Source organism: Acerihabitans sp. TG2 (assembly GCF_035013185.1).
In the GTDB taxonomy this organism is placed as follows: Bacteria; Pseudomonadota; Gammaproteobacteria; order Enterobacterales; family Enterobacteriaceae; genus Acerihabitans.
This window is the reverse complement of the sequence record NZ_JAYGJO010000001.1, coordinates 288,357-346,027: the sequence shown is the minus strand read 5'-3', so window position 1 is coordinate 346,027 and position 57,671 is coordinate 288,357. Positions and strand designations below refer to the sequence as shown.

Below are 57,671 nucleotides of genomic sequence, written 5' to 3'. Positions count from 1 at the left end.
CGAAGCGCCAGCCGGATAAACCCTGGATTTGGTGGTCGAGCGTGATCGCCGCCGGGCCGGGCTGGATTCTAATGGGCGGATTAAAAATCATGCTAGGTTCGTTTCTGGCAGTGTTGGCTTTTCGTTATGGCCTCGGTGTGGACTTGGCCAGTGAACCGACCCATATGTATCTGGTGGCTTTCAGTTATGTCACCCATTCCTCTACCTGGCTGTTCGCCCTAACCGGTATTTTTGTGGTGATGTCGCAGTTGAAAATCAATGTGGCTAACGCTTATGCCGGCTCCATTGCCTGGTCAAACTTCTTTTTGCGCCTGACCCACCGCCATCCAGGCCGGGTGGTATGGTTGTTTTTCAACGTTGGCATTGCGTTATTGCTGATGGAGTTAGGGGTTTATCATGTATTTGAAGATATCCTCGGTATTTATGCGGTGGCGGCGACCGCCTGGATCGGCACCGTGGTCGCCGATCTGGTAGTAAACAAACGCCTCGGTTTTAGCCCACCGGGTATCGAATTTCGTCGGGCCTACCTGTATGACATCAATCCAGTCGGTATGGGTTCGATGTTATTGTCAATGGCGTTAGGTCTGGCCGCCTATTTTGGCTGGTTTGGCTTGACTGTGCAGGAATTCGCCTCGCTGTTCTCTTTGGCACTGACGTTTGTTTTTTCCCCCTTGATAGCCTGGTACACCGGGGGAAAATACTATCTTGCCCGCCAGGAGACCCAGCAGGTGGCCAGCGAATGTTGCGTCTGCGGCCATCATTTTGAACCACCCGAGATGAGTTATTGCCCGCTCTACCAAGGCGCTATCTGTTCGTTATGTTGCTCACTGGACGTGCGTTGCAATGACGCCTGCAAACCATCGGCCCATTATTCGCAGCAGATCCAGTATCTGTTTTTTGGCTGGCTATCATTGGGTTACCTGAAAAAATTCGATCCTAAAATTTGGAGTTTTATCAGCATACTGTCGTTATTTAGCAGCATTATCGGCATTCTGCTGATGCTGGTGTATGTACAGATGCGTAACACCTTTGGTGCCGACTATCCCCTGCTGGCGGCTGCTCTATGGAAAGTATTTTTTATTTTGTTGATTGTTACCGGCATCACCACCTGGCTGTTTATTCTGACCAATAAGAGCCGCCAGGTCGCTCAGGATGAACTGCGTTTGCAAAGCGAACGTCTGGTAGAAGAAATCATCGCCCACGAAGCCACCGACCAACAGTTACAAAAAGCCAAGGAGATCGCCGATGAGGCGAACCAGGCTAAAAGCCGCTATTTGACCGGCATTACCCATGAGCTGCGCACGCCACTCAATGCCATGCTCGGTTACGCCCAACTGCTCGAACAGGCACAGGATATTCCCGAGCCACGTCGGCGAGGACTGAGCGTTATCCGGCGCAGTGGCGAACACTTGGCCAATCTTATCGAAGGGCTGCTGGATATTTCCAAGATTGAAGCCGGCAAAATGGAGATTCACCGTGATGAAGTCAGGATTGGTGAATTAATGCAGCAATTGGTGGAAATGTTTCATCATCAAGCCTTGGATAAGGGCCTGAAGTTTATCTACAATCCACCGCCGCTATTACCCGAGGTGGTTCTCACCGATGAAAACCGGTTACGGCAAATCCTGATCAATTTGCTGTCCAATGCCATCAAATTTACCGATCATGGCACCGTGACACTCGATTTTAGTTATCGTAGCGAAGTCGCCTTTTTTGCCATTCATGATACCGGCGTTGGCATTGAAACCGACCATTTGGAAAGTATTTTTCGACCGTTTGAACGTGTGCGGCACAGTGGCACGCACAGCGGCACCGGCCTGGGTCTGACCATTACACGTTTGCTCACCTATGTTATGGGGGGTGATCTGCAGGTCGAGAGCATCCCAGGGGCCGGCAGCACATTTAGCTTACGTCTGATGCTATCAAGCCAGAATAACAGCGGTTACCAACCGGTGGTGCCCTGGAAGATCGTCAGCTACCGTGGCCCGGGCAAGCGATTGATGGTGGTAGACGACGATGATGTCCATCGTCAACTCATGAGCGATATGCTAACGCCACTGGGTTTCGAGGTGATAAGCGCCAACAGCGCCGCGCAATGCCTACAACTGAACCGGTGGTGTGCGGCGGATTTGTTTTTGCTGGACGTGGCAATGCCGGAGATGAACGGCTGGGAACTGCTTAATAGCCTACGAGCACAAGGCTGGCATCAGCCAGTACTGATGATTTCAGCGGAAGCGGATGCCGGTAAATGGCGGCAAGTTAAACAACGTGGGGAGATTCGCTTTCAAACCAAACCCATCCGTATGGCCGTGCTGTTGGATAATATCGGCAGCCTGCTACAACTGGAGTGGCAGCGAGAAAAAGAGGCGGTGGCCAGCCTACCCGTCGCGGCCGATTGCCGCGTACTCGGCCAGGATGAGTACCAACAGTTGATGGGTCTGGCCCGCTTAGGTTATGCCAAAGGGTTTCGCGAGCGGTTGCAACAGTTGCTTGAGCAACGGAAAGTGGACCCGCGCACGGCGGAAAGTCTGGATTTATTGGCCAGCCGTTTTCGTTTTGAGTCAGTAATAACGGAACTCGCTACTGTGGAGAAAGACCATGTCATGCGCTGAAAAACCGACGGTGCTGATTGTTGACGATGATATCAATACCATCAGTATGCTCAATGATACCCTGGATAGCGCCGGGTTTACCGTGTTGGTGGCGCTTGAGGGCGCCCAGGCACTGGCCATCACTCAGCAAATCGTGCCAAACATCATTTTGATGGATGCCATGATGCCCCGCCTTGATGGCTTTGAAACCAGTAAACGGCTGCGGCAAAATCCAACACTGCGCCATACGCCGATTATTTTTATGACTGGGCTGAGCGAAACCCGCGATGTGGTCAACGCCTTTGATATTGGCGTAGTGGATTATGTGATCAAGCCTATCCGCCTGGAGGAGTTGCTGGCGCGTATGCGCACCCATTTGCATAATTCCCAGTTAACCTCGAGTGCTTATAACGCACTGGACTGCGTAGGACAATTGACCTTTGCGTTGAGCGTTCAGGGTAAATTACTCTGGGCAACGCCCCAGTGTTACCAACTGCTTAAGCACTGTTGCGATGAGGAGTTCGCCCTGAGCCGGCCACTGGTGAATCGTTTGCTGGCCTGGCTACGCGGCCACCCAAACGGCACCCAGGCGTTGGACTTGTCTACGCTTGCGTTCCCCTTACGGATCTTGTTGATGAGAACCACGGATAAAGGAGAATTTCTGCTGCGCCTCGAGGAGATTGATAAAAAGCACGACGATTGCGCCCTGCTGCGGCAAAACTTCCCGCTGACCCAACGCGAATCGGAAGTCATATCCTGGATAGCCAAGGGTAAAACCAATCGGGAAATCGGTCAGATTTTGTCGTTAAGCCCGCGTACGGTGAATAAGCATTTGGAGCAGATATTTCGCAAACTTGCGGTGGATAACCGAACCTCAGCCGCCGCGCTGACGTTAAAAATCCTTGAGCAATCGCCATCCCATTCATAATGTTGCGGCCCGCCGCGCAGTTTGTCTCAGCGCCATGACTGCTTTTATTAATTACAAAAATAACAAGTTACTAATGAAATCATGCATCCTGCGTCGCAATATTTTATCATTTAGGCAACTAATAATTATGTAGTTTGGTGAAATACATGGAATTGGAATACGAATACAAACGTCCACTTTACATTCCCCACGCGGGTCCGGTGCTATTGGAATTTCCGCTGTTGAACAAAGGCAGCGCCTTTACCCAGGAAGAACGCGACAATTTTAATTTGCACGGCTTATTGCCTGAAGCGATTGAAACTATTGAAGAACAGACCGAGCGTGCGTGGCGACAGTACCAGGATTTTAGCAATGATATCGACAAGCATATTTACCTGCGTAATATCCAAGATACCAATGAAACCCTGTTCTACTGCCTGCTTGACGGCCATCTGAGCGAGATGCTGCCGATTATTTATACGCCGACAGTAGGAGAGGCCTGCGAACACTTTTCCGATATTTATCGTCGTGCTCGCGGCCTGTTTATCTCCTATGGCAACCGGGATAAAATTGACGACATGCTGCAAAATGCCACCAAGCAAAACGTCAAGGTGATCGTGGTTACCGACGGCGAGCGGATTTTGGGGCTTGGCGATCAGGGCATTGGTGGCATGGGCATTCCCATCGGTAAGCTGTCGCTGTATACCGCCTGCGGCGGTATTAGCCCCGCCTACACGCTGCCGGTAGTGCTGGATGTCGGCACCAATAACCCTCAGCGCCTTAAAGACCCGCTGTATATGGGGTGGCGGCATCCACGGATCACCGACGGAGAATATACGGAATTTGTGGATAGCTTCATCCAGGCGGTAAAACGTCGCTGGCCAGATGTGCTGCTGCAATTTGAAGATTTTGCCCAAAAAAACGCCACGCCATTGCTTAATCGTTATCGCGATGAACTGTGCTGTTTCAATGACGATATCCAGGGGACCGCCGCCGTTACGCTCGGTTGCCTGCTGGCCGCCAGCCATGCCGCCGGTCGTCGTCTGCGCGATCAAACCGTGGTTTTTCTTGGCGCCGGCTCCGCCGGTTGTGGGATTGCCGAACAAATTGTGGCCGAGATGCGCACGGAAGGATTGAGCGAAGATGAAGCCCGATCTCACGTGTTGATGGTGGATCGCTTCGGACTACTGACCGATAAACTGGCTAACCTGTTGGATTTTCAGCTTCCGCTGGTGCAACACAGCGACGAGATAGCACATTGGCATCTGTCGAGCGATACCATTTCATTGCTGGACGTGGTACGCAATGCCAAACCCACGGTGCTGATCGGCGTGTCTGGCCAGCCGGGTCTGTTTACGCAACAAATCATCCGCGAAATGCATAGCCACTGTCCGCGCCCTATCGTGATGCCTTTGTCCAACCCGACATCTCGGGTAGAAGCCACGCCAGAGGATATTATCACCTGGACCGACGGCGCGGCACTGGTGGCTACCGGTAGCCCGTTCGCTCCGGTAAAACTTAAGCATAAAGTCTACCCTATAGCTCAATGCAATAACGCCTATATCTTTCCGGGCATTGGCCTGGGGGTGCTGGCCAGCGGCGCTAAACGGGTTACCGAAAGCATGTTGATTGCCGCCAGCCGTACGCTGGCGGACTGCTCGCCGCTAGTGAACAGTGCCGAAGGCGGGCTGTTGCCGGATATCAATGATATCCAGGGGGTGTCAAAGGTGATTGCTATGGCCGTGGGTAAAGCGGCGCAGATCGCCGGTGTGGCCATGGTGACGCCGGAGCAGGTGTTGTCCATTGCCATCGAGCATAATTTCTGGCATCCCGGTTACCGTAGCTATCGCCGCACGCCGTTTTAAGCTGCTTGCACCATGGCGCATCCCTGCCATTACCTGAGGTTTAGCCGGCATGGCTTGGGTTGCCGGCTTGCAGCGACCTGAATTATTTGGGATATAGTCATGATTCGTTGAGCTCGCGCCTTGCTTGTGCCCGATAGGTAAAGTAGCCTTGGGCGTATGAGATTGCGGCAAGACAGGGTAAGGCAGACGGCATGTGGAAGCGCCTGATATATTGTCTGATCATTATCGCGGGCGTTTTGTTTTTTTCAGCGATCGGCCTTGACCGATGGATCAGTTGGAAAACCGCTCCGTACATTTATGAGGATATACAGCAACTGCCCCATCGACAGGTGGGCGTGGTGCTGGGTACCGCCAAATATTACCGTACCGGGGTCATAAACGAATATTACCTCTACCGGATCCAGGGCGCACTGAACGTCTATAACAGCGGCAAGGCCTCCTATTTGCTGTTAAGCGGCGACAATGCGCTGCAAAGTTATAATGAACCGGTTACCATGCGGCGCGATCTGATTGCCCATGGCATGCCCGCCGGCGACATCGTGCTCGATTACGCCGGGTTTCGTACTCTGGATTCCATCATCCGCACCCGCAAAGTCTTCGATACCAACGACTTTACGATTATCACCCAGCGTTTTCACTGTGAACGGGCACTTTTTATCGCCATGCATATGGGCATTCAGGCACAGTGCTATGCGGTACCCTCTCCGAAAAATATGTTTACGGTACGGTTGCGGGAAGTTGCCGCACGACTTGCCATGCTGTCTGACCTCTACATCATGAAACGCGAACCGCGCTTTTTAGGACCACAGGTTTCTATTCCCATTCGTTACGAAGTACCGCAAGGTACCCAGGGGTATCCTGCCGTATCGCCAGATCAACTATTGGAAATCCAGCCAAAAATCGACACTGACCAGCAGGATCTGTTGCAGGATATGCGCTAATGCGAAAGGGATAGCCCCTAGCCACACACGAAATTTCCCTTATTTTTTCTTGGCGTATTTTAAAGAGTCCAGCGCCACCGCAAAGATAATAATTGAACCCTTGATAATATACTGCCAGTAAGGATTGACGCCGATGTAGGTCAGGCCGTAGTTGATCACGGTAAAGATAATGACCCCGGTGACCACCCCGGCCACGGTGCCAACGCCACCGGCGAAAGAGACACCCCCCACCACGCAGGCCGCGATGGCGTCCAGTTCATACATAAAACCCAGGTTATTGGTGGCGCTACCGATTCGCCCGGCTTCCAGTAAACCGCCAAAGGCGTAGAAAACCCCGGACAAGGCATAAATCATAATCAGGTTTAATGGCACATTAACCCCAGAGACTTTAGCGGCTTCCGGGTTGCCACCGATGGCAAAAATGTTTTTGCCAAAACGGGTCTTGGTCCAAATGACCCAAACAAGTAGAATGGCAAATATCGCGTAAAAGGTGATATAGGAAAGTTTAAAATCACCAAAACGCAAAAATCCCTGAGTAAACGTCGAGAAATGCGCATCAAAACCGGCCACCGGCGACGAGCCAACCATATCGTAATACAAAGAGTTAACACCATAGACAATAATCATCGTGCCCAGGGTGGTAATAAACGGGGTCACATTCAGATAAGCAATCACCACGCCGTTAATTAAACCGATAAAGGCACCGATGACACACACTATCAGGATGACTACCGGGATCGGCAACGTTTGCATATCAGGAAAAACTTTATTAACGTTATCCATAGACTGCAACAGGGTCGCCGAGACCACGGCGGCCAACCCAACCTGGCGTCCTGCCGACAGGTCGGTACCCTGGGTAACAATCAACCCGGCCACACCCAGCGCGATGATAATACGCACCGAGGATTGAGTCAGGATGTTACTTAAATTTATCAAACTTAAAAAAGTCGTATCTTGAAAAATAATAATCGCCAACAAGACAAAAAGCACCACATAAATGCCGCCCTCTTTTAAATAAGTGAGCAGGCTTTTCTTATTTAATGCATTCATAATAAGAACCCTTAAAAATTAAAGATGCACGGAAGAAAGACGTAAAATTTCGTTTTGCGATGTCTGTTTGGTTTCGACAATTCCCGCCATCAGACCATTACTCATGACCAATATCCGGTCGGTTATTCCCAGTAACTCCGGCATCTCGGACGAAATAATAATTATGCCCTTACCGCGTTTAGCCAGTTCGGTAATTAATTGGTAAATTTCAAACTTAGCACCAACATCTATTCCGCGCGTGGGTTCATCCAGCAGCAATATTTCTGGTTGGGTTAACAACCAACGCCCGATAATGACTTTTTGCTGATTACCACCGGATAACGAACCAATATTGGTTTGATGCCCAGGCGTTTTTACCCGCATGGAATCGATGACCCATTGTATATCGCTCTTCATACGTGAATTATCCAGCAATCCTATTTTATTTTTATAGTTGCGGATATTGGCGATCAGTGAGTTAAATCCCACATCCAGATAAGCATAAATGCCAGTGGTGCGGCGCTCCTCGGTAACCAGGGCAAAACCGTTATTGATCGCTTCGTTAGCGCTATTGTTCTTGATAAGTTTACCGTGCAGCATGATAGTACCGGTGACCTTTTCCCGAATACCAAACAGGGTTTCGACAATATCGGTACGCCTGGCGCCCACCAGTCCAGCAATACCCAGGATTTCTCCTTTGCGTAAATCAAAAGAAATATTACGGATCGACGGCTGGCGCAGTGAAGTCAAATTTTTGACTTCCAGGATCACCTCACCAGGTTCACCTTGGCGATCAGGGAATCGCTGGCTTAAGGAACGCCCCACCATCATGGAGATAATCTGATCCATGGTCAGACCCTCCACCTGTTGGGTGGCAATCCATTGACCGTCACGCAGGATAGTAATTTCATCGCACAGCTGGAAGATTTCTTCCAACTTATGAGAAATGTAGACAATGCCACAGCCGCGCGCTTTCAGCTTGCGGATGATACTGAACAGATGGTTAACTTCCCGTTCGGTTAAAGACGATGTGGGTTCGTCCATAATCACGATCTTGGCGTTATACGAGAATGCCTTGGCAATTTCGACCATTTGCATTTGCGAAACAGAAAGCGTAGAGACTTTGTCGTAAGGATCAATGTTAATATCCAGTTCGTCAAATATCGCTTTGGTATCGGTATACATTTTTTTATGATCGACAAAAAAACCTTTTAAAGGATAACGGCCCAGCCACATGTTATCCATTACCGTACGCTGCAACACCAGATTCAGTTCCTGGTGCACCATGGATACACCATGTTCCAGCGCTTCCTTGGAGTTTTTAAAATTAACTTCTTGTCCCTGAAAAATAATACTACCGGAATCTTTATTATAGATACCAAACAAGCATTTTAATAATGTGGATTTTCCCGCACCGTTTTCCCCCATTAACGCATGGACGGAATGGGCGTGAACTTTTAAGTTCACATTATCCAATGCTTTGACACCAGGAAATGATTTACTGATATTGTTCATTTCCAGTAACCACTCGCGCGGTTGTTCGGTCGTAATGTCGGCCATAGTTATACCCGGCTAGGATAAGGCAGATAAAATCCCCCTAAGGGATGAGACCCGTAGGGGGAGTAAGAATTATTTCTTGGTAAACTGCGACAAATTATCTTTATCGACGCCAACATAAGGTATGCGCACCACTTTATTCACCAGTTTCCACTTGGTACCCTCTGCCGCGGGTTTGCCCGCAGCCAGGTTTTTCGCCAAATCAAAGGTGGCCTTAGCCTGGTTGTCGGCATCGTTTAACACCGTGCCGGCCATGGCGCCGGATTTAATCATTGCCAGGGCTTCAGGCAAGGCATCAACACCAAACACCGGGATCGCCGTTTTATTATGGGCTTTTAATGCTTCCACCGCGCCCATGGCCATAGCGTCATTATTGGCGATCACTACTTCAATTTTATTGGCATTGGGGCCTGAGAACCATGCATCGGTTTTATCCTTGGCTTGGGCGGTATCCCACATGGCGGTATCCATCTGCAGTTGCTCAACCTTAATATTTTCTTTGCCTTCCAAGGTTTTTATCACGTAGGTGGTCCGGGCCTCGGCATCGGGATGCCCCGGTTCGCCTTTCAGTAACACATACTGGATCACACCGTCTTTATTCAGGTCCCATTCAGGATGGGCTCGCCAATGTTTGGCGATCAGCTCGCCCTGGATAATACCGGACTCTTTGGAGTCGGTACCGACATAATAGGCTTTGTCATAGCTGTCTAAGTCTTTAGTGCTGGGTTCTTTATTGAAAAAGACCACCGGAATATTGTTGCTACGGGCTTTTTCGATTATCGTCGGCGCGGATGCGGGGTCGACCAGGTTAATCGCTAGGGCTTTTACCCCTTTTGCAATCAACACGTCAACTTGATCATTCTGGGTGGACTGGCTATTTTGTGAATCATTCATCAACAATTTGACGCCTTTGCTTTCCTTGGCATCTCTTTCAATCGATTTACGTAGCATCGACATAAAGTTATCGTCGTATTTATAAATGGTTACCCCGATGCGTGTATCGGCAGCATGGGCGGCAATGGAAAATAGAAAGCCGGCGGCCAGAGCAGTTAGGGTAAATGATTTCTTATTCATTTGTTTCTCCGGAATTTATGTAGGATTACTCTAAGGCAAACAAATCCCTTCCCTGGCGGAATACTATTCCCTTTACAAAGGTCACCGGCAAAGCCGACTTACAAAAAAACAATGCCAGGAATTAATAATTTTTAACCCGAGCCGAATACAATAATGTACCGGAGGGAAAACAACGTTAGCATAAAGGTATCATTGTTAATAATCTGTGAATATTCTCACACTTTGAAAACGGTTACATCTGATCGGTGAATGGCAAAGAGACCCCGCCCACAGTTTTCCAGGCCGCCACCGAATGGCGACGCACCAGCGTTGGCATAAATACGTGGGTTTGCCGTTGATCAAGCGGACCCGCGCTCCCCAGTAGCGCCAATTCGGTCGCAGCGACGGCCATAACAAAAATAGGATAGCGCACCGTTGTAAGACTCGGGCTGGTGTAACGGGAGATGGGCAGGTCGTCAAAACCCACAACGGAAAATTCCCTCGGTACCGATATACCGTTTTCCTTGAGGGTGGCCAGCGCCCCCACCGCCATGCCGTCATTATAAATAAACAGTGCCGACAGGTGCTGATTACGCCCCAAGAGTTCCACCATTGCCTCTTCACCGCCACGTAAATCAGGCGAATTAAACGCCTGCCAGTTTTGCGGCGGCACGATGCCAATTTCTGCCATAGCCTGCAAATATCCTTGGCGCCGCTGCCGTTCGTCGTCGATCGGATGATTGGAACCGATATAACCTATCTGCCGATGTCCCTGTTTAATCAAGGTTCGGGTGGCCATCAGCGCGCCACTGATATTGTCTAACCCGATGCAGCGGTGCTCGTAACCCGGTAGAATCCGGTTGATCAGTACCATGCCCGGTTCGCGATCCATGAACGGTATCATCTCCTCATCGCAGAGAATTTTCGAATGCACCACCAGCGCGCTACAGCGCTGGCGGATCAATACCTCGATAGCATGGCGCTCCTGGTCGGCCTGATGGTAACTATTGCTGATCAGCACGTTTTTTTTGTGCCGCTGGGCCACCGTGTCTACCGCTTTGACCAGTGCGCCGAAAAAAGGGTCAGAAACATCCATCACCACCACACCGATGGTATCGCTGATCTGGGTGGCTAATGCCTGGGCATTGGCGTTGGGGCGATATCCCAGCGTCTGCACCGCCAGATTGACGCGGTCGCGCGCTTCCTTGCTGGCAATGGCACTGTCATTTAAGACTCGTGATACGGTTGCCACCGACACTCCAGCCAACCGCGCCACATCTCGTATCGTGATCATCTCGTCCCCTGTTCAACGTAATAGCCCCCCAGCGCGGGCCTGACTTGGCCTGCGGGTATCGGACGTATCGCACACTGTTAACACCACTCGTACACACGTAGATCTGCGTTGCCGAGACCATGGACTGGGTGCATAACATATTTGAAACATCTGGTGCTATCCTAACCGGTTTGGCCCCGGTGCGGCGTGAATTAGCTCACAGGACCGGAAGCGGTTACATAGGAAAAGAATTAGGGTGATTGATAAAGAGAACTGTATATTTTCTTAACTCTATAATCATGGGGGTTATGTTTATTATTGCAGTATTAAACACAATATGATTGAGTTAACGCTTACCAAACCGAGCGAAATCGTTAAACTCTGTTGTGACCAGTTAAGGAAAGAGTGTTATGACGGGTATCATTATTTCACGCACCTTATTTCGCGTACCTTATTTCGCGTACCTTACTTCACGCACCTTCGCCCTGCTCGCCATTGCCCAACAGGAGACGAGCAATAGTACCAGAGCGATCTGCACGGTTAACCAACTCAAATTGGCTATTATGCAGTTGTGCAATGCGGGTGACGATACTCAACCCCAGGCCAATACCGTTATAGCGTTGATCCATCCGCACAAATGCCTTGGTTAAGTCAACCGCCTTGTCCGGGGGGATCCCCGGTCCTTCATCAAGCACCTGCAGCAGAATGCCGTGCTCTTCGTCGCGCAGCAGCTGCACATCAATTGCGCTGCCGGCGGGACTATAGCGGTGAGCATTTTCCACCAAATTGCGCAGCAGCAGACGTATCAGCACCGCATTGCCGTGAATCAGGATATCCTCGGTTGGCAGATGCCAGCGTAGCGTTTGTTGGCGTGGAATAACCATTTGCACCAGTTCCTCGCGCAGCGGCAGGATCACGTCCTGGGTCAGCTTCACTTCCTGGTAATGGCCAGAGGAGAAATCATGGCGAATACGCGCCAGCATCAGCAGTTGTTCCACCGTAAATGTCATGTTATCCACGCGCTCGATCAACGGCTGGTTATTGGTACCGTATTGTTTTTCCTGTAGTTCCAGGTGCAGGCGGATGCCCGCCAGTGGGGTACGCAGCTCATGGGCCACGTCGGAGGTAAACTGCCGGTCTTGTTGCAATGTGCTGTTCAGGCGGGTTAATAACTGGTTTAGGCTGCGGGTGACTGCAATAACTTCCTGGATATTACCCAGTTCCGGCAACGGCTCGAAATTTTCGGCACCTCGGGCGCGCAACGCGTTCTGTAAGCGTGATAGCGGCAGGGTGATCCAGTTTACCGCCTGGAAACAGAAAAACAGCGTGACGATAATCATCATCAGTGCCGGCACGCTCAGCGCGGCGATAGCTTCGCTGATCTCCTGGTTGACTTCTTCGTTGCGAACACTTTCCGCCAACGTGCGGTTGACCAGCAGGTCAATTTGCTCCTTGCTCTCATGCCATAGCCAGATCACAGTAATAAACTGGCAGCACAGCAAAATAATGCCCAGCACCACAATAAGGCGCCAGCGAATGCTGATCAAAGGACCGGAAGTCTTGGCTTTCATGGTTACTCGGTTCTTTCTTTGGTGATCAAATACCCAAAACCGCGTAGGGTACGAATGCGATCCTTGCCGATTTTTTGCCGTAGATTGTGCACATGAACCTCCAGCGAATTCGACGAGGGGTCATCTTCCCAGTTATACAGATCCTGATGTAATATTTCACGATGAATACGGTGCCCTGCCCGCAACATCAACCGGGACAGAATCGCGAATTCTTTTGGCGTGAGTTCGATTATCTTGCCATCCACCGTCACTTCATGGCTGTTGAGATCCAGGGAAATATTGTCCGCCCAGATCAAGTTATTACTGGCCCCCTGATGGCGACGAATAATCGCCCGCACCCGAGCCAGTAGTTCGGTCAACGCAAAAGGTTTGGTCAGATAGTCGTCAGCGCCCAGATTGAGGCCGCGTACCCGCTCCGCAATATCGTCGCGGGCGGTAAGGATCAATACCGGAACATCATTGCCGTTTTTACGCCACTTATTGAGCAACGTATTGCCGTCTCCATCCGGCAAACCGAGATCGAGGATCACCAGGCTGTAGTCGGTGCTGTTGATAAAATTGTCCGCCTGATGAAGATTAGCCGCGCAGTCGGCAGCATACCCCTCCTGCGCTAATGCCAGCTGTAAACCCTCCTGAAGTAATTTATCGTCTTCTGTGATGAGTATTTTCATTGCTGCGGATTCCGGCAAGGATGAACAATATCAAGTTCTGGTTGATACAATTTTGTGTCAACATTAAACAGCCCTAACAGGGTTGAGAAGAGATTATCTTGTGAATACGGCAGGCGTCCCGCCCGCGCCTTTATACAATCCTCACTCACGCCATGGGCCTTGATATAGTCCGGCGAAAGCCACATGACCATGGGTATGTGAGTTTGCTGCACCGGCGCAACGGGATAGGGCATGCCGTGCAAATAGAGGCCATTTTCGCCAAGTGATTCACCATGATCGGAAAGATAGACCAGGGCGGTATTAAATTTGTCACTGTGCGCTTGCAGCATCTTAATGGTCTTATCAAGCATATAGTCTATGTAGACAATCGTATTGTCATAGGTGTTCACCAACGACTGATTTGAGCAATTCTGTATTTCGTTACTATCGCAAGTTGGGCTAAAGGTCGCCAAACTTTTAGGGTAACGCTGATAATAGGTTGGACCGTGGCTGCCCATGGTGTGTAACACGATCACCGTATCATGGGTACGCGCATCGATATAACTATCGAGATTTCGCAGCAGCGCCTCATCCAGGCAAACCCCCGATGAGCACAATGCCGGCAAGTGCCACTCGCTGAGTTCCTCGGTGGGCACTCGGCTGCAGACACCTTTACAACCGCCGTCATTTTCCCGCCATAGCACATCAACATTGGCCCGTTGCAACAGATCCAGTACGTTGTCCTCACTGACAGCAATGTCGCCATCATAGTGACTGCGGGGCATATTGGAAAACATACACGGCACCGACACGGCTGTCGCCGTGCCACAGGAGGTGGTTTGCGGGAAGTAAATCACATTATCTGCCGCCAGGCGTGGGGTTGTGGGCTTGTTATAGCCGCCTAGAGCAAAATTCTGCGCCCGGGTGGTTTCCCCAACCACCAGAATAATCAGATTTTTTTTACCGTCATCATGAGCCGACGTGTTTTCATGCGCGTCCAGACCGAGGGGGGTGAACACCCGTTTGGTCTTATAGTTATGTTTATAATAAGAGTAACTGCCGGTAAACATATTGATGGGGACCAGGTTTTTGATCAACTGCTGGTTGTTTCTCATCAACGACGCATAATCTTTGTAAAAGAAGGTGGCTATCAGCACGATCATCAACAGCGACACCAGGATATTGAGCACATGGTAACCGGCATTTTGCCAGGTGAGATTGGCCGGTTTGACTTTGATCCACAGTATCAGCAACGACGGCAGCAGAGCACTGATGATCAGGTACCAGCCCAGTTGTGGTGTGACCAACGCCAGGGTTTCTGCGGTGGTAGTATCCAGGGCGTTTTGGATCATGTCGCGATCGATCAATACCCCGTAAGCCTGCATAAAATATTGCGCAAAGGCATCGATAGTGAACAAAAAAATCACGATGGGTTTGCGAATATAAGGCAGCAATATCAGGCTGAATATCAAATTCAGCCCGACCAAAAGGGTCACCGGCATGCTAGCGACAAACAGCAGGTTATGGCTAGTGGAAACATCCACTAATTGCAAAATTTTGCGGAAATAAACCACGTTCTGAACAACCGTGATCAACAGCGCAACGATGATATTAAACAACCAGGGATTGACCGATGGGCGTGGCAACGTCTTAAAAAATTTAACTGGCATTCGGTATTAACTCATTGGAAAAATCATTTTATTAAACCACGATTTACTTAACCTAACCTTAAGCTTGGTGATACTTAAGTCATTCTTAACTGTGCAACAGAATGCTGCCGTCACGGGGGTGCCGTGCCGAAAACAGTAAACCTGGCATCGTCTGTCACGCCCGCGGTTGACATCAAACCACTCCGGCGGTCATCGCGGTTAAACGACGCCACAACCATTCCATGGGACCCTGGCGAAATCGCCGCAACCAAAGGGAGGAGAACAGAATATTCGCAAGCCAGATTGGCGGGACAAACAACAGTAGCGAGGTACGATCATAGGCCATAAACAGGCCAGACTGATTGAACAACAGGGTACAGATTAAGGTTTGCAGTAGATAGTTGCTCAGTGCCATACGCCCAACGTTACTGATATAACGAGTGATACGCAAGGGTGCCAGCGTCGGCCAGAATCCATAGCAAAGTGCTACATATCCCAGCGCCTGGAAAGGAGCCCCCAATTCACGCGGAATTTGCAAAAGAAAGGCACACCAGTGGTAATTCCAACCAATGAGCCACTGTACCACGACGCTTGGCAGATTCACTATCAGCCCCACGCCAATCAGTATGATGGACATTTTTCGGTAATGGGCCGAAGATCGGGTGCCCGCCAGCCAGCCTGAACGCATCAGCCCGGCACCGATAAGCATCGCGCCGCACAGCAACCAGCCGTACTGCGCCGCTAAAGAGAACAATCCCGACTGCAGTAGATCCACACGCATTCGCCAGGCTTGTGGACCCCCGGTCGTCTGCCAATAGTATTCATAAATACGGTCCGCCAGACTGGGTAACCAATACCGCCCGGGAGTGCCACTCGCCAATAGCCATTGCATCAGCAACAGGATGACCAGCCCAACCACATAGAGCGCGATGCCGGTATGAATCAGGCTACGGGAGTCCTTGGCGTGCAGAATCAGACCAAGACACACCAGGCCCACCAGCCCGTAGTCGAACAGGATATCGCCATCCCAAAAAAATATGCCATGAATCAGACCTATGACCATCAGCCAAAGCAGTCGGGAACGGATCCAAACCCCACCCCGGGGAATGAGCATCTGCAAGCCGGCGCCAAACAGTAACGCAAACAAGGTCAGGAATTTCACTTGTGCCAGCAAGTCCATTAGCGCCCAGGACAAGGCGTCGGCAACGCTAGGCTCGCCCATAAAGGCCGGGTTGAGGTAGGCCGCCTTGGGCAGGCCAAATGCGGTGATATTCATCAGCAGGATGCCGAAAATCGCCATCCCCCGCGCGCAGTCCAACATCACGATGCGCTCGCGCATGCCTGTGCTCCGTCTAACGGCGCCGAGCGCCGGGTATGATGCTGTCGGTTAGCGCCTGTTTAGCCATGGCTATGACGTACAGCACGTAAAAATTCCTGGCGGGTATTTTGACTAGACTTAAACAGCCCTCCCAGCGACGTGGTAGTGGTGGCGCTGGTGGCATCGCGAACGCCGCGGGCCTTAACGCAATAATGCACGGCATCAATACATACCGCCACGTTGACGGTACCCAGCAGGGTTTGCAGCGCGACCAGAATTTGCTGGGTCAAACGCTCCTGAACTTGGGGCCGTTGGGCAAAAAATTGTACGATGCGATTGATTTTTGATAAGCCAATGACCTTCTCTTTGGGGATATAGGCCACGGTGGCTTTGCCGTCGATAATAACGAAATGGTGTTCGCAGGTACTGGTAAGGGTGATCTCACGCACTGTCACCATTTCATCCACCTTCATTTTATTTTGGATAACGGTGATTTTAGGAAAATTATGGTAATCCAGACCAGAAAATATTTCGTCAACGTACATTTTAGCGATGCGATGAGGCGTCTCGGCCAGGCTATCGTCGCTTAAATCGAGGTTGAGCAAGTTCATAATTTCGGTCATATGTTCCGCGATACGGCGCTTACGGGTTTCCCGATCCAGCACCACACCACGCAGCGGCGTTTCAAGGCCACGCGCCACCAGGGCTTCGTGGACCAGTGTGGCTTCTGTACTCAGCGATACCATTTTTTTTCTCCGGCAGGTCGACTCGTTCTTGATCTCATGGCGTCAAGATACGGCTACACTCTAGTGGAGCGCATGGGCATTATCCAGTGATACTATTTCATATTCAATGGAAACCCAACAAGTGACATTCTGCGGGCAGGCGGCAAGCGAAATAATCCCGATGAGCTTACATCAGTAAGTGATTCGGGTGAGCGAGCGCCGCCAACGCACCTGCAATGTGAAAGATGACGGGAGGAGTGTAATGCAGAACAAAGAGCAACTACCCGAATGTATCGACCAACACCGATTATTTGGCGGCCAACAGTTGCGCTATCGCCATCATTCCGCCAGCACCGGCGGGATAATGACCTATAGCCTGTTTTTGCCGGAACCGCTGAGCCATCGCGCGCCACCCCATGTGGTGTACTGGCTCTCTGGTCTGACGTGCAATGACGAGAATTTTACCTTAAAGTCCGGTGCCCAGCGGCTCGCGGCACAGCTCAATCTGATGCTGGTGATGCCTGATACCAGCCCGCGCGGCGCGCAAGTCCCTGATGCTGAGGCCTACGATTTGGGCCAGGGCGCGGGATTTTATGTTAATGCCACCCAATCGCCGTGGTCTGGTAGCTATAATATGTTTGATTATGTTGCCACCGAACTGCCGGCATTGGTGGCGCAGCAACACCCAAACGGCGGTAGACAGGCTATTATGGGCCATTCCATGGGTGGCCATGGCGCGCTGATGCTGGCGCTGCGCCATCCCGGCCGTTTTTGCTCCGCGTCGGCGTTTGCGCCCATCGTCAATCCAAGCCTGGTGCCGTGGGGACGCAAAGCATTCAGCCAGTATCTTGGCGACGACCCACAGGTATGGCAGCGCTATGATACCTGCCATTTATTGGCCAACGAGCAGGCCAAGCCATTGCCGATCCTGATTGATCAAGGTGATGCTGATCCGTTTTTGGGTGAACAGTTGCAGCCGGAAAAACTGGCCGAACTGGCGCTCAGCAAAAACTGGCCTCTGACCTTACGGTGGCAACCCGGTTATGATCATAGTTACTTTTTTATCGCCAGTTTTATCGACGATCATCTGCGCTTTCACGCCAGCTATTTGAACGTTTGACCTTGATTAGCTGCTGGCATGACCTGCTGGCAGCGACGTCGGCGGTATTGAACATGGCCGCAATGTTAACGCGGCTATCAACAGCCAACGCCATGGCGTAGATCATTCACGTGGCAGCATGGCGGTGACGCCGCGACAAATCTGTCTGGGGCAGACTTTTCCTGGCGCACCCCCGTGAGGGATGAGGCCCAAGAAAGGGTCGAGTCTTGCCCGCTCACCAACCACCTGAAATATGACTACTGTACTGACCTATAAATTTATGACATTAATCGCAATGCTTTTATGTAGCTCTTCATTTGCGAATAATTCGTATTTTTCGTGTGATACAGCGAAGGGAATGATTAAGGTAGATGACAGCAACGGTGTACTCCAGTACACCTTAACTAAAGATAACAAAAATGAATTTAACTATAAGTCAAGCGGCAATGACTTCTCAGGGTTTAAATACAATCATTACTCGAGATTCCAAGCTGATTATTTTAATGTGTCGTTCATTAATTCATAATATAGATACACAATATTCAGCAATTACGAAGATGAACATGAAAGTCGAGGTGTCCGCGTTACTAACCTGAAAAGCAAAAAGGAATCCGTTTACGATTGTAAGGTTGTGGACATTGATCGCCTTAGTGATTTGTCGGCAAAGTTGCTGCTCTTCGTCCAGCTCCGGGGAGCATCCATGACGTTTATCTTTGCGCGTATAAACAGATATAATGAGATTAACAACAAGACGGCAAAAACATCGCTATTTTTCACCTTTTTGCTATCATTCTAAACTCATTGGCAATGTAACGCGCTGGCGTAATAGGGAAAAACCAAATCATCCGTTAATTACCGACTGTCGTAATACGATCGTTAAAAATTAAAAAAATATTTTATATCATAAAACAACCCATTGAAAATAAACTGTTTTATATTATTTATTATGACTAACTCCACAATGGTTTAACTCGTGTTTTAATAACGAGGGAAGGAGGCGGATATTATAATGGTGGTGCCAACATAAAAAAGTTTGGTCGGAAAATGGCGATAGGCTTGGGTACTGGTATGGCGTGAAATAAAAAATGACAAACGCAACTCTTAGTCTGCGTATCGTATTTTTCACATTTTTCTGCATGATATTATCAGAAACCCACACCCTAAATAAGTCGAGTTAATGGAGCAGCTTTCATGACCGTTTTTCTTTTGATAGAAGCCAGGGAAATTGAATGCTCGGTGATAGACGACATCCGACATAGAGGCTTATCTCCCATCCTCTTTACCTCCCGCTATCTTGACGAAAGCCATTTTTATCATGGTATCGATATGCAACTGTTCGACGAGGTGTATTGCGTTGATACCTTTGATAGCGTCGCCATGCTCGATTGCATCAAGCACAATGGCATACCGGTCACGGCAGTACTGGGCAGCTATGACGAGGTGATGGTTCCCGCAGTTGACGTGGCGCAGGCTCTGGGGCTGCCCTGCCCTTGCCTTGATGGATTGCGCTGCGCCTTTAATCATGAGCGGGCCCGTACCCCAGACGCCCACCGTGCGTGTATATGCCAGAACGCAGCACACTATCGCCATGCCATAACGGGTATTTGTCAGGGGCAGCGCGCGACGCTTAGCAACGCACATCGGCATGTTATCATGGAGCAATGTACCATGGTTCAATGTATCGAGGGGCCATATTACGGTGCAGAACTGCTGTATCACAACGGGCACTGGCGGGTTATCGCGGTCAACCGGCGGTTTTTGTCCGCAGGTGATCGTGCTTACGTCACCGGTATCTGTCAGCCCTCGGATCTTGATCCGGAGCGCCTGGCCCAGGCCAGTATCCAGGTTCAACGCTGGGTAGAGGCACTCAAACTGCGTGGCGGCGCGCTTAGCGTAACATTTATCTACACCGCAGACGGGCCGGTACTGGTTGATATGACCCTGGGTATTGCCAATGCGCGGGTGAACAAGCAGGTGGAACTGACCACCGGCATCAATATGATGGTGCATGTGGTGGATTTCGTGTGCGGCAAAACGCGTGCGCTGAGCCGATCACTACACCCACGCTACCCTTTTGTCGCCGATGCTTTTATCTTTTGCCCACGCGCCGGTCAACACGATGCATCCCTGATTGATAAAAACCATCGTTATTTTATTGCCAGTTGCCTAAAACCATCGTCGGGGCAGTCGATTCTCGCGCGCCGTGCTGTCGGTAAGGTGATTGTCGGCGATGTTATGGCCTACGGCGAGAGCTGCCAACAAGCCATGGAGCATGCTCAAACCCTGGTACGGCAGGTCGGGGTAAAACCCTGGCCTTGAGGCGCTTAACCCTGTGGCGCGGGTGTCACCAATCCATCAATAAGCACCTGTGGCAATCCCATTGAACAGTGCTCAATACGCCCTTGTACGCCATAGACTCGGGCCAGATTTTCGGTGGTAATCACCTGCTCCGGCGCACCGTCGGCAATCAGCCGGCCATGTTGCAGCATCAGGGCATGTTCGCCATGATGCAGGGCAATATTGATGTCATGCAATACCACCAGCGTAACCATATTTCTGCGCCGGGTTTCCCGGCCAATAATATCCATTACGTGGTATTGAAAATTTAAGTCCAATGCGCTGAGCGGCTCATCGAGCAACAGCAACGATGGACGCCTAATCAGTGATTGTGCCAAGCCAACCAGCTGTTTTTGCCCCCCGGACAGTTCTTCAAGGTCACTGAGCGCCAGATGCGCAATGCCCAACTGTTCCAGTAGCGCCATGACCGCCACTTCGTCGCTTTGATGCGCTGGCCCGCCGCTGGCGCGCTGGGCAACAATAATCGATTCCATTACCTGTAAATGCACGCCTGCGGGCAGGCTTTGTGGCAGATAGACCACCCGATCCGCCCGCTTGGCGAACGGGAGTCGCATCAGATTTTCATCATCCAACCACAGTTCGCCCTTGGCCGGGTTTAACCCGGCCAAGGCGCGCAGCAGGGTGGATTTTCCACAGCCGTTGGGTCCGAGCAATACGGTGATTTTGCCGCGTGGCAACAACGGAATCGACAGATCGTTTATCACTTTACGCCGGGTGTAGCCGGCGGTGAAATGCGCAATACGCAGACCCGACATCATACATTGCTCCGATGACGCAAAATAATACTCAGAAAGAACGGCACACCCACCAGCGACGTGACGATCCCCACCGGGATCATGACGCCGGGCACGATATTTTTCGACACTACCGACGCCATTGACAGCACCAGTGCGCCGGTAAGCGCGCTGGCGGGCAAATAAAACCGGTGATCTTCGCCAAAGATCAGCCTGGCAATATGCGGGGCTACCAGACCGATAAAACCAATCGGACCGACGAAAGCGACCGCCAGGGCAGAGAGAATGCTGATGCGCAGTAGCGTCGCCAGTCGCAGACGACGAATATCAATACCAAATCCCATCGCGCGATCCTCTCCCAGGCGAAGCGCGGTCAGTTTCCAGGCGCTACTTAACGACCACGGCAACATCAAGGCAAACACCAGGGCGATAATGCCAAGCTTAGGCCAGGATGCACGAGACAAACTGCCCATGGTCCAAAAGACCAGTCCTTGCAGCGTATCCTCGGTGGCGATAAATTGCAGCATGGACACCAAGGCGTTAAACGTAAACACCAGTGCAATGCCGAATAACACCACACCTGAGCTGGCCACCCGGGTCCAGCGGGTAATGCCGTCTAGCATCAACGCCGCCAGCAACGCAAAAATAAAGGCGTTAGCCGGGATAACCCATTGCACCGGCACACCGGGCAGTCCGATGTTGAGCACGATAGCCAGGGCGGCGCCGAACGCCGCTGCCGAGGAGACCCCGAGGGTAAATGGGCTGGCCAGCGGATTATTGAGAATGGTCTGCATTTCCGCCCCCGCCAGACCCAGCGACAGCCCCACCACAACGGCCATCAGTGCAAAAGGCAAACGGATGTCCCAGACGATCACCCGGGTGCCACTGTCAGCAGCGGCGGGGTTAAGCAGCGTATCCACCAGCGTACTGATGCCAAGACCGGACGGGCCGAGGGTAAAATCCAGCAGTACACTGCCCGTAATGGCCAGGATCAGAATGCCCATTAGGACTAACCGGTGGCGCTGAATGCGCTGATAACGGCTCAGTGTGCCGTTGCGGCTGTAAGCCGCCAGGGGGTCTAACGTCGCGCTCATTAATATTACCTATTGCCCAATCAACCTATGCCATTCACGGCAACACACGTGCTGCGGCGGCAAGGTAGATCAAGGGGGTCAAAATCTAATTTGGGCAACATAATAAAGCAAATGATAATTCTTATCAATACGATTTGAGGGTTTTAGTTGGGGTTATATAAATATAATAGTATGTTTTAAAACGTATTTATTCGAAGTTTGTGTATAAGGACAGGCTTTATCATCAAGCAGGACACGGCGAACGCCGTGTCCACATCACACACTCAGATCTTATAACAAACGCGGTGCCACTGCCGGACTGTCGACCGATGGGTTATCCAGTGTGGTGTCGGCGGGACGGTCAGGGAAAATCATGTCCTCATAACGTACCAGTTTGCTGCCATGGCTCCATTTATAGCCCAACCAGATCACCAGAAACAGCGGGATACCAATGTAGGTTGCGGTGACGCCATACCAGTCAATGCGATCTTGTAAAAACGCCTGATAATTTTGCCCCAAGGTGATCATCAGACACAGTACAAAGGCAAATACCGGCCCAAGGGGAAAAAATCCGGCTATATAAGGCAAATCCCCCAGTTGGCGCCCTTGAAACTGGTAGCCTCGGCGAAAGCGGTAGTGGCTGATGGCGATACCCAGCCAGGCGATAAAACCAGTCATGCCCGAGGTATTGAGCAGCCAGAGATAAACCGTCTGATTACCGTACATTGAGGTCAAAAAGCACAAGCCCGCCATCACCGTGGTCAGGTACAGCGCGTTGCGCGGTACACCACCTTTGGATAATTTGGCGAAAATCCTGGGCGCTTTGCCCTCACAGGCCAGCATATAGAGCATGCGGGTTGAGGCATACATACCAGAATTGCCCGCTGACAGCACCGCCGTGAGGATCACCGCATTCATCACGGCGGCGGCGGAAAGCAGGCCAGCGTTGCGGAACACCAGGGTAAACGGACTGACGGTAATGTCTTTGACATCATTACGCAGCAGATTAGGGTCGGTATAGGGGATGATTAAACTGATAATCAGAATCGCCAACACGTAAAATAGCAGGATACGCCAAAATACCTGGCGTACTGCGCGCGGGATATTTTTAGCCGGATCGGCGGACTCACCGGCAGCAATGCCAATCAGCTCGGTGCCCTGAAACGAGAAACCGACAATCATGGCAACACCGATCATCGCCGGAAAACCGCCGGCAAAAGGCGCTTCACCCACCTGCCAGTTATGCCAGCCGGCGCTTTCGCCGCCGCGCAGGATGCCGACAATCATCAGTACCCCCACCGCGATAAAGATCACCACCGTCACCACTTTGATCAGCGAAAACCAATATTCCGCTTCACCAAAACCCTTGACCGAAATCGCGTTGAGCAGAAACATGATCGCCAGGAACACCGCGCTCCAGATCCAGCCAGGCACGGTGGGAAACCAGTAGTTCATCACCAGTTGTGAGGCCACCAGATCCACGGCAATGGTTACCGCCCAGTTGTACCAGTAGTTCCACCCCAGCGCGAAACCAAAGCCTTCTTCCACATACTGGGCGCCATAGGTCGAGAATGAGCCAGATACCGGCATATAAGCCGCCAGCTCGCCGAGGCTGGTCATTAAAAAATAGACCATCAGCCCGATAATGATATAGGACAATAGCGCACCGCCTGGCCCCGCCTGGGCAATGGTGGCGCCAGACGCGACAAACAGTCCCGTACCGATAGAACCACCGATGGCGATCATCGTCAGATGCCGCGCTTTAAGTTCACGCCGCAGACCTGGAGTGGGTGAACTGTCGAGAGAATTGTGGAGCATGGTGAGTTAACGTGTCCGTACAAAAATCGAGGCCGAATTGTAACAAATCAGGCTGCCGGTGGTAGTACCGAGGCTCCGTTATAAGATAGCTTCATAATGTCGCGCTGATTATAAGCATAATATCGGCAAATCGCTGGTTTTTAGCACAATCTGACAGATTTAACCGTATGTCCGACAATAGTCCTGAAAACGGGTCAACGCCTGGGAGAGATGTTTTTGCCGGTGACGAACCAGATAAAGCGTGCGCATCAACGGCGGCAGCGGCAGATCCAGCGTGACCAGCGTCCCCAACGTCAACGCTTCGGCCACCACCCGCCGTGACAGGCAACTGATGCCCAGCCCATGGCGTACCGCATGTTTGATCGCCTCGGAGTTGCCCAACTCCATCACCGGCGTAAAGTGTGGCAAACGGGCCAAGAGCAAATAATCAACGATTTCACGGGTGCCCGATCCCTGTTCGCGCAGGATCCAGGGCGCGTCGGCTAAGTGTTCCAGCGCCAGTCGACGACCGGCCAGCGGATTATCCGGCGCAGCGAACACCACCAGCTCATCCTGCAGCCAAGGCTGGGTGATCAGCTCCGGTTGATGGCTCGGGCCTTCAATCAAACCCAAGTCCACGCGAAAATCGATCAACGCATTAACCACATCCAGGCTATTGCCTACCTGAAGCTCCAGCGACGTGTGCGGAAAATCGCGCCGGTAGCCGGCAATCATCTCAGGCAAAATATAATTGCCAATGGTGCTACTGGCAAACAGGCGCAGCGCACCATTGCCGCCGAGAAACAGTTGCTCAATGTCCATAACCTGTTCAAGCAACGCGATCGCTTTCGGATACAACAGGCGTCCATGCTCATTGATGGCCAACCGTTTTCCTACCCGATCAAAAACGTGTAAGGCCAGTTGATTTTCCAATTCGGTCAACGCGGCGCTGACCGCAGATTGTGACAGCGACAGCTTGGCGGACGCGTGTACGGTCGAGCCGCTTTTTACCACTTCGGTAAAAACCTCCAACTGGCGCAAAGTGATATGCATCGACAAGTCCCATTAGGTTAATGTCCGTCATTAACCACTAATAACGATAGGTTATAAACATATAATCAATTTCTCTTTTATGCCAGTCCTATTTAAGCTAGGCGCATCCTGCTACCAACGAGTGGACTTTTCATGTTTTTGCGTTTAACCCTACTGCGGCCACAACCCTTAGGCCGTCTTTTTTTGCATTATTTACCCGGGTTGCTGTTGACCGGCGCCATTAGTCTGTTCGCCGTGCATTTGGGTGCCTGGCCATCAATCAACGGACTTGGCCTTAGCGCCCTGACGCTGGCGATACTCATCGGCATCGTGGTGGGCAATAGCGTTTATAAGCCGGTGCAGCGCCAGTGCCATCTGGGTGTTTTGTTTTCCAAACAACGGCTGTTGCGTCTGGGTATTATCTTCTATGGTTTCCACCTGACCTTTCAACAGATAAGCGACATTGGCACCACCGGTGTGATTATCGATATGCTGACGCTTAGCTCAACCTTTTTATTGGCCTGCTGGCTTGGACGTCGGGTGTTTGGGTTGGACGAGGACACCACTATGCTGATCGGCGCCGGCAGCAGTATCTGCGGTGCCGCGGCGGTGCTGGCGACCGAGCCGGTGCTAAAAGCCAGCGGCGAGAAAGTGGCCGTGGCAGTCGCTACCGTCGTCATTTTTGGTACCGCAGCAATCTTTATTTATCCCGCCCTGTTTCATTTGAATGAACATTTTCACTGGCTGCCGTTTACCCCGCTCACCTTCGGTATTTATACCGGCTCAACCATGCATGAAGTGGCGCAAGTGGTCGCGGCGAGTCATGCCATAAGCCCCGAGGCGGAAAATGCTGCCGTGATAGCCAAAATGATCCGGGTGATGCTGCTGGCACCGTTTTTGCTATTGTTGTCAGCCTGGCTGCGACGCAGCAGGTCGGTAGAGACCGGCTCCAGTGCGGCCATTTCATTCCCATGGTTTGCCGTGTTGTTTATCGGCGTGGCCGGTCTTAACTCTTTCCATCTGTTCACCCCACAGGTGTTGGCGTCTATTAACCTGCTGGACACCTGGTTGCTCACCATGGCCATGGCAGCGCTAGGATTGACCACCCATTTGACTGACCTGCGTCGAGCTGGCGTGCGCCCCCTGCTATTGGCGTTACTGTTGTTTATATGGTTAATCGTCGGCGGCGCCATGATTAACCTGGGTATTCATCGACTGTTTAGCTGAGGATACGGTGGTTGCACAGGGCCCCGGTGCATTTATAAGGGCCAAGCCGCGCCGCGTTCACGGATGGGGCGCGGCTTGGCCCTGGACGGTAATTATTCGCGCTTTTTTTTCCTAAACAGCATACTCTCGGCATTATCATCGGCATTATTATCGGTGCTATTACCAGCACGACCTTCGGTACTGTCGGTGCCAGAATATGATTAAAAAAGGAGAAAACATGAAATTTATCGGTGCCCATGTTAGCGCGGCGGGAGGGGTGGATCAGGCGGTACTGCGTGCTCATGAGTTGGATGCGACCGCTTTTGCCTTGTTTACCAAAAATCAGCGTCAATGGAAAGCGGCCGATCTTAGCGACGAGGATATTGATAAGTTTCGTTCAACCTGCGAGCAGTATCACTTCTCCCCGAACCAAATCCTGCCCCATGATAGCTATTTGATTAACCTTGGCCATCCGGTCGCCGAGGCGCTGGAAAAATCTCGCTTGGCATTTATTGACGAACTGGCACGCTGTCAGCAGCTCGGGCTGACATTGCTGAATTTTCATCCTGGCAGCCATTTAAAACAGATCGATGAAGACCAATGCCTGGCGACCATTGCCGAATCCATTAATATTGCGCTGGAAAAAACCGCCGGGGTAACCGCGGTGATTGAGAATACCGCCGGACAAGGCAGCAATATGGGTTTTCGTTTTGAGCATCTGGCGACGATTATCAACGGTGTGGAAGATAAAACCCGGGTAGGGGTATGCATCGATACCTGCCATGCGTTTGCCGCCGGTTATGATTTACGTACTGAAGAGGCCTGTGAGCATACCTTTACCCAGTTCGATGATATCGTTGGGTTCACTTATTTACGTGGCATGCACCTCAACGATGCCAAAAGCGAATTCAACAGTCGGGTGGACCGTCATCACAGCCTCGGTGAAGGCAATATTGGCCAAACCGCGTTTGCCTGGATCATGGCTGATAAGCGTTTTGATAATATCCCACTGATTCTGGAAACCGTCGAGCCTGAGATCTGGCCGCAGGAAATTGCCTGGCTGAAATCACTGGAAAAAAATTAATCGCCGAAAGTCCGGCCCCCACGATGGGATCCGGCAATAGAGAGAAGAACCCATCACTCGACCCTAAAACAAACCGGAAAGGCAGTTGCCTCTCCGGTTTGTATATGACACGAGGTAGGTGATTAACGTTATGCCATCGCTTTCGCCAATTCAGCGTCTGGACGTTTAAACATCGAGTACGTCACGCCCAGCAACAGAGTCCCTGCAGCAATGGAGATCAGGTATCCCACGACCGGCGTAATAGCGCCTGGGATCAACAGTACAAACACGCCGCCGTGAGGTGCCATCAACTTGGCGCCAAAGAACATCGACAACGCGCCGGTGAGCGCACCGGAAATCATGCTCAGCGGGATAACGCGGAACGGGTCGCGGGCGGCAAACGGGATCGCCCCTTCAGAGATAAAGCACAAACCCAGCACAAATGCGGCTTTGCCAGCCTCACGTTCGGGTTTATCGAACTTATTGCGGCCAATCAGCGTCGCGACGGCAATACCCAGCGGCGGTACCATACCCGCAGCCATAATCGCCGCCATCGGTCCATAGGTCTGGGTACTGAGCAGTGCAACACCAAACGCATAGGCGGCTTTGTTAATCGGCCCACCCATATCGCTGCACATCATCGCACCAAGAATGGCACCCAATACGACAGCGTTCACGGTGCCCATCGACTGCAACCAGTTGGTCATTCCGGTCAGCAACTTCGCCACCGGCGTACCCACCACATAGATCATCACCAAGCCGGTCACCAGACTGGCAATCAGCGGAATGATCAGGATAGGTTTCAGTGCCGCCATGCTTTGTGGCAACGGCAGTTTGGTACTGATAAATTTTGCCACGTAGCCGGCCAGGAAACCGGCGATAATCCCACCAATAAATCCGGCACCGGTACTGACCGCCAGCATACCCCCCACCAGACCAGGGGTCAGGCCAGGACGGTCGGCAATTGAGAAGGCAATGAATCCGGCCAGCACCGGCACCATCAGGGCAAAGGCTGATTTACCACCGATTTGCATCAGCGCCGCGGCCAAGGTGCCCGGCTGTTCGAACGCATGGATGCCAAATACAAACGACAACGCAATACACAACCCCCCCGCCACCACCATTGGCAGCATATAAGACACACCGGTCAATAAGTGACGGTAAGGGCCCTGCGAAGATTTTTTCTCTTCATTGCCACTGGATTCTTTGGAACCTTGATGAGGTTGATATAACTTGGCTTCAACCACGGCTTTATCCAGTTCTTGGGCGGTCTTTTTCAGCGCCAGACCGGTAGAGGTACGATACATCTGCTTGCCGGCAAATTTGCTGAGGTCAACATCAATATCGGCGGCGACGATCACCAAATCGGCCTGCTGAACTTCTTCGGCGGTAATAGCATTACCTGCGCCCACTGACCCGCGGGTTTCTACTTTTACCCACCAACCGCGTTTTTTCGCTTCACCCTCGATAGCTTCAGCCGCCATATAGGTATGGGCCACGCCGGTGGGGCAAGCGGTGATGGCGACAATACGTTTCGGCCCGTTGGGGTTAAGGGTATTCAGGCCAGCTGCCAGGGTAGCGTTAGTCGGTGCTTGATAGATCTCAGCATGGGTTTTAGCCTGCTGCAAAAACGTGTCTGGCTCGCTGGCGGCCAAGGCGGCATCACCATGATAGACACGTTTGCCGTTCAGTGCGGCATCTGCAGCCGAGTGTCCCACCTGGATCACCAGTTCGGCGTCAGCGACGGATTCAACTAAGGTCAAACCCGCTTTCGGCGCAGTCTCGACCAGTATTCTTTTCACCAGGTGGCTACGAGCTTGCCCTAGTGAGCTGTCTATTTGCAGCAGCGTTTTCATTTTGCCTCCAACCGGTCATTAAAAGGTTTTAAATCGACACGGGCCATCATTGCGGCCAGTTGCGGCCGATCGGTGATCCCGACATTGCTCTGACTCACCGCCAATGCCGCCACAGCGGTGGCAAGGCGTAATGTATGTTCACTGGATTCGCGCATCAGCAGACCATAGATCAGTCCACCGACCATGGAGTCACCCGCACCCACGGTGCTGACCACTTCACAGGCCGGTGGTTTGGCCAGCCAGGCACCAGAGGCGTTAACCCACAGCGCGCCTTCCGCGCCCAATGAGATCACCACATGGGCAATGCCTTGCTCGCGCAGCGCATGAGCGGCTTCCACCACATCGGACAGGGCGGGTAATTTGCGTCCGGCCCAGATTTCCAGCTCGCGCCGATTGGGCTTGACCAACCAAGGGGCTGCTTTTAAACCCGCCACCAACGCTTCGCGACTGCTATCGAAAATGATGCATGGACAATGGCTGCGCAGCTTGATCATCCATTCGGTAAACGCCTCAGGCGCTACACCCGTCGGCAGACTGCCGCTCACTGCCACCATATCGAACTGACCCAACCAGGTCAGGGAGTCGTTAACAAAACGTTCCCAATCCTGCGGCGTGACGTTAAAGCCAGAAAAGTTGAAATCGGTGACATCCCCATCCTTTTCCGTCAGTTTGACATTGATACGAGTACGTCCTTGCACCACCTGAAAACGGTTGGCTATGCCCAGATCGCTGAACAGCAGTTGAAAACCATCCTGGTTATCCTTGCCCAGAAAACCGCCAACGGTAACATCAATACCGAGGTCCTTAAGTACTTTGGCAACGTTGATCCCTTTTCCCGCAGCGTGCAGTCCAGCCGTTTGCACCAGGTTAACTTCTCCGCGCTCAATTTCGGGGCAAAAACCGACCAAATCATAAGCCGGGTTTAAGGTGATGGTGGCAACGCGCCTGCTCATGCCGCACCCTCCCCTAGACCCGAAGCGATAGCTGCACCAATGGCCGCCAGCGCTTGTTCTGCATCGTCACCGTCGGCGGTAAACCGCAACCGGTGGCCACTTTTGACGCCCAGCGCCACCACTTTCATCAGGCTGCGGCCGTTGGCCGCCTTGCCGGTTCCATCCAGATTGGTGACCGTTATTGCACTGTTGAATTGTTTAATCACATTCACCAACGCGGTGCCAGGACGGGCATGCAGTCCGTGTTCATTGCGCACGACAAATTCTGCGCTGAGCAGTGACGGCGTCGCGGCACTTTCACCGCTGAGCAACGCCAGAAGTGCTGGTCCGTCGGCGGACAATAAGTTTGCTACCGACCCGGCGCGCACGAGATCGCTTAGGTGGTTCAGCACCGTCAGCGGCTGATCGTCAACCATGGCCACGGTAATCAGCAGTGCAACGTTGTCACCATCAGCGTCAAACGGCGCCACCGGGCGGGAAACCGCTATGGCGCTGGCCAGATTGCCGCGCGTGGCGTCATTGAGCCATACGCCTTGACCTAAGTTGAGTGGTTGGCCACTGATAACGTCGCTGACAAAAGCGTTATCCACCGCACCAGCCTGCTGTAGCCGCCCAGCATTCAACGCTTTGAGGGTCAGCATATCGCCGGCGGCGATATCCAGACTCATCAGAGAGGTATCGAACAGAAAAGGTGCAGCCTGGCGCGCGCCGGTCAGCACGTCGCGCAGTTCTTCGGCGGAGGTGGTGTTGGCCAGCTTGGCCGCCACGCTGTCGTCACTTAACACATGGGTAAGCTGACGCAGCAGCCCCAGATGCTCATCAGAGCGGGCGGCAATACCGATGACCACATACGCCAACTGACCCTCGCCCCAATCGATTCCTTGTGGAAACTGGAAAACCTGAACGCCAGTATTCAACACCAGATCGCGGGTATCGGTAGTACCGTGAGGAATAGCGATACCATTGCCCAAAAAGGTGGAAGTCTGTTGTTCACGCTGCATCATACCGTCAACGTAACCTTCGCTGACGCTGCCCGCCTGCGTCAGGGCCGTCGCTACCTGAGTGATGGCCTCGTGCTTGTTCTGTGCATGGGCACCGAGATGAATATCTTTTAATGACAGATCAAACATACCGCTCCTCGCTTGCTGAAATTGAATCGTTTCAGCTCTGATCGATAACAAGAGCGTTATTGCGGGCCAAAGTGCCACGCGATAACGCTGAAACGTTTCAATAAAGTCTCTAACGTTGCGGTGCACAATGCAAGCACTGCCAATATATTCATACTGAATCTTTGAAGCGCAGCACATTTTGCCTAATTTCGTCGCCGACATGTCTTGTTTACCGCGGAGTGCTGAAGCATTGCTGAAGTGGTCGATGATGAGTAGTCGATTTTTGATATAGGTTCAGCTGATGCTCCAACACTGCGGCTGAGCCTGGCTAATAATTGTTTTGCCCGTATCCGTCTGAAAAGGTATTTTTCAGCCACACACTGTTGTTTTTAGCCGACAAGCGTATGATTTGCGTGTCCACCAGCCCTGATGTTGACATAACTTTATGCATACCCGTATTGCCCTGCCATGGCACCTGCCAGATGTGACTGCATCGGCATTTTTGGTTATCGCTTTCCTTTCCGGCATTGCCGGCGCGTTGCAGCTGCCGACGTTGAGTTTGTTTTTGTCCACTGAGGTTCAGGCACCCCCCTTTATGGTAGGGCTGTTTTTTACCGGTAGTGCCGTGATCGGCATTGCGGTGAGCCAGTTCCTGGCTGGACGCTCAGATAAACGAGGCGATCGTAAAGGATTAATTTTGCGCTGCTGTCTGCTCGGTTCTCTGGGTTGTGTGCTGTTTGCTTTCAATCGTCACTATTTTGTACTGCTGTTTCCCGGCGTATTGCTGACCAGCCTGGGGTCCACAGCCAATCCACAAATGTTCGCGCTGGCGCGGGAACATGCGGAAAAATCCGGTCGCGAAGCGGTGATGTTCAGTTCGATAATGCGCGCGCAGGTATCACTGGCGTGGGTCGTCGGCCCGCCGCTGGCCTTTGCGCTGGCATTGGGGTTTGGCTTTAGGACCCTGTATATGATGGCTGCCGTGATCTTTGTGCTTTGCGGTGCATTGGTCGGTTTTTTACTGCCCTCGATGCGTAAATCGGCGTTGAACACCGCAGCGCCGCCGCAAGCCCCTCGCCGTCATCGCCGTGATACCTGGCTGTTATTTTACGCCTGCACCCTGATGTGGAGCTGTAATTGCCTGTATCTGATCAATATGCCACTTTATTTACTGCATGAGCGGCATTTGTCGGAAAAGCTGGCCGGCGCCATGATGGGCACCGCCGCCGGGCTGGAAATCCCCACCATGCTGGTGGCGGGATACCTGTCGCGCCGCGTGGGCAATCGGCTGCTGATGCGCATCGCCGTTAGTGCGGGGCTGCTGTTTTATCTCGGCCTGCTGTATTTTACCGGCTCGGTGGCCCTGTTGGCCTTGCAACTGTTGAACGCCGTGTTTATTGGTATACTGGCAGGTATCGGCATGATCTATTTTCAGGACTTGATGCCTGGTCAAGCCGGTGCTGCCACCACGCTATTTACCAACACTGGGCGGATGGGCTGGATTATCGCCGGTTCGCTGGCCGGCCTGATGGCGACGTTTTGGCCATTTCATGCGGTGTTTTTTGTGGCGCTATTAATGATTGCCGGCGCCGGTTATTGCATGTGGCGCATTGGTGATGTAGATTCGCCGCTGCCCCGCGACACACGCATTTCACTCTTGCCCGACAACGGCGGAAAAGGGTAACGTGTCGCCATAGATCCCGACACAATTATACAGGTCCATTTTGATGGCTAGAGCAAACGAAATTAAGCGCGGTATGGCGGTAAACTACAATGGTAAGTTGCTGCTGGTAAAAGATATTGATATCCAGAGTCCAAGTGCACGTGGGGCCAGTACGCTGTATAAAATGCGTTTTTCCGACGTCCGTACCGGACTCAAAGTGGAAGAGCGCTTTAAGGGCGACGATATCCTTGAGACCATCAACCTGGTTCGGCGGTCGGTCACGTTCTCCTATATCGACGGCGATGAGTATGTGTTTATGGATGACGAGGATTACACCCCGTATCTGTTCAAAAAAGAACACATCGAAGACGAGCTGCTGTTTATTCCCGAAGGCGGTATTCCGGGCATGCAGGTGTTGACTCTGGAAGGCCAAGTACTGGCCCTTGAACTGCCGCAAACGGTAGATTTGAACATCATCGAAACCACGCCGGGTATTAAAGGCGCCTCGGCCAGCGCGCGCACCAAACCTGCGCTGATGAGTACGGGTTTGACCGTGTCAGTGCCGGAATACCTTAACAGCGGAGAAAAGATCCGCATTCATGTGGCCGAACGCCGCTATATGAGCCGTGCGGACTGATTGCTCCGGGCCAAGCAGCGACCCGTGCCGGGCAATAAGTTCGGTACAGGCCGCCGCTTGCGTACTTCACCATTCCCGCTTACCCTGAATAGTCCGTTTAGGCTATGTTGCGGCATTGATCCTGACGGAAAATTGCCTAACAATTAAACGTTACCGTGCGCCTAGCCTACGGTCAAACAGGAAGCTTCCACATGACCACCATCGCGACCCATTCCCTGCCCCCCGAGGTGCAACAACCCGGTTACGATCGGACCAGACTTTGCAGCCGCATCGTGCATATTGGCTTTGGTGCATTCCACCGCGCCCATCAAGCGGTCATGACCGATCGGGTGCTTAATCAGCTTGGCGGCGACTGGGGTATTTGTGAGGTCAGTTTGCACAGCGCCGGTTTATTGGCATCACTGCGCCACCAGGATCATTTGTTCACCGTATTGGAAAAGGATGGCGAGACGCGATCGGCACGCATTATTGGCGCAGTGCGGGAATCAGTGATTGCTGCCGTCGAGGGAATGAACGCAGTGCTGGAGAAACTGGCCGAACCCCAAGTGGCTATCGTCTCGCTGACCATTACCGAAAAAGGCTATTGCATTGAACCGGACAGCGGCGAGTTGGATCGTCGCCATCCTGCCATTCAGGCCGATCTGAGTCATCCCCTGCAGCCCACCTCAGTGCCGGGTATTCTGGTGGAAGCACTGCGTCGCCGTTACCAGCGAGGGCTGGCGCCATTTACCCTGCTTTCATGTGATAATATTCCCGGCAATGGTGAGGTGGTCAAACGGGCGATACTGGGACTGGCCGAAGCGCAGGATCTGGCCCTGGCAGCGTGGATTTCGCAGCACGCCGCCTTTCCGGCCACCATGGTTGACCGTATCGTCCCTGCCGCCACGCCGGAGGCACTAAATGAAATCAGCGCGCTGCTTGGCGTGGAGGATCCCTGCGCTATCGCCTGCGAGCCCTTTATTCAATGGGTCATTGAGGATCATTTTGTGGCCGGTCGGCCCGAATGGCAGCACGTCGGCGCACAGTTCGTTACCGATGTTGCGCCTTATGAACAAATGAAGCTGCGTATGCTCAACGGCAGCCACTCGTTCCTGGCATGGCTGGGGTATCTGGCCGGTTACCTGCATGTCAGTGATTGTATGGCGGACAGGTCGTTTTGCACTGCGGTGACAGCCTTGATGGTTAACGAACAGGCACCGACCTTGAGCCTGGATCCGTCGGCGGTTAATCTCGCTGACTATGGCCGACAATTGCGCGCGCGATTCGCCAACCCGGCGCTACAACACCGTACCTGGCAAATTGCGATGGACGGTACCCAGAAATTACCACAACGCTTGCTGGACTCGGTACGCTGGCATATTGCCCAAGGCAGCGCCTATCCCCTGCTGGCTTTGGGGATTGCCGGCTGGATGCGTTATGTGAGTGGGCATGATGATGCTGGCGATAACATTGAGATCCGCGATCCCCTGCGCGAAACCTTGCATCAGTTGGTGTTGTCCAGTCCCGAAGGCGAGCCCAGGGTACGTGCGCTACTGACGCTGCACCAGGTGTTTGGTACAGACTTGCCCGCCATACCTGCTTTTGTTGACGCCGTGACCCACGCCTATGAACGGTTGCGACATGACGGTGCCAAAGCGACGGTTGCGGCCGCCGTAAACGCATGAAGCGACAAATGGACCTGTTAAAACCATGACCACAAAAACCAATCTGGTGACCGGTTTCCTCGGCAGCGGGAAAACCACAACGTTGCTGCATTTGCTGGCACAAAAACCAGCGAATGAACGCTGGGCGGTGCTGGTTAATGAATTCGGCGAGATCGGCATCGACGGCGCACTCCTAGCCGATAGCGGCGCGGTGTTAAAAGAAATCCCCGGCGGCTGTATGTGCTGCGTTAACGGCCTGCCGATGCAAGTGGGACTCAATACCCTGCTGCAACGTAATACACCCGACCGTTTGCTGATTGAACCCACCGGTCTGGGTCATCCGAAACAGATTCTGGCCATGCTAGACTCAGCCAGTTATGAAAGCTGGCTGGATCGTCAAGCGACCTTATGCTTGCTGGATGCCCGCCAGCTGGCGGATCCTCATTATCTCAACAACGAAAATTTTCGTGATCAGTTAACAGCGGCCGACATCATTATCGCCAATAAGCAGGACCGCTATACGGAGCAAGACCGCGCCCAGTTGGCCGAATGGCAGCACACACATGGCGACGGCCGACCGGTGGTGGGTGCCACCCAAGGCAGGATTGATATCTCCCTGCTGGACATGCCCCGATCGAACCAACGTGAACTTCCCGATGGCCGCCATCATCACCCACATACGACGCCGACAATCGGACTGGCGGCGCTGCGTTTGCCTGGCAATACCGGTTGGCGGCGTGCGCTGAACCACGGACAGGGTTATCATGCCTGTGGCTGGATTTTTGACGGCGACACGTTATTTGATACCATTGGTCTGTTGGAGTGGGTGCGCTTGGCGCCGGTGGAGCGGGTCAAAGCCGTTATGCGCATTGCGGAAGGTACCCTCACGGTGAATCGCCAAGGGCTGGATTTGCATATTGAAACCCGGCCAGCGCCACCGCCGGACAGCCGAATCGAGGTGATCAATCCCCTGCCAGCGGACTGGAATAGCTTACAACACTTGCTCTTAAAGAATCGTTTAGGCGTCATGAAATGATCGTCCCGGACAGGGGGAAGCGGGTATCTGCCGTCGTGGCCATTTGACTAAACTGTCCTTTGCCCCCCAGAGCGCCACCATCGATAGGAATTCATTATGGTGCCGGTGCGCAGAAAACGTTGCAAACCGGCTTACCAAACCGTCAGTGCCGGTTGGTTAATGGCCTGCGGGCCACGCCTGGCGCGGTTCAAATTGGCAGTGTTAATTTTTTGATCACATTTTTACCAAACTTTTAATCATTTTTCACATCATCAAAAGTTATAAAATTGTCGATAAAAAACCTCGCATTCCCTTTTTCATTACGGTACTCTCGATTTCTCTGTACTTCCAGACTGATATAATCGTGCGTATGTTAGCTGTGTCAAGCCGCTTATGTGACTGGTGACGCACAATGCAAAAATATCGTTTGGTCAATAAATATTTGCATATTATTCTCGCTTCGTTTGGCAATTTTATAGCGGCACCGTCGCTAAGGACTTAAAGGGATAACACTAATAATGGTCAAATCTCAACCTATTTTGAGATATGTTCTGCGGTTAATTCCCGCAGCTGCGGTAGCGATTTTGCTTTCCGCTTGTAGTTCTCATGGTAGTCAACAAACAGCTGAGATGCATGCAGTCAACGATAGAAGTGATTTTTTACTGCAAGCCTCTCAGGATCAATTTGAAGATATGGTCCGTAACGTCAAGATTAAAACCAAGATTATGGACCAATATGCAGTATGGAAAGGAGTGCGGTATCGTTTAGGGGGCAGTAGCAAACGCGGCATAGATTGTTCGGCTTTTGTCCAGACGACATTTCGTGAACAGTTTGGCCTGATTTTACCCAGATCCACCAGTGAACAGCGGGATATTGGCGCAAAAGTACAGCGCTCCAAGCTGCGACCAGGAGATTTGGTGTTGTTTCGTGCCGGTTCTACCGGGCGTCATGTCGGTATTTATCTGGGCAATGATCAGTTTGTCCATGCCTCCACTAGTGGTGGTGTGATGATATCCAGCCTGAATGAAGACTATTGGAAAAAACGCTATCGGCAAGCACGGCGCGTATTGACCAGCGGCACCCATGGTTCAATGGTTACTGCTCACAATAATAATAATGATGCCAATAGCTAGCGATTATCTCCTGTAGCGTTAAGGTTGCCGGAACACGAAGCGAGAGACCAAGACCACCCCACGAGGTGGTCTTTTTTTAATCAATATTAAAGATTTGTATATTCCCTTTTAGTGAAAACCCAATAGATGCCGAGTTGCCCGAAGGCGGCAAACGAAAGAATCCTGATGAGCTTATGCCGTCAAAAGATTAGGGTGTAAAAACGCGATCAGCGCACCGGCAACGGGAAAGTTAAAGGGTAGAATAATAATTAAGCGATTTGGTTCACCCTTAAGTCAAATAGATCCTGATCTAAATCAATATAATTACCAACCTGTCAGTTAGACCCTTGCCATCATTCACTTTGGCAAAGTGGTAATTAATAATTTTGACATTAATATGAAAAAATCGTTAATGGCTTGGTCTTAGGCCTTTATAATAGAACCGTTAACGGCCGTGCCGATTGTTTTGTTAAGTCTTAATTTAGGATCACCGCAGGAGCGTAACCTAATGTTTCCACGTGTTTGGATTGCACTGGTACTCAGCGCCTTCTGTCTCGGCACCCACGCCGAAACCATACAAGAGGGTTATGCGTTTGCTTTGCTAGGCGAACCAAAATACTCGGATAATTTCAACCACTTCGACTACGTAAACCCGGCCGCGCCAAAAGGCGGCAACATGACGTTATCGGCCATAGGCACCTATGATAATTTTAACCGTTTTGCCCTGCGCGGCACTGCGGCGGTACGCTCCGATCAACTTTATGACAGCCTGTTTACCACCTCGGACGACGAGATGGCCAGCTATTACCCACTGGTGGCCGAATCGGCACGTTATGCAGCGGATTTTTCCTGGGCGGAAATATCCATCAATCCTCGGGCTCGATTTCATAACCATCAACCGATTACCGCTGCCGATGTGGCATTTACCTTTAAAAAATTCATGACCGAAGGGGTGCCACAGTTTCGGCTGTATTATAAGGACGTGAAGGTCAAGGCCATCTCCAGTCTCACGGTTCGCTTTGAGTTTCCAAAACCCGATAAAGATAGCATGTTGGGTTTGTTGACCCTGCCCATCATGCCGCAAAGCTACTGGCAACACCATAAGCTCAGCGATCCGCTGTCCACGCCGCCGCTGGGCAGCGGACCTTACCGCATTACCGCCTGGAAAACCGGTCAGTATGTCACCTACTCGCGAGTGAAAGATTATTGGGCGGTCAACCTGCCGGTAAATCGTGGTCGTAATAATTTCGATACTATTCGTTATGACTACTACCTGGATGAAAATGTCGCGCTGGAGGCGTTTAAAGCCGGTGCCTTTGATTTACGCATCGAAGGCTCGCCGAAACTGTGGGCGACGCAATACCGTGGCGGTAACATTGAGCGCGGCTATATTATTAAACAAGAACTGCCCAACAACGCCCCGGTGGATACACCCTGGCTAGCATTTAACATTCAGCGTCCGCTGTTTGCCGACCGGCGTGTGCGCCAAGCACTGACCCTGGCATTTGATTTCGAGTGGATGAATAAGGCACTATTTTATAAGGGTTATCAGCGGGTAAACAGCTATTTTACCAACACCCCCTATGCGGCGAGAGATTATCCCGATGTCGCCGAACTGGCGGTGCTGGCGCCGCTAAAAGGCCAAATACCACCAGAAGTGTTGACCGGACCTTTCCAACCACCGGTATCCGACGGTAGCGGTTACGACCGCAAAAATCTGCTTGACGCGCTGGCGCTATTAAAACAGGCCGGCTGGGAACTGCGAGACCAGAGGCTGGTCAACAGTAAGACCGGCAAACCGTTCCAATTTGAAATGATGGTAATGAATGGCAGCAACACTAACTACCTGTTGTCATTCCAGCATAATCTTCAGCGCCTGGGCATTACGTTGACCCTGCGCGAGGTGGATCACGCCCAATTCAGCAACCGTCTGCGTAAGCGTGACTTTGATATGATGCCATCAACCTATCGCGCGTATGCTTTCCCAAGTGGTGATCTGCAGTTTGCATGGAGTAGCGCCTATGTCGACTCCAGCTACAACCGCCCTGGGGTGAAGGATCCTGCGGTTGATCACCTGATTAATGAAATTGTTCGACATCAAGGTAATCAAACGGCGTTGTTACCCTTGGGTAAAGCGCTGGATCGGGTATTGACCTGGAATTATTTTATGATCCCCATGTGGTACTCTCATCAAATCAGGTTGGCCTATTGGGATAAATTTTCCATGCCGGAGGTCAAACCGACCTACGCGTTGGGTGTTGATACCTGGTGGTACGACGTCAACCGGGCCGCGCGATTGCCCGCCGAGCGGCGCTGAGTCTAAACCCCTATTTTTTTCAGGAGGCCAATTGCTACATTACCTGCTACGTCGATTGCTGTTGGTCATACCGACATTATGGGCCATTATCACCCTGAATTTTTTTATTGTGCAAATTGCCCCCGGCGGGCCGGTAGAACAAGCCATTGCCAATATCGAACAGGGCCAACAAAGCGGTTTTAGTGTTGGACATACCGATCCCACCGCCCGGGTCCCCACACTGAACGGCGGCCAAATTGGCGATAGCCAATATCGCGGTGCCAGAGGCTTGGATCCCGAGGTGATCGCTGAAATTACCAAGCGTTATGGCTTTGATAAGCCATTGCATGAACGTTATTTCACCATGCTGTGGAACTACCTGCGTTTCGATTTTGGCGATAGCCTGTTTCGCGGTGAGACGGTGATGCGGTTGATCAAAGACAGTATGCCGGTGTCTATTACGCTGGGTTTATGGAGCACGTTGATTATCTATTTGGTGTCGATCCCAATGGGTATTCGCAAAGCGGTCAGCAGCGGCAGTGCCTTTGACGTCTGGAGCAGCACACTGATTATCATTGGTTATGCGATACCGGCGTTTTTATTTGCCATTTTGCTGATTGTGCTGTTCGCGGGCGGCAGTTATCTGGATTGGTTTCCCCTGCGTGGCCTGGTATCCAGCCATTTCGACAGCCTGCCTTGGTATAAAAAAATCACCGATTATCTCTGGCATATCACGCTGCCAGTACTGGCCACGTCCATTGGCGGTTTTGCCACCCTCACCATGCTGACCAAAAACGCTTTTCTGGATGAAATCCGCAAGCAGTATGTTATCACCGCCCGTGCCAAGGGCTTGAGTGAAAAACAGATCTTGTATCGCCATGTGTTCCGCAACGCCATGCTATTGGTGATAGCCGGCTTCCCCGCCACCTTTATCAGTATGTTTTTTACCGGCTCGTTGCTCATTGAGGTGATGTTTTCCCTTAACGGCCTAGGCCTGCTGGGCTTTGATGCCACCCTTCAGCGCGATTATCCGGTGATGTTCGGTACATTGTACATTTTTACCTTGATTGGTCTGTTGTTAAATATCCTCAGTGATATGACCTATACCTTGGTCGATCCACGTATCGATTTCGAGGGCCGCCAATGAGTCCAGCCAACCAGGCGCGCTGGGCGCGCTTTCGTGAGAATAAACGTGGTTATTGGTCGTTATGGCTGTTTCTAGTGCTGTTTATCCTTAGCCTCGGATCGGAGCTGGTGGCCAATGATAAGCCACTGCTGGTGCGTTACGAGGGACGGTTTTACTCACCCTTGCTCTTCAACTACAGCGAAACCACCTTTGGCGGCCAGTTCGCTACCCCAGCGGACTATCGCGACCCTTACCTGGCCAGCAGGCTGGCAGCCCATGGCTGGGTACTCTGGGCACCGATACGCTATAATTATCACACCATTAACTTTGCCACCGAGCGGCCATTTCCTTCACCGCCCACCCGGCAGAATTGGTTAGGCACCGACAGCGCCGGCAAAGATGTCTTGGCCAATTTATTGTACGGATTCCGCCTCTCCATGCTGTTTGGTCTGGCATTGACCGTGTTTTCCAGCCTGCTGGGTATCATTGCTGGCGCTACCCAGGGCTACTACGGTGGCAGACTGGATCTCTGGGGCCAGCGGTTTATCGAGGTGTGGTCCGGCATGCCGACGCTATTTTTGATCATTTTGCTCTCAAGCGTGGTACCGCCGAACTTCTGGTGGTTATTAGGCATCACAATACTGTTCGGCTGGATGAGCCTGGTAGGGGTGGTGCGGGCAGAATTCCTTCGCACCCGTAATTTCGATTATATCCGCGCCGCCCAAGCGATGGGGGTCAGTGATTCGATGATTATGCTGCGCCACATGCTGCCCAACGCCATGGTGGCTACCCTGACCTTCCTACCCTTTATTTTATGCGGATCCATTACCACATTGACCTCACTGGACTTCTTGGGTTTCGGCCTGCCCATTGGCTCGCCTTCCCTAGGTAATTTACTGTTGGAGGGCAAGAATAATCTTCAAGCGCCCTGGCTGGGTATAACAGCTTTTGTGATGCTGGCGCTGGTGCTCTCATTACTGATATTTATCGGCGAAGCGATTCGCGACGCCTTCGACCCGAGCAAGGCGCATTAAACCATGACCCAACCCCTTTTACAGATTCAGGAACTGAGCGTGGCCTTTCGCCAGGGTGAGCGCACCCATCAGGTGGTGGATCGGGTGTCCCTATCGCTTAACGCGGGCGAAACGCTGGCACTGGTAGGCGAATCCGGTTCGGGCAAAAGCGTTACCGCGTTATCGGTGCTGCGCCTGCTGCCAACGCCGCCGGTGGTCTATCTACACGGGGACATTTTATTCCAAGGTCAAAGTCTGCTGCATGCCGATGAGACTTCGCTGCGTCGGGTGCGGGGCAACGATATCGCCATGATTTTTCAAGAGCCGATGTCGTCGCTTAATCCACTGCATAATGTGGAGAAACAGCTGCTGGAAGTGCTGATATTACATCGGGGTCTGCGCGGCGCCGAAGCCCGTGCCGAAGTTCTCGCCAGTCTAGAACGCGTGGGGATACGCCAGGCCAAAACCCGCCTGAAGGATTTCCCCCACCAACTCTCCGGCGGCGAGCGTCAGCGGGTGATGATCGCCATGGCGCTGTTGACCCGGCCCAAGTTGCTGATTGCCGACGAACCCACCACCGCGCTTGACGTCACGGTACAGGCGCAAATCATTGCGCTGTTGATTGAGCTGCGTGCGGAAACAGGCATGGCGTTATTGTTTATCACCCATAACCTGAATATTGTCCGCCGCTTGGCGGATAACGTGGCGGTCATGCAGGAAGGCAAGTGCGTTGAGGTCAGCCCGGCCGCAGAGCTGTTTCGTGCGCCGCAACATTCTTATACTCGTCAATTGCTATCCGCGCAGCCCGGTGGAGATCCGTTGCCGATCGATCCCTCGGCGCCCACTCTGCTGCAGGTGAATAACCTGGGGGTGAATTTTAGCCAGCGGGGTGGTCTGTTTGGCCGGCAAACGACGCAGAAAAGCGCGGTACGACAGGTGAGTTTTACCCTACGACGTGGTGAAAGTTTGGGCGTGGTGGGTGAGTCCGGCTCGGGTAAAAGCACCACTGCCCTGGCAATATTGCGGCTGTTGAAATGCGAAGGCGAAATCTGGTTTGACGGCCAGCCGTTGCATCGTTTTACCCGGCGCGAGATGCTGCCGGTGCGCCGCCGGATCCAGGTGGTGTTCCAGGATCCCAATTCAGCGCTGAATCCCCGGCTGACGGTGGCACAGATCGTTGTCGAAGGCTTGCAGGTTCACCACCACTATAGCGCCGAGGAACAACAGCGGCGATTGATCACCGCGCTGGAGGAAGTGGGGCTCGATCCCACCAGCCGCCACCGTTATCCTGGCGAGTTTTCCGGCGGTCAACGACAGCGTATCGCCATCGCCCGTGCGCTGATCCTGCAACCGGATCTGGTGATCCTCGATGAACCTACCTCATCATTGGATCGCTCGGTGCAGGCACAGATATTGCAATTGCTTAAATCATTACAGGAAAAACATCAGCTAACCTACCTGTTTATCAGCCACGATCTGCAAGTGGTACGGGCGATGTGTCATCAGGTGATAGTGCTGCGTGAAGGGGAGGTCGTGGAACAAGGGCAATGCCAACAGGTGTTTGACGCGCCATCGGCAGAGTATACCCGCCAACTGATGCTATCGGCGCAGTAGCCGCACACACGTCATCGACGGCCTAGAACAGATAAGGCATCGCCACGGATTCGGCAATCGCCACACCCATATTTTTTAACCGGCACAGGCAGGTGCACTCATCGTCGCGGTGCAAAAACAGACAGGGTTGCCCGTCATACTCCACCACAGCGCAGGTAATCTGAATTTCCACCAGGGAACGGGACAACTCCTGCATAACCTGCCAGGCACTGTCCCCGTCATGGCTAAGCAGCGTCAAGCCAATCAGCTCGTTATCGCTACTGCTTTCAGACGAGATAAAGGGTTCGACTTTTATGCCGCTAAAACCATGCAGCCAACGATAATGTTGTGGTAATCGATGTACCACCGACATCTGTAGAGTAGTCACTCCATTTCCCCAGAAATTTAGCTATAATTTATAACAATTCTATCACATTACTATAATATCAACGTGACAATATCAGCTATTTTGTTTACAAAAAAAATCTCATTTACTTGATAAATGGGATATAGATCGCTTTTTCGGCCTATATGTACCGCTTTAACCGAATGAACGCAACCTTTTTTCATGCATTTGCATAACTTAAAGCGCCACTCTTGTTTACAAATAACAAACATGGTGAGGGGCATGAGGGGGGTTGCGCTTGCCGCGAGTTGGGTGGGGCATGCGGGCATGGGCTGGTTTCGCTTGCCGCGAGTTGGGGCTTTTTTATGTGCCCCCGTGCGGGCAATCGACGGGGGCTGGCCGTCGCGCCGGCCCCTCGACCCCGCGCTCCCGGCAGATCGCCCGTCGCTGCGCGATGCCCTCCTCTGTTCATTTCCCCCTCGGTGCCGGCCAGGACGCGCTCCCGGCGCGGCCTGACCTCTCGCCGCTCCCGGCGGCTCGCACGGTGGAAATGAGCTTCGTCGGCGGACTTTATGCCGGTGTTAACAGCCCGCCGTGGTGAGGATCGGTGTCTTGGCTGGCGTTAAAACCTATCGTGGTGAGGTGGGGGTGGTGGTTGGGGGGTTGGGATGTTAAACCCCCGCATGGGGCGGGGGGCGTTTGGCGCTTTATGCCGGTGTTAACAGCCCGCCGTGGTGAGGATCGGCGTCTTGGCTGGCGTTAAAACCTGCGGTGGTGTGGTTGTGGTCGGTCTCAGGTTAAGAGTGCCTGCGCGAGGTATTCTCCTGGGGTTTTTACGCCAGGTAGGGCGAAGAAATAGCCGCCGCCGATGGGTTGGATGTATTCCTCCAGTGCTTCGCCGTTCAGTCGGCGTTGAACGGTGAGGAAACCTTGCTCTAAATCCTTTTGGAAACAGACAAACAGCAGTCCCATATCAAGCTGCCCAGCGCGGGAGACGCCGAGGGAATAACTGTAGCCACGGCGCAGCATGAGGTTCGATTGCGTCTGGGCAGTACGGGGATTGGCCAAACGCATGTGGGCATCAAGGGGGATAATATGACCTGCCGGGTCCTGGGTGTAATCCGGTACATCATGTTCATGTTGCATCCCCAGCGGCGCGCCAGTGCGCTTGTCGCGACCGAAAATGGTCTGCTGCTCGTGCAGCGGGGTGCGGTCCCAGGACTCGACGTGAAAACGGATGATACGCACCCCCTGATAGCTGCCGTTTACTGTCCAGGCCGGCTCGTCCGTTCCCTCCCCTACCCATACTACCCGATCCATGGCACCGTCATCATGGGTGTCAGGATTAGCGGTACCATCTTTAAACCCTAGCAGGTTGATCGGAGTTTCTTCTCCCTGACTGCGCGCCGCGTGGTTGGAAATAAATCCCTCGCGCTTCCAGCGCACACTGAGTAAATCCGGGGTGTGTTTAATCACATCGCGTAACGCGTGGATCACGGTATCCGCACCGTCGGCACAAATTTGCAGCAGCAGATCGCCATGACACAGGTCAGCGTCCAAAGCATCATTGGGAAAGCCAGTCATTTTTTGCAGCTGACGGGGTTTTAACGCCCTCAGGCCAAAGCGCTGGTCAAACAGGGTATCGCCCACCGCCACGGTGATGGTCAGATTATCCGGCGCAATATGTTCGCCAAGAATGCCAGAATCCATCGGCGGCAGCTTGTCATCCACCGCCGGAGCCTGTCCCCCTGTGGTCAAAAAAGCGATACGTTCGGTTAACAGGCGAAACAGTCGGCGGAGATCGTTTTTATCCGTGGCCAGTACGTCAAACGAGGCCAACATCATATTCGCCTGCTGCGACGTGGTAATGCCGGACTGGCGTAAGCCGTAAAACGCCTGGCGCTGCCAGCGGGTATCCACGCACTGCCGACCCTGAGCGGGCGCAGTGGGCACCGGCGCCGCCTTGGCGTTGCGTAAGGCCAGTGCGGTACCCATCGCGCCCATGCCCTTTAGCCAGCGGCGTCGGGACGGCGACTCGGCAGTATTTTTATGCTGATTATGATGGTTATTTGAGCTCATCGCGCACTATGTCCTAATCTAAACCTAACACACCGCGTAACAGCGCCAAATCTTCCGCTAACGCGGTAATCGGCCCCTTAAGAGCATGGCGATCCGCATCGGTCAGCTTATCGTAGGATTCGAATCCTTGTTTGGTGCGGTATTTAATCAGCACGTTATCCACCTTGACAAAATTGCCGTCAATCTTGGCCAGCAGTGGTGCATTGGCCTTTTGCAGCAGCGGACGTAACAGATTGACGATCTTTTGCGAACCGTCGATATTAGCCTGAAAATCGGATAAATCAGTGCGGCTATAGCGATCTTCTTCACCGCTGATTTTGCTGAACGCCACTTCTTCGATCAGGCCCGCCGCACCGCCAACCACTTTACTTGGCGGGAACGTTAGAGAGGCGATACGCTGTTGCAGGTCCTGAGTATCGGAATACAGTTTGTCGGCAAATGGCGCGGTTCCGTCAGTGGTTTTGTCACTAAACAGTATTTTTTCCAAGCGATGAAAACCGGTAAATTTCGGATCGGCAGATTTATGTTCGAAATCATCCTCACGAGCATCAATGCTACCGTCAAGATCGGAAAACAGCTCAGCGATAGGTTCGATTCTTTCGTAATAGATACGGGTTGGCGCATACAGCTTCTGGGCCGTAGCCAGATCGCCTTTTTTTACTGCTTCGGTGAAGGCTTTGGTATGCGTCACCAATTCACCCACCTGCTGCATGACATAGACCTTATACTCGGCAATCGGTCCAACCAAAGCCATGGCGTCCGGTTTGGCTGCACTTTGTCCACTATCAGCCGTTACGGTAAGCTTACCTTTGGGGTTGCTTAGCAGGCCGCAGGTCATCACATACTCCCCTGGTTCTAGAGTAGCGGTCATCTTCTGGGTAAAACCCGGCGCCACATTTTCTCGTTCTTCCACCACCATGACGCCTTTTAATATTTCCCACTCCACTCCCTTTTGGCTAGCGTTATAAATGATGAATTGGGTCTTGCCAGGTTTTACAGTAAGCGCCATTGGATCGCATTGTTTATCGTTTACCGTTATTTTTACTTGAGGGATATCGGCGGCCTGTACCGTACCAAAAGGTGCGCTAAGCGCCGGAACCACCAGCAAGGCTGCAGGAAGAATACGGCGATAAAAGTGATGCATAGAAGACATATCGTTTTACCCTGAATAATGGAGCATTTTAAGAAAATTTATCCGATAACCTTGGCCGCACGACCACCACGGGCCGGCAGAAAAAAGAGCAACAAGGCCGGTAACAAATAGATCAGGTACACCGCAACTTCACTCACGCTAGGCGCTTCCTGGTAACCCAGCATGCCTTCAAGCAGCGTGCCAAACAGCGAATGAGTGGAAAGGGTTTGGCTAAAATCAAAGGCAACGTTTTGAAAACCATTCCATAGACCCGCTTCATGAAACGCGCGGACGGCGCTGGCCGCCAGCCCGGCGGCGACGAATAAAATAAACAGGCTGGTCCATTTAAAGAATTTTTCTAGGCGCAGCCGAATACCACCGTAATACATCAGCATGCCTAACCCTATGGCACAGGCCAAACCGAGCAGCGCACCGATCGGCGCGTTGATACCCACATCTTGCTGAAAGGCTGCCAGCAGGAAAAACACCGATTCCAGCCCTTCCCGGGCCACCGCAAAAAACACCATGCCCACCAGTGCCCAACCTTGGCCACGAGTATTGCTTAACGCCTGATCGATGGCGCTTTCCAACTGCGTTTTAATCGATCGGGACATTTTACGCATCCAGAACACCATCCAGGTCAGGATCACCACTGCCAGCACCGCCACGATGCCCTCAAACAGTTCCTGCTGCTTTTGCGGAAACTCACCGGTGGTCTCATTGATGGCAATACCTAGCAGCAAGCACAGTAGCGCAGCGCTGATAACCCCGGCCCACACTGCTTTTAGCCAACGTCCACGGCCGGTTTTTTTTAAATAGCCAGCAATCAGACTGACGATCAACGCTGCTTCCAGGCCTTCGCGCAACATAATCAGAAAGGGCACAAACATAACCGTTACCTTGTGGTTGAATGGCAGTCGACACGAGCCAATGTAATGTTAATTAAAACGATATTGATTATCATTACACCAAAAATAATTACAAGTGCTGGTTTATAGCTATTTGTAACTAGACGTAAAAAATCATGTTCACAGGGAAGGATGACACCTTGGGCCCCATATGAACCACGGCATAACATCCCTAGACAGTTAGCGGTTCCGTCCATTCGGCACAGGTTATCGACATCACATTGATCCCTTCATGGTTCTCAACGGCTTCAAAAGTAAATAACGCACCATCAGCTACCGATAAAAAGTCAATTTTAATGGAATGAATAAAGTACACGATATAATTTAGTTTATGCTGTAATAGCTCACAGCCTAAAAATAGTCATTGTGATTTTACCTCCCCATTAAAAATACCCCCTCCACCTCAAACTGAATGGCAATTATTTATAGAACCCTTTAAACAGGAGATCGAAAATAACCTTTTATTTAAAAAATCAAATAAAAACAATCCCTATCCGTTCAGCATGTTGATTGAGATAGGTCAAGATCCCGCCGTTTTGCTTGGGCAGCAACCGTTTTTCATGTTGCGGCCAAGCGTGGTAATATTGAAATTGTTAATATATTACTCAATCATCAAAGACATGCCATCAATATCCTTAATGGAGACGGGAATACCCCGTTCGCGTTAGCTCTGTCAAAAAAGCATTTTGCCCTGATTGAGCTGCTTTTATCCTGTGATGATATCGATTTTGATCCTATAAATAATGTAGGTTTCACCCCGCTATGGCTAGCGCTAGAGTATAAAACTCTAGCAATCATTGAGCTTTTACTGAATAAAAACATAAATAGCAATCATCAAGTTAATGATTTCATTCCCTTGATGTATACAAAAATACAAAAAAATGACGCTGGTTTTGATTTATTGTCTAAATAAAATAACATCAACCTCATTCCCCAAGGGCAATAAAGTTAACATCAAAAAATAATGACAATAAAGAATAAACTCGCCATAGGCGCATTATTTCGCCGCTCAAAACCACTAACATGGTCGTAGCAAGGAAGGTGAGAAACGCTGTTTTTTTTCTCTGTGCCGGGCTACCCAACAGCATACGTGCCGGGTAGCCCGCTCACAGCGTCACGTCAAACGCGTACCCGAACCTTGCGCGGTCGGCTAGCATACAGGTAGCACAGCATGGCGCACAGGGCACAACCGGCCATGGAGATCACCATTGGCCAGGCGCTGTTGAACGTGGCCAGCGACAGTATGGCACCGATTATCGCCCCAACGCCAAAACGCAGGGTGCCGGCCAGCGACGAGGCGGTGCCCGCCATATGGGGAAAATCGTCGAGGATCACCGCCATACCATTGGAGGTCACCATGGCCACACAGCCGACAAAGGCCGCCACGCCAAGTACCAGCGGCCAGAAGCCGAGGTCCATCGCACACACCACCAGCAGCCATATCGCCATCAACAGCTGAATAATCAGCCCAAGGCGAAACATGATTTGCGCGCCGAAACGTTTTACGCTACGGCTATTGATCAGGGTAATCAGGAACAGGAACACCACATTAAGAGCAAAATAGTAGCCGAAGTTTTGCGGCGATACACCGTTGAGATTGATGTAAACAAAGGGGCCTGCACTGAGAAACGAAAACATCCCGGCAAACGAAAAACCGCTGGCCAACATGTAGTTGAATACCCGCTTATGGCGGAACAAAGCAGCGAAGTTGCCGATGGTGGTCCGCAGACGAAACGGTTGTCGCCGCGCCTTAGGCAGGGTTTCATGGATATACAACATCACCAGCACGGTGGCCACCAGCGCGGCCAGAGACATGCTCCAGAAGATGGCATGCCAGTTGAACAAGAGCAGCAACCAGCCACCGATGATCGGTGCCAGCAAGGGGGCCACCGTCATCACCAGCACCACAAAGGACATCATGCGCGAAAAATCATCTTTAGTGAACATATCGCGCATTAGCGCATTGATAACCACACTGGCGGCAGCCGCCGCCAACCCATGCATAAACCGCATGTTAATCAACTGCTCCACCGATTGCGACAACGCGCAGGCAGCGGCGGCGACGGCAAAAAAGAACGTGCCAAACAAAATCACCGGTTTGCGGCCCAGGCTGTCGGCCAGCGGCCCATAAAATAGCTGCCCCAGCGAAAACCCCAGCACATAGGCGCTCAGGGTCATTTGTACACTGCCGGGGCTTACGCCGAATTCACGGGCGATCAGCGGCATCGCCGGCAAATACATATCAATGGCCAGGGGCATCAGCATCGACAGCAGCCCAAGTATGACAATGAACCCTATGTTGGATTTTCGCTCAGCTTGCACGTTGCACCACTCCCCACTCTTGTTATGCCCTATTGACCAGCACCGTGACCACACTTTAGATTATTTTGCCGGTGCGCCGACGCTTTGAATTTCAGCTGGAGTTAACGCGCGATATTCTCCGGGCGGCAAATCCAGGTCCAGCACAATGGCACCAATTCGTTCGCGATGCAGGGCGGTGACGTGATTTCCCACCGCGGCAAACATGCGTTTGACCTGATGATATCGCCCTTCGCTAATGGTCAGCCGCGCCTCTTGCTCGGACAACGCTTCCAGAAGCGCCGGGCGGGTGGGCAGTTTTTCACCATGTAGCATCACGCCTTCGCTAAAGCGACGTGCGATATCGTCATCCAACGGATTTTCCAGCGTGACCCGATAGGTTTTCTCGCAGTGGTGTTTGGGTGAAGTGATCCAATGCGACCATTGTCCGTCGTCAGTCATCAACACCAGGCCAGTGGTGTCAATATCCAGACGGCCCGCCGCGTGCAGCTTGTCCGGTACCGGTTCGTCCATAAAATAGAGCACGGTGGGATAATCAGGATCGTCGGTGGAACAGACATAACCCTGGGGCTTATGCAGCATAAAGTAGCGCGGCGCGAGGATCTGATGCAGGATCTGGTCGTCGAAACGGACTTCATGCTGCGCCAGTAGTTGGAAAGCACCTTGTTTGACGATATCACCATCAATGGTAACCCGTTTGGCGCGCAGTTCGCGGATGACCAGCGCCCGGCTGATACCCAATTGTTGAGATAAAAATTTGTCCAGTCGCATTAACTCTGTTTTGCCTGTAATCTTGGGAAATACCTGACGATGGAGCCGCGGTCGATCGAAATCGGCACAGCGTGTAACCGGGTTTTAGGTCCGGTGCTCCAGGGATCGTGCAGGAAGGGCAGCACTTGCCGCATGTGTGATGGTCAGTATAACGGGGCTTGTGTCCATAGCCTAGTAGACAAAGAGATTCATTTATTCATGGCGTTTACCCTTAGGCCCTACCAGCGCGAGGCGGTAGATGCAGCAGTCACTTATTTCCGTCGTCACACCCAACCCGCGGCAATCGTTCTGCCCACCGGGGCAGGGAAAAGCCTGGTGATAGCCGAATTGGCGCGCCTGGCCCATGGCCGGGTATTGGTTCTGGCTCATGTCAAGGAACTGGTGGCGCAGAACCATGAAAAATACCGTGCGCTGGGCCTGGATGCGGACATTTTCGCCGCCGGACTGCAACAACGCGAAAGCCACGGTAAGGTGGTATTCGGCAGCGTACAATCGGTGGCGCGTAATCTTGAGCAGTTTGACCAAGCCTTTTCGTTATTGATTATTGATGAGTGCCACCGACTCAGTGACGATGAAAATAGCCAATATCAGCAGATTATCCGCCATCTGCGTTTAGCCAACCCTGCGCTGCGTATCTTGGGATTAACCGCTACGCCGTTTCGCCTCGGCAAAGGCTGGATTTACCAATATCACCATCACGGCATGATCCGTGGCGACGAAAACTGCTTTTTCCGCGACTGTATCTTCGAGTTGCCGCTGCACTACATGATCAAACACGGTTTTCTGGTGCCCCCTGAACGCCTGGATATGCCGCTGCTGCATTACGATTTCAGCCGACTTTCCCCGAATACCAGCGGTTATTATCCTGAAGCTGAGCTTAACGGGGAACTGCGTCGGCAGCGACGGATCACCCCGCTTATCGTCAGGCAAATCGAGCTTTATGCCGCCGACAAACGTGGCGTCATGATCTTTGCCGCCACCGTCGAGCACGCCGGGGAAATTCTCGGACTGCTGCCGCCCACGCAGGCAGCATTGATCACCGCGGATACCCCGCAAGCGGAACGCGATCGGTTAATCGGAGAATTTCGCCGGCAGGCGCTGCGTTATGTGGTCAATGTGGCGGTGCTGACCACCGGCTTCGATGCCCCCCATGTGGATATGATTGCCATCCTGCGCCCCACTGAATCCGTCGGACTGTATCAACAGATTGTCGGGCGTGGCCTACGGTTATTTCCCGGCAAAACCCAATGCCTGATCCTGGATTACGCCGGCAACGGCCATGACTTGTTCTCGCCGGAGGTGGGGCAGCCCAAGCCCCACGGCACCGGCAGTCCGGTACAGGTTTTTTGCCCTCGTTGCGGTTTCGCCAACCTGTTTTGGGGCAAAACCGCTGCTGACGGCGAGGTGATCGAACATTACGGCCGCCGTTGCCAGGGCTGGGAAGAAGATGAACGTGGTGAACGCCGGCAATGTGATTTTCGGTTTCGTTTTAAAATCTGCGCTAATTGTGGTGCCGAGAATGATATTGCCGCACGGCGCTGCCATGAATGCGACGCCATCTTGGTGGATCCCGACGATATGCTTAAAGCGGCGCTCAGATTGAAAAACGCCCTGGTGCTGCGTTGCAGTGGTATGAGCCTGATGGAGGGACGGGATGAAAAAGGCGAGTGGCTGCGAATAACCTACCATGACGAAGACGGGGCCGACGTCACCGAGCGGTTCAGACTGCAAACCCCACCCCAGCGTCGGGTGTTTGAACAGCGTTTTATCCTGCTACACCAGCGCGCGCCGGGGGTAGCGTTCCGCTGGCACACTGCCGCCGATATTATGGCGGCGCAAGACCGACTGCGCGCGCCGGATTTTGTCGTTGCCCGGCGCCAGGGTCATTTCTGGCAGGTACGCGAAAAGATTTTTGACTACCAGGGGCGGTTTCGCCTAGCCCATGAATTGCGTGGTTGAGGGGGTTTTATTTGCTCCGCAGATGATATTCCGGTAGAATTCCGCCCGCTTTCATCTAAAGCACATCTATCCAACCTGCTGCTGGGTCGCCTGTAGTGGGGTTACTTTATAGTATCGAGAACATACATGTTAATTATTAATGCAGAAGTGCGTAAAGATCAGGGTAAGGGTGCGAGCCGCCGCCTGCGTCTAGCGAATAAATTCCCCGCCATCGTTTATGGCGGCACCGAAGCGCCAGTCTCTATCGAGATGGACCATGAAATCGTGCTGAATACCCAGACTAAACCTGGCTTCTACAGCGATGCATTGTCATTGGTCATCGACGGCGTCGAAACCAAAGTTAAGGTACAAGCGGTACAACGTCATCCGTTCAAACCTAAACTGACTCACATCGACTTTGTGCGCGTATAATCGCGGCTAAATCGATAGGTCTATAAAAAACGTCGCTTACGCGGCGTTTTTTTTTGCACTACGCGCCCACTCATGCAGGACACAACCACCCGTTGGGTTAGCCAGCATCGCAAATTGGGTGGCGGCGCTATTGAAGTAGTGGCTTGCCGCCACTACCCCGTAAGGCTTTAGTTACCGCTGTTAAGCCGGCGCTGCAACTGGTCGCGCAGGTTCGGCGGCGTACCCTTAATGGTCAGCGTATCGGTGGTGGCATCCCAGAAGATGCGTTCGCCCAGCAGTTGCGCATCAAAATTCAGTGTCACTCCGCCGCCGCTGCCGGCATATTTGGTCAGTTGGCGCAAGGTGCCGCGATCGGCGGGAAAGCTCTCTGCCAGTGCATAACCCTGCTCACTGGAAAACGCTTCAAAGGTTTTATCGCCCACCGGCGGCAACGCGGCCGACAGGTCAGCCACTGCAATTTCCTCACCCGCCTGCAGTTGCTCTTTACAATAGCCATACACCTGCTGGCGAACGTTTTGCCGTTCATTTTTATCCAACTGGCCATCGGCACAGTAGTCATCCACCGCTTGCAGCAGGCCTCGATTCTGCGCTTTGGTGTCCAGCCCTTCGCTGGCACCGAGGAAGTCCATGAAAAAATCGGCCACCTTGCGCCCCACTCGCCCTTTTAGGAACGTGAGGTAACGCGTAGACGCCGGATTAGTCTCCCACTCCGTCAAATCAATACGTGCCACAATATCCGCATGGTTGATATCAAGATAATGGGTGCTGCTGATATCCAGCTGTTCGTTGACTCGCATACTGCTAAGGCTGTTGAGCACCGTCACCAGCAAATACTCCACCGCCAGATGGCGATACTGGCAGAACAGCACAATGCCGCCTTCGGCAAACGGATATTTTGCCAATTCGTCACGCAACCTGCCGGTGGCAGCGCGAGAAAATGCCAGAAAATCTTCATCGCCTTTGCGACAGGCGCGCAACGCACTCGCCAGTTCGCTGGACTCATTAAACACCCCGTAGGCTTTGCTCTTGGCGCTATACACCCGGTGTAATTCCGCCATCATCTCGTCTACCGCCGCATTGGACGTCAGCAGAGAATCCCTTAACACCAGTTCCAGTGTTTGCTCATCACGTTTGATTAGCTGATGCAGGGCAATCTGGTCAATATCCAGGCTCATGATTTTTTCTCCTTCAGGTCAGGGGCGTATTCAACCACCGAATAGCCCGAAACCGCAACCAATGTTGTGTGCAGGATAAGCATTGAGTATGCGTCGCACCGCGTTAGCGCGATAAAAAAGCGGAAAAAGAGGAGTTGATACGGTAAGATAGCGAACTTTAATAGGCTATGAAGACTATATTATGCCGCAAGCATCCCGTTATAGTGACGAACAGGTTGAAATTTTGCTGACCGAGCTGTCGGCGGTGTTGGACAAACACCGTACCCCCACAGATCTGGCATTAATGGTATTAGGGAATATGATTACCCATGTGATCAATACCAGCGTGGCGCCGGAACAACGCCAGACCTTGGCCAATTCATTCAGTGCGGCCTTGTTGTCGTCCGTGCGGGCAGCCGATTCCGATTCCCATTAACATTCAATACTGTCAAGATTGATTTATGGTGACAAATAGCCAGCGCTACCGTGACAAGGTTTCCCAGATGATCAGCTGGGGTCACTGGTTTGCACTTTTCAATATTCTGCTTAGCCTAGGGCTTGGCAGCCGTTATCTATTTGTCGCCGATTGGCCCGGATCTCTACTGGGACGCATTTACGCCTTAAGCAGTTGGATCGGGCACTTCAGTTTTATCGGGTTCACTTTGTATTTGCTGGTAGTGTTCCCGCTGACGTTTGTGGTGATGTCGCAGCGCCTGATGCGCTTTTTATCGGCCATTATCGCCACATCTGCTCTGACCTTGCTTTTGGTTGATACCGAGGTTTTCACCCGTTTCCATCTGCATCTTAATCCATTCGTCTGGGAATTGGTGGTCAACCCCGACCCCGGTGAGTTGGCGCGCGACTGGCAACTGATGTTTATCGGTATCCCGGTGATCTTTCTGATCGAAATGCTGTTCGCCACCTGGTCTTGGCAGAAGCTGCGCAGCCTCAACCGGCTCAGGATCGGCAAACCGGTGGCGACCCTCTTGTTTTGTGCTTTTTTTGCCTCGCACATCATGTATATCTGGGCGGATGCCAATTTCTACCGGTCAATCACCATGCAGCGCTCCAATCTGCCGCTCTCCTACCCGATGACCGCGCGCCGTTTTCTGGAACGCCATGGTCTACTTAATGCTCAAGCGTACGAACGACGGCTCATTGAGCAAGGCAACCCCGATGCGGCGGCAGTGGAATATCCGTTAAGTCCCATCACGTTTCAAGACCAAGGCAGTGGCTATAATCTGTTGCTGATCACCACCGGGGCGTTACGTAACCAGACTATCGACCAACGGATGCCAGCATTAAAACAGTTTGGCCGTGACAATATTCGCTTTCTCAATCACTTTAGCACCGGCAATCGCACTGATACCGGGCTGTTTGGACTGTTTTACGGCATTTCCGCATCCTATCTAGATGGCGTGATGGCGGCGCGTAAAACCTCGGTGCTGCTGGACGCTTTAGCCAAGCAGGGTTATCAGTTAAGCCTGTTCTCCTCGAACGGGTTTAGCAGTCCACTGGATCGCCAGGCACTATTGACCGATTTCAGTCTGCCGGAACCCAAACGACAAACGGATGCCCAAACCGTCCAGCAGTGGCAACAATGGCGAACCACGTTCAAGGGCAGCGCCCCGTGGTTCTCTTATGTGGAGTTCAACGGCACCGATGTTAGCACCACGCAAAATAACAGCGCTGGTCTGGTGGCCCATTACCAACAGGGCGCACAACATCTTGATGGTTATATCGACCAAATTTTGTCTACACTGCGCGAGAAAGGCGATCTGGACCATACCGTGGTGGTCATCACTGCGGCTAACGGCCTGGAGTTAAACGATCAGGCTAATGGCCATGACGAAGTCGGCACCCAACTTAATCGGTACCAGCTGCAGGTGCCGTTGATTGTACACTGGCCAGGTACACCGGCACAGACAGTCAGCAAATTGACCGGCCATAATGATGTTACCGAGACATTGATGCGCCGTTTGCTGCACACCAACACCGATGACAGCGACTACACCCAAGGTGAGGATCTCTTTGCCCCGCGTCGGCGTCATGCCTGGGTGGTCAGCGCTGAAAGCGGTACCTTGGCCATCAATACGCTGACGCAAACTATTTGGTTGCAAAACAACGGGAGTTATCTCACCTTTGACCTGCGGGGTAACCTATTACGTCGGGAAAAACCCCAACTGCCGCTGCTTTTACAGGTGTTGACAGATGAAAAACGCTTTATTGCCAATTAACTGTTTAAATCTAAAGCAATCAATTCAATGGGCTATTGCATTCAACGCAGGACAAGGTAGTATAGGCGCCCATGCAGTCGGCATGTAGCGCAGCCTGGTAGCGCACCGTCATGGGGTGTCGGGGGTCGGAGGTTCGAATCCTCTCATGCCGACCAAACTATCCCGAGAAAAACCAACCACTTGTGGTTGGTTTTTTTTCGTCTGGAATATTCAGATTCCGCCCCAACGAGTAGCCCGGATTAACTCAGATCAACATTCTTGCTGCCGAAAAACCAGGTGATAATGAAACCGGCCGTGTAAGATACCAATAGCCCGGCTATATACACCATCATCCCGGCATAGATGCCCTGCGCGGACGTCATCAGCGGAATAGACACAATGCCGGAGGGACCAAAAACAGTATTGAGGCCGATAGGGAGTCCCAAATAAGCGATGGTTCCCAGGAAAAACCCGCCGATGGCGCCCCCAAGACAGGCCGTGACAAACGGTTTTACCCTAGGTAGCGTCACACCGTAAATCAAAGGCTCTCCAATGCCGAGAATGCCCGGGATGATGGCCCCCTTAATTTGGGTACGTAGCACCGAACCGGTTTTTGCCCTGACAAACAACGCCATTGACGCCCCCACCTGACCCCCACCGGCCATAGCCAGGATTGGAAACAACGAATTGAATCCTTGGGCATCCATTAAAGCGAAATAAACCGGGACAAACCCTTGATGAATGCCAAACATGACCGCGAGCAGGAATAACCCCGCCAGAACAGCACTGCCGAACGGGTTACCGTTCAAATGTAAAAACAGCCATGACATGCCGTTGTATAAAACCTCTCCTGCCGGCATGATAACCAC

45 protein-coding genes, 1 tRNA gene and 1 pseudogene (2 of these 47 cut by a window edge) are annotated in these 57,671 nt (G+C 52.2%); 23 read left to right on the top strand and 24 right to left on the bottom strand.

What is annotated here, in order from left to right; all coding sequences use genetic code 11:
• The 4 genes from SJI19_RS01525 to sanA form a co-directional block, all read left to right on the top strand.
• A protein-coding gene (locus SJI19_RS01525; RefSeq protein WP_323476479.1) for an ATP-binding protein crosses the window boundary here: on the top strand, window positions 1-2,612 show its 3' portion. It extends 745 nt beyond the left edge of the window; the window shows 2,612 of its 3,357 coding nt (coding positions 746-3,357); its start codon lies beyond the left edge, outside the window; it ends in the stop codon at window positions 2,610-2,612.
• On the top strand, window positions 2,599-3,519 hold the full coding sequence (locus SJI19_RS01520) for a DNA-binding response regulator (RefSeq protein ID WP_323476478.1): 921 nt from the start codon (window positions 2,599-2,601) through the stop codon (window positions 3,517-3,519). The genes SJI19_RS01525 and SJI19_RS01520 overlap by 14 nt, the downstream gene beginning before the upstream one ends.
• 146 nt (window positions 3,520-3,665) lie before the next feature.
• A complete protein-coding gene (locus SJI19_RS01515) occupies window positions 3,666-5,363 on the top strand; it encodes an NAD-dependent malic enzyme (protein ID WP_323476477.1) in 1,698 nt (565 codons plus the stop codon).
• A 191-nt stretch (window positions 5,364-5,554) separates the two neighbouring features.
• Window positions 5,555-6,304, top strand: coding sequence for an outer membrane permeability protein SanA (gene sanA / locus SJI19_RS01510; RefSeq protein ID WP_323476476.1), 750 nt, complete (start codon window positions 5,555-5,557; stop codon window positions 6,302-6,304).
• Between the two features lie 39 nt (window positions 6,305-6,343).
• Here the strand turns inward: sanA and mglC are convergent, their stop codons facing one another.
• The 9 genes from mglC to folE form a co-directional block, all read right to left on the bottom strand.
• Window positions 6,344-7,354, bottom strand: coding sequence for a galactose/methyl galactoside ABC transporter permease MglC (gene mglC / locus SJI19_RS01505; RefSeq protein WP_323476475.1), 1,011 nt, complete (start codon window positions 7,352-7,354; stop codon window positions 6,344-6,346).
• Between the two features lie 18 nt (window positions 7,355-7,372).
• Window positions 7,373-8,893, bottom strand: a complete 1,521-nt coding sequence (gene mglA, locus SJI19_RS01500; RefSeq protein ID WP_323476474.1) for a galactose/methyl galactoside ABC transporter ATP-binding protein MglA — start codon at window positions 8,891-8,893, stop codon at window positions 7,373-7,375.
• A gap of 69 nt (window positions 8,894-8,962) precedes the next feature.
• Window positions 8,963-9,964, bottom strand: coding sequence for a galactose/glucose ABC transporter substrate-binding protein MglB (gene mglB / locus SJI19_RS01495; protein ID WP_323476473.1), 1,002 nt, complete (start codon window positions 9,962-9,964; stop codon window positions 8,963-8,965).
• Between the two features lie 232 nt (window positions 9,965-10,196).
• Complete coding sequence (gene galS, locus SJI19_RS01490; protein WP_323476472.1) at window positions 10,197-11,237, bottom strand: HTH-type transcriptional regulator GalS; 1,041 nt, start codon at window positions 11,235-11,237, stop codon at window positions 10,197-10,199.
• 449 nt (window positions 11,238-11,686) lie between these two features.
• Window positions 11,687-12,787 carry a two-component system sensor histidine kinase PmrB gene (pmrB, locus tag SJI19_RS01485; RefSeq protein WP_323476471.1) on the bottom strand — a complete coding sequence of 367 codons (1,101 nt, stop codon included), beginning with the start codon at window positions 12,785-12,787 and terminating at the stop codon, window positions 11,687-11,689.
• Window positions 12,788-12,789: 2 nt separating this feature from the next.
• Window positions 12,790-13,458 (bottom strand): two-component system response regulator PmrA, encoded by a 669-nt coding sequence (gene pmrA, locus SJI19_RS01480; protein WP_323476470.1) that lies wholly within the window; start codon window positions 13,456-13,458, stop codon window positions 12,790-12,792.
• Window positions 13,455-15,107 (bottom strand): phosphoethanolamine transferase EptA, encoded by a 1,653-nt coding sequence (gene eptA, locus SJI19_RS01475; protein WP_323476469.1) that lies wholly within the window; start codon window positions 15,105-15,107, stop codon window positions 13,455-13,457. Before eptA ends, pmrA begins: the two co-directional genes overlap by 4 nt.
• A gap of 172 nt (window positions 15,108-15,279) precedes the next feature.
• The gene (gene yeiB / locus SJI19_RS01470) at window positions 15,280-16,425 is read right to left on the bottom strand and encodes a DUF418 domain-containing protein YeiB (RefSeq protein WP_323476468.1); all 1,146 of its coding nucleotides are present in this window, start codon (window positions 16,423-16,425) and stop codon (window positions 15,280-15,282) included.
• 59 nt (window positions 16,426-16,484) lie between these two features.
• Entirely contained in the window at window positions 16,485-17,150 is a 666-nt protein-coding gene (folE, locus tag SJI19_RS01465; RefSeq protein WP_323476467.1) for a GTP cyclohydrolase I FolE, read from the bottom strand.
• Between the two features lie 241 nt (window positions 17,151-17,391).
• Here folE and fghA point away from each other — a divergent pair, with 241 nt between their 5' ends.
• Both fghA and SJI19_RS01455 read left to right on the top strand, forming a co-directional pair.
• Entirely contained in the window at window positions 17,392-18,249 is an 858-nt protein-coding gene (gene fghA, locus SJI19_RS01460; protein ID WP_323476466.1) for an S-formylglutathione hydrolase, read from the top strand.
• A gap of 1,170 nt (window positions 18,250-19,419) precedes the next feature.
• Window positions 19,420-20,547, top strand: a complete 1,128-nt coding sequence (locus SJI19_RS01455; protein ID WP_323476465.1) for a hypothetical protein — start codon at window positions 19,420-19,422, stop codon at window positions 20,545-20,547.
• 5 nt (window positions 20,548-20,552) lie between these two features.
• Here SJI19_RS01455 and SJI19_RS01450 read toward each other — a convergent pair whose 3' ends face one another.
• From SJI19_RS01450 to yieE, 4 genes are all read right to left on the bottom strand, one after another.
• A complete protein-coding gene (locus SJI19_RS01450; RefSeq protein ID WP_323476464.1) occupies window positions 20,553-21,344 on the bottom strand; it encodes an ABC transporter ATP-binding protein in 792 nt (263 codons plus the stop codon).
• Window positions 21,341-22,414: an iron ABC transporter permease gene (locus tag SJI19_RS01445; RefSeq protein WP_323476463.1), complete on the bottom strand. Its 1,074-nt coding sequence runs from the start codon at window positions 22,412-22,414 to the stop codon at window positions 21,341-21,343. The genes SJI19_RS01450 and SJI19_RS01445 overlap by 4 nt, the downstream gene beginning before the upstream one ends.
• 270 nt (window positions 22,415-22,684) lie before the next feature.
• Window positions 22,685-24,211: an amino acid permease gene (locus tag SJI19_RS01440; protein WP_323476462.1), complete on the bottom strand. Its 1,527-nt coding sequence runs from the start codon at window positions 24,209-24,211 to the stop codon at window positions 22,685-22,687.
• 159 nt (window positions 24,212-24,370) lie between these two features.
• Window positions 24,371-25,243: a DNA-binding transcriptional regulator YeiE gene (gene yieE / locus SJI19_RS01435; RefSeq protein ID WP_323476461.1), complete on the bottom strand. Its 873-nt coding sequence runs from the start codon at window positions 25,241-25,243 to the stop codon at window positions 24,371-24,373.
• Between the two features lie 132 nt (window positions 25,244-25,375).
• Here yieE and SJI19_RS01430 point away from each other — a divergent pair, with 132 nt between their 5' ends.
• Both SJI19_RS01430 and nfo read left to right on the top strand, forming a co-directional pair.
• A complete protein-coding gene (locus tag SJI19_RS01430; RefSeq protein WP_323476460.1) occupies window positions 25,376-26,449 on the top strand; it encodes a YeiH family protein in 1,074 nt (357 codons plus the stop codon).
• 217 nt (window positions 26,450-26,666) lie between these two features.
• The gene (nfo, locus tag SJI19_RS01425; protein WP_323476459.1) at window positions 26,667-27,512 is read left to right on the top strand and encodes a deoxyribonuclease IV; all 846 of its coding nucleotides are present in this window, start codon (window positions 26,667-26,669) and stop codon (window positions 27,510-27,512) included.
• A gap of 128 nt (window positions 27,513-27,640) precedes the next feature.
• On the opposite strand, the gene fruA is transcribed toward nfo, so the two are convergent.
• Genes fruA through fruB form a run of 3 tightly spaced genes read right to left on the bottom strand, consistent with a single transcriptional unit; the run spans window position 27,641 to window position 31,430 of the window.
• Window positions 27,641-29,347 carry a PTS fructose transporter subunit IIBC gene (gene fruA / locus SJI19_RS01420; protein ID WP_323476458.1) on the bottom strand — a complete coding sequence of 569 codons (1,707 nt, stop codon included), beginning with the start codon at window positions 29,345-29,347 and terminating at the stop codon, window positions 27,641-27,643.
• Window positions 29,344-30,300 carry a 1-phosphofructokinase gene (gene fruK, locus SJI19_RS01415; RefSeq protein ID WP_323476457.1) on the bottom strand — a complete coding sequence of 319 codons (957 nt, stop codon included), beginning with the start codon at window positions 30,298-30,300 and terminating at the stop codon, window positions 29,344-29,346. Before fruK ends, fruA begins: the two co-directional genes overlap by 4 nt.
• The gene (fruB, locus tag SJI19_RS01410; RefSeq protein WP_323476456.1) at window positions 30,297-31,430 is read right to left on the bottom strand and encodes a fused PTS fructose transporter subunit IIA/HPr protein; all 1,134 of its coding nucleotides are present in this window, start codon (window positions 31,428-31,430) and stop codon (window positions 30,297-30,299) included. Before fruB ends, fruK begins: the two co-directional genes overlap by 4 nt.
• A gap of 424 nt (window positions 31,431-31,854) precedes the next feature.
• On the opposite strand from fruB, the gene SJI19_RS01405 reads away from it, so the two are divergent.
• The 9 genes from SJI19_RS01405 to yejF all read left to right on the top strand — a co-directional run bounded on the left by SJI19_RS01405 (window position 31,855) and on the right by yejF (window position 43,528).
• A complete protein-coding gene (locus SJI19_RS01405) occupies window positions 31,855-33,093 on the top strand; it encodes a sugar efflux transporter (RefSeq protein WP_323476455.1) in 1,239 nt (412 codons plus the stop codon).
• Between the two features lie 43 nt (window positions 33,094-33,136).
• Window positions 33,137-33,709, top strand: coding sequence for an elongation factor P-like protein YeiP (gene yeiP, locus SJI19_RS01400; protein ID WP_323476454.1), 573 nt, complete (start codon window positions 33,137-33,139; stop codon window positions 33,707-33,709).
• A gap of 191 nt (window positions 33,710-33,900) precedes the next feature.
• Window positions 33,901-35,373, top strand: a complete 1,473-nt coding sequence (locus SJI19_RS01395) for a fructuronate reductase (protein WP_323476453.1) — start codon at window positions 33,901-33,903, stop codon at window positions 35,371-35,373.
• Window positions 35,374-35,398: 25 nt separating this feature from the next.
• Window positions 35,399-36,388 (top strand): GTP-binding protein, encoded by a 990-nt coding sequence (locus tag SJI19_RS01390; RefSeq protein ID WP_323476452.1) that lies wholly within the window; start codon window positions 35,399-35,401, stop codon window positions 36,386-36,388.
• A gap of 497 nt (window positions 36,389-36,885) precedes the next feature.
• Window positions 36,886-37,500 (top strand): bifunctional murein DD-endopeptidase/murein LD-carboxypeptidase, encoded by a 615-nt coding sequence (gene mepS, locus SJI19_RS01385; RefSeq protein ID WP_323476451.1) that lies wholly within the window; start codon window positions 36,886-36,888, stop codon window positions 37,498-37,500.
• Window positions 37,501-37,987: 487 nt separating this feature from the next.
• Complete coding sequence (locus tag SJI19_RS01380; protein ID WP_323476450.1) at window positions 37,988-39,796, top strand: extracellular solute-binding protein; 1,809 nt, start codon at window positions 37,988-37,990, stop codon at window positions 39,794-39,796.
• Between the two features lie 31 nt (window positions 39,797-39,827).
• Window positions 39,828-40,922, top strand: coding sequence for a microcin C ABC transporter permease YejB (locus SJI19_RS01375; RefSeq protein WP_323476449.1), 1,095 nt, complete (start codon window positions 39,828-39,830; stop codon window positions 40,920-40,922).
• Complete coding sequence (locus tag SJI19_RS01370; protein ID WP_323476448.1) at window positions 40,919-41,935, top strand: microcin C ABC transporter permease; 1,017 nt, start codon at window positions 40,919-40,921, stop codon at window positions 41,933-41,935. The genes SJI19_RS01375 and SJI19_RS01370 overlap by 4 nt, the downstream gene beginning before the upstream one ends.
• 3 nt (window positions 41,936-41,938) lie before the next feature.
• Window positions 41,939-43,528: a microcin C ABC transporter ATP-binding protein YejF gene (yejF, locus tag SJI19_RS01365; protein ID WP_323476447.1), complete on the top strand. Its 1,590-nt coding sequence runs from the start codon at window positions 41,939-41,941 to the stop codon at window positions 43,526-43,528.
• A gap of 22 nt (window positions 43,529-43,550) precedes the next feature.
• Here the strand turns inward: yejF and SJI19_RS01360 are convergent, their stop codons facing one another.
• From SJI19_RS01360 to efeU, 4 genes are all read right to left on the bottom strand, one after another.
• Window positions 43,551-43,895 carry a YejG family protein gene (locus SJI19_RS01360; protein WP_323476446.1) on the bottom strand — a complete coding sequence of 115 codons (345 nt, stop codon included), beginning with the start codon at window positions 43,893-43,895 and terminating at the stop codon, window positions 43,551-43,553.
• 750 nt (window positions 43,896-44,645) lie between these two features.
• Entirely contained in the window at window positions 44,646-45,932 is a 1,287-nt protein-coding gene (gene efeB, locus SJI19_RS01355) for an iron uptake transporter deferrochelatase/peroxidase subunit (RefSeq protein WP_323476445.1), read from the bottom strand.
• 13 nt (window positions 45,933-45,945) lie between these two features.
• Complete coding sequence (gene efeO / locus SJI19_RS01350; protein WP_323476570.1) at window positions 45,946-47,076, bottom strand: iron uptake system protein EfeO; 1,131 nt, start codon at window positions 47,074-47,076, stop codon at window positions 45,946-45,948.
• A gap of 47 nt (window positions 47,077-47,123) precedes the next feature.
• Entirely contained in the window at window positions 47,124-47,954 is an 831-nt protein-coding gene (gene efeU / locus SJI19_RS01345) for an iron uptake transporter permease EfeU (RefSeq protein ID WP_323476444.1), read from the bottom strand.
• Window positions 47,955-48,534: 580 nt separating this feature from the next.
• Between efeU and SJI19_RS24765 the strand changes: the two are divergent.
• Window positions 48,535-48,885: pseudogene (locus SJI19_RS24765) on the top strand (ankyrin repeat domain-containing protein); the annotation flags it as partial.
• 206 nt (window positions 48,886-49,091) lie between these two features.
• Here the strand turns inward: SJI19_RS24765 and SJI19_RS01340 are convergent.
• A complete protein-coding gene (locus SJI19_RS01340) occupies window positions 49,092-50,294 on the bottom strand; it encodes a Bcr/CflA family multidrug efflux MFS transporter (protein WP_323476443.1) in 1,203 nt (400 codons plus the stop codon).
• A gap of 60 nt (window positions 50,295-50,354) precedes the next feature.
• Window positions 50,355-51,062, bottom strand: a complete 708-nt coding sequence (gene rsuA / locus SJI19_RS01335) for a 16S rRNA pseudouridine(516) synthase RsuA (RefSeq protein ID WP_323476442.1) — start codon at window positions 51,060-51,062, stop codon at window positions 50,355-50,357.
• Window positions 51,063-51,260: 198 nt separating this feature from the next.
• Here rsuA and SJI19_RS01330 point away from each other — a divergent pair, with 198 nt between their 5' ends.
• Together SJI19_RS01330 and rplY are read left to right on the top strand one after the other, a co-directional pair.
• A complete protein-coding gene (locus SJI19_RS01330) occupies window positions 51,261-53,021 on the top strand; it encodes a DEAD/DEAH box helicase (protein ID WP_323476441.1) in 1,761 nt (586 codons plus the stop codon).
• 126 nt (window positions 53,022-53,147) lie between these two features.
• Complete coding sequence (rplY, locus tag SJI19_RS01325; protein ID WP_323476440.1) at window positions 53,148-53,432, top strand: 50S ribosomal protein L25; 285 nt, start codon at window positions 53,148-53,150, stop codon at window positions 53,430-53,432.
• A gap of 167 nt (window positions 53,433-53,599) precedes the next feature.
• Here rplY and yejK read toward each other — a convergent pair whose 3' ends face one another.
• Entirely contained in the window at window positions 53,600-54,607 is a 1,008-nt protein-coding gene (gene yejK / locus SJI19_RS01320) for a nucleoid-associated protein YejK (RefSeq protein ID WP_323476439.1), read from the bottom strand.
• 181 nt (window positions 54,608-54,788) lie between these two features.
• Here yejK and SJI19_RS01315 point away from each other — a divergent pair, with 181 nt between their 5' ends.
• From SJI19_RS01315 to SJI19_RS01305, 3 genes are all read left to right on the top strand, one after another.
• Entirely contained in the window at window positions 54,789-55,022 is a 234-nt protein-coding gene (locus SJI19_RS01315) for a YejL family protein (protein WP_323476438.1), read from the top strand.
• Window positions 55,023-55,047: 25 nt separating this feature from the next.
• Window positions 55,048-56,823: an LPS biosynthesis-modulating metalloenzyme YejM gene (yejM, locus tag SJI19_RS01310; RefSeq protein ID WP_323476437.1), complete on the top strand. Its 1,776-nt coding sequence runs from the start codon at window positions 55,048-55,050 to the stop codon at window positions 56,821-56,823.
• Window positions 56,824-56,901: 78 nt separating this feature from the next.
• Window positions 56,902-56,978 (top strand) — tRNA-Pro (locus tag SJI19_RS01305).
• An 84-nt stretch (window positions 56,979-57,062) separates the two neighbouring features.
• Here the strand turns inward: SJI19_RS01305 and murP are convergent.
• On the bottom strand, window positions 57,063-57,671 hold the end of the coding sequence (gene murP / locus SJI19_RS01300; protein ID WP_323476436.1) for a PTS N-acetylmuramic acid transporter subunit IIBC. Its footprint extends 837 nt past the window's final position; only the last 609 of its 1,446 coding nucleotides appear in the window; its start codon lies off the right edge, out of view — the gene reads right to left on this strand; its stop codon occupies window positions 57,063-57,065.

Bases quoted from the DNA above. Each gene is read 5' to 3' on its own strand.
- SJI19_RS01515 (WP_323476477.1), top strand. From the start codon at position 3,666: ATGGAATTGGAATACGAATACAAACGTCCACTTTACATTCCCCACGCG.
- mglA (WP_323476474.1), bottom strand. From the start codon at position 8,893: ATGGCCGACATTACGACCGAACAACCGCGCGAGTGGTTACTGGAAATG.
- rsuA (WP_323476442.1), bottom strand. From the start codon at position 51,062: ATGCGACTGGACAAATTTTTATCTCAACAATTGGGTATCAGCCGGGCG.
- fruK (WP_323476457.1), bottom strand. From the start codon at position 30,300: ATGAGCAGGCGCGTTGCCACCATCACCTTAAACCCGGCTTATGATTTG.
- efeU (WP_323476444.1), bottom strand. From the start codon at position 47,954: ATGTTTGTGCCCTTTCTGATTATGTTGCGCGAAGGCCTGGAAGCAGCG.
- fruA (WP_323476458.1), bottom strand. From the start codon at position 29,347: ATGAAAACGCTGCTGCAAATAGACAGCTCACTAGGGCAAGCTCGTAGC.
- SJI19_RS01390 (WP_323476452.1), top strand. From the start codon at position 35,399: ATGACCACAAAAACCAATCTGGTGACCGGTTTCCTCGGCAGCGGGAAA.
- mglC (WP_323476475.1), bottom strand. From the start codon at position 7,354: ATGAATGCATTAAATAAGAAAAGCCTGCTCACTTATTTAAAAGAGGGC.
- SJI19_RS01315 (WP_323476438.1), top strand. From the start codon at position 54,789: ATGCCGCAAGCATCCCGTTATAGTGACGAACAGGTTGAAATTTTGCTG.
- mglB (WP_323476473.1), bottom strand. From the start codon at position 9,964: ATGAATAAGAAATCATTTACCCTAACTGCTCTGGCCGCCGGCTTTCTA.
- efeB (WP_323476445.1), bottom strand. From the start codon at position 45,932: ATGAGCTCAAATAACCATCATAATCAGCATAAAAATACTGCCGAGTCG.
- SJI19_RS01445 (WP_323476463.1), bottom strand. From the start codon at position 22,414: ATGAGCGCGACGTTAGACCCCCTGGCGGCTTACAGCCGCAACGGCACA.
- SJI19_RS01430 (WP_323476460.1), top strand. From the start codon at position 25,376: ATGTTTTTGCGTTTAACCCTACTGCGGCCACAACCCTTAGGCCGTCTT.
- yieE (WP_323476461.1), bottom strand. From the start codon at position 25,243: ATGCATATCACTTTGCGCCAGTTGGAGGTTTTTACCGAAGTGGTAAAA.
- SJI19_RS01380 (WP_323476450.1), top strand. From the start codon at position 37,988: ATGTTTCCACGTGTTTGGATTGCACTGGTACTCAGCGCCTTCTGTCTC.
- yejK (WP_323476439.1), bottom strand. From the start codon at position 54,607: ATGAGCCTGGATATTGACCAGATTGCCCTGCATCAGCTAATCAAACGT.
- yeiP (WP_323476454.1), top strand. From the start codon at position 33,137: ATGGCTAGAGCAAACGAAATTAAGCGCGGTATGGCGGTAAACTACAAT.
- SJI19_RS01440 (WP_323476462.1), bottom strand. From the start codon at position 24,211: ATGCTCCACAATTCTCTCGACAGTTCACCCACTCCAGGTCTGCGGCGT.
- SJI19_RS01520 (WP_323476478.1), top strand. From the start codon at position 2,599: ATGTCATGCGCTGAAAAACCGACGGTGCTGATTGTTGACGATGATATC.
- mepS (WP_323476451.1), top strand. From the start codon at position 36,886: ATGGTCAAATCTCAACCTATTTTGAGATATGTTCTGCGGTTAATTCCC.
- yejM (WP_323476437.1), top strand. From the start codon at position 55,048: ATGGTGACAAATAGCCAGCGCTACCGTGACAAGGTTTCCCAGATGATC.
- SJI19_RS01450 (WP_323476464.1), bottom strand. From the start codon at position 21,344: ATGATGTCGGGTCTGCGTATTGCGCATTTCACCGCCGGCTACACCCGG.
- sanA (WP_323476476.1), top strand. From the start codon at position 5,555: ATGTGGAAGCGCCTGATATATTGTCTGATCATTATCGCGGGCGTTTTG.
- pmrA (WP_323476470.1), bottom strand. From the start codon at position 13,458: ATGAAAATACTCATCACAGAAGACGATAAATTACTTCAGGAGGGTTTA.
- rplY (WP_323476440.1), top strand. From the start codon at position 53,148: ATGTTAATTATTAATGCAGAAGTGCGTAAAGATCAGGGTAAGGGTGCG.
- yeiB (WP_323476468.1), bottom strand. From the start codon at position 16,425: ATGCGCGAGCGCATCGTGATGTTGGACTGCGCGCGGGGGATGGCGATT.
- yejF (WP_323476447.1), top strand. From the start codon at position 41,939: ATGACCCAACCCCTTTTACAGATTCAGGAACTGAGCGTGGCCTTTCGC.
- nfo (WP_323476459.1), top strand. From the start codon at position 26,667: ATGAAATTTATCGGTGCCCATGTTAGCGCGGCGGGAGGGGTGGATCAG.
- SJI19_RS01405 (WP_323476455.1), top strand. From the start codon at position 31,855: ATGCATACCCGTATTGCCCTGCCATGGCACCTGCCAGATGTGACTGCA.
- efeO (WP_323476570.1), bottom strand. From the start codon at position 47,076: ATGCATCACTTTTATCGCCGTATTCTTCCTGCAGCCTTGCTGGTGGTT.
- fghA (WP_323476466.1), top strand. From the start codon at position 17,392: ATGCAGAACAAAGAGCAACTACCCGAATGTATCGACCAACACCGATTA.
- SJI19_RS01455 (WP_323476465.1), top strand. From the start codon at position 19,420: ATGACCGTTTTTCTTTTGATAGAAGCCAGGGAAATTGAATGCTCGGTG.
- folE (WP_323476467.1), bottom strand. From the start codon at position 17,150: ATGGTATCGCTGAGTACAGAAGCCACACTGGTCCACGAAGCCCTGGTG.
- SJI19_RS01370 (WP_323476448.1), top strand. From the start codon at position 40,919: ATGAGTCCAGCCAACCAGGCGCGCTGGGCGCGCTTTCGTGAGAATAAA.
- fruB (WP_323476456.1), bottom strand. From the start codon at position 31,430: ATGTTTGATCTGTCATTAAAAGATATTCATCTCGGTGCCCATGCACAG.
- pmrB (WP_323476471.1), bottom strand. From the start codon at position 12,787: ATGAAAGCCAAGACTTCCGGTCCTTTGATCAGCATTCGCTGGCGCCTT.
- SJI19_RS01395 (WP_323476453.1), top strand. From the start codon at position 33,901: ATGACCACCATCGCGACCCATTCCCTGCCCCCCGAGGTGCAACAACCC.
- SJI19_RS01330 (WP_323476441.1), top strand. From the start codon at position 51,261: ATGGCGTTTACCCTTAGGCCCTACCAGCGCGAGGCGGTAGATGCAGCA.
- eptA (WP_323476469.1), bottom strand. From the start codon at position 15,107: ATGCCAGTTAAATTTTTTAAGACGTTGCCACGCCCATCGGTCAATCCC.
- galS (WP_323476472.1), bottom strand. From the start codon at position 11,237: ATGATCACGATACGAGATGTGGCGCGGTTGGCTGGAGTGTCGGTGGCA.